At 58.4% G+C, this 56,683-nt stretch carries 56 protein-coding genes and 1 pseudogene (2 of these 57 only partly in view); 30 read left to right on the top strand and 27 right to left on the bottom strand.

The window, feature by feature from the left end; translation table 11 throughout:
- Positions 1-1,299: the 3' portion of a glutamate--tRNA ligase gene (locus KZ498_RS07095; RefSeq protein ID WP_312617981.1), read on the top strand. The gene continues 441 nt to the left of window position 1, outside the view; 1,299 of the gene's 1,740 nt are visible here — the last part of the coding sequence; the start codon falls outside the window, past its left edge; its stop codon occupies positions 1,297-1,299.
- Between the two features lie 47 nt (positions 1,300-1,346).
- Here KZ498_RS07095 and KZ498_RS24675 read toward each other — a convergent pair.
- Positions 1,347-1,466 (bottom strand): annotated as a pseudogene (locus tag KZ498_RS24675) (sensor histidine kinase); the annotation flags it as partial.
- Positions 1,467-1,596: 130 nt separating this feature from the next.
- Here KZ498_RS24675 and KZ498_RS07105 point away from each other — a divergent pair.
- From KZ498_RS07105 to KZ498_RS07135, 7 genes are all read left to right on the top strand, one after another.
- A complete protein-coding gene (locus KZ498_RS07105; RefSeq protein WP_312617983.1) occupies positions 1,597-2,562 on the top strand; it encodes an alpha/beta hydrolase in 966 nt (321 codons plus the stop codon).
- 49 nt (positions 2,563-2,611) lie between these two features.
- Entirely contained in the window at positions 2,612-2,941 is a 330-nt protein-coding gene (locus KZ498_RS07110) for a ferredoxin family protein (protein ID WP_004963273.1), read from the top strand.
- Positions 2,942-3,147: 206 nt separating this feature from the next.
- Positions 3,148-4,002 (top strand): electron transfer flavoprotein subunit beta/FixA family protein, encoded by an 855-nt coding sequence (locus tag KZ498_RS07115; protein ID WP_312617987.1) that lies wholly within the window; start codon positions 3,148-3,150, stop codon positions 4,000-4,002.
- 2 nt (positions 4,003-4,004) lie between these two features.
- Positions 4,005-5,669 carry an electron transfer flavoprotein subunit alpha/FixB family protein gene (locus KZ498_RS07120; protein ID WP_312617989.1) on the top strand — a complete coding sequence of 555 codons (1,665 nt, stop codon included), beginning with the start codon at positions 4,005-4,007 and terminating at the stop codon, positions 5,667-5,669.
- Positions 5,662-7,323, top strand: a complete 1,662-nt coding sequence (locus KZ498_RS07125; protein WP_312617990.1) for an FAD-dependent monooxygenase — start codon at positions 5,662-5,664, stop codon at positions 7,321-7,323. The genes KZ498_RS07120 and KZ498_RS07125 overlap by 8 nt, the downstream gene beginning before the upstream one ends.
- Positions 7,320-7,694, top strand: coding sequence for a hypothetical protein (locus tag KZ498_RS07130; protein ID WP_312617992.1), 375 nt, complete (start codon positions 7,320-7,322; stop codon positions 7,692-7,694). The genes KZ498_RS07125 and KZ498_RS07130 overlap by 4 nt, the downstream gene beginning before the upstream one ends.
- 68 nt (positions 7,695-7,762) lie before the next feature.
- A complete protein-coding gene (locus KZ498_RS07135) occupies positions 7,763-8,494 on the top strand; it encodes a GNAT family N-acetyltransferase (protein WP_312617994.1) in 732 nt (243 codons plus the stop codon).
- Here the strand turns inward: KZ498_RS07135 and KZ498_RS07140 are convergent.
- The 5 genes from KZ498_RS07140 to tmcA form a co-directional block, all read right to left on the bottom strand.
- Positions 8,491-9,465, bottom strand: coding sequence for an LLM class flavin-dependent oxidoreductase (locus KZ498_RS07140; RefSeq protein WP_312617995.1), 975 nt, complete (start codon positions 9,463-9,465; stop codon positions 8,491-8,493). The two genes, KZ498_RS07135 and KZ498_RS07140, sit on opposite strands and share 4 nt — an antisense overlap.
- A 71-nt stretch (positions 9,466-9,536) precedes the next feature.
- Positions 9,537-11,138 carry a long-chain-fatty-acid--CoA ligase gene (locus KZ498_RS07145; protein ID WP_312617997.1) on the bottom strand — a complete coding sequence of 534 codons (1,602 nt, stop codon included), beginning with the start codon at positions 11,136-11,138 and terminating at the stop codon, positions 9,537-9,539.
- Positions 11,139-11,260: 122 nt separating this feature from the next.
- Positions 11,261-11,425 (bottom strand): hypothetical protein, encoded by a 165-nt coding sequence (locus tag KZ498_RS07150; RefSeq protein ID WP_312617999.1) that lies wholly within the window; start codon positions 11,423-11,425, stop codon positions 11,261-11,263.
- On the bottom strand, positions 11,422-11,919 hold the full coding sequence (locus tag KZ498_RS07155; protein WP_312618000.1) for a DUF456 domain-containing protein: 498 nt from the start codon (positions 11,917-11,919) through the stop codon (positions 11,422-11,424). The genes KZ498_RS07150 and KZ498_RS07155 overlap by 4 nt, the downstream gene beginning before the upstream one ends.
- Positions 11,916-14,153: a tRNA(Met) cytidine acetyltransferase TmcA gene (tmcA, locus tag KZ498_RS07160; RefSeq protein WP_312618001.1), complete on the bottom strand. Its 2,238-nt coding sequence runs from the start codon at positions 14,151-14,153 to the stop codon at positions 11,916-11,918. Before tmcA ends, KZ498_RS07155 begins: the two co-directional genes overlap by 4 nt.
- 90 nt (positions 14,154-14,243) lie before the next feature.
- Here tmcA and KZ498_RS07165 point away from each other — a divergent pair, with 90 nt between their 5' ends.
- From KZ498_RS07165 to KZ498_RS07190, 6 genes are all read left to right on the top strand, one after another.
- Positions 14,244-15,266 (top strand): nitronate monooxygenase, encoded by a 1,023-nt coding sequence (locus KZ498_RS07165; RefSeq protein WP_312618003.1) that lies wholly within the window; start codon positions 14,244-14,246, stop codon positions 15,264-15,266.
- 213 nt (positions 15,267-15,479) lie between these two features.
- Positions 15,480-15,842 carry a 50S ribosomal protein L7Ae gene (gene rpl7ae, locus KZ498_RS07170; RefSeq protein WP_162411641.1) on the top strand — a complete coding sequence of 121 codons (363 nt, stop codon included), beginning with the start codon at positions 15,480-15,482 and terminating at the stop codon, positions 15,840-15,842.
- A gap of 11 nt (positions 15,843-15,853) precedes the next feature.
- Positions 15,854-16,081, top strand: a complete 228-nt coding sequence (locus KZ498_RS07175; protein WP_004516764.1) for a 30S ribosomal protein S28e — start codon at positions 15,854-15,856, stop codon at positions 16,079-16,081.
- A gap of 2 nt (positions 16,082-16,083) precedes the next feature.
- Positions 16,084-16,425 carry a 50S ribosomal protein L24e gene (locus tag KZ498_RS07180; RefSeq protein WP_312618004.1) on the top strand — a complete coding sequence of 114 codons (342 nt, stop codon included), beginning with the start codon at positions 16,084-16,086 and terminating at the stop codon, positions 16,423-16,425.
- Complete coding sequence (gene ndk, locus KZ498_RS07185; protein WP_312618005.1) at positions 16,425-16,889, top strand: nucleoside-diphosphate kinase; 465 nt, start codon at positions 16,425-16,427, stop codon at positions 16,887-16,889. The genes KZ498_RS07180 and ndk overlap by 1 nt, the downstream gene beginning before the upstream one ends.
- A gap of 64 nt (positions 16,890-16,953) precedes the next feature.
- On the top strand, positions 16,954-17,211 hold the full coding sequence (locus tag KZ498_RS07190; protein WP_312618006.1) for a glutaredoxin family protein: 258 nt from the start codon (positions 16,954-16,956) through the stop codon (positions 17,209-17,211).
- Positions 17,212-17,403: 192 nt separating this feature from the next.
- Here the strand turns inward: KZ498_RS07190 and msrB are convergent, their stop codons facing one another.
- From msrB to KZ498_RS07210, 4 genes are all read right to left on the bottom strand, one after another.
- Positions 17,404-17,808 (bottom strand): peptide-methionine (R)-S-oxide reductase MsrB, encoded by a 405-nt coding sequence (gene msrB / locus KZ498_RS07195; protein ID WP_312618007.1) that lies wholly within the window; start codon positions 17,806-17,808, stop codon positions 17,404-17,406.
- 131 nt (positions 17,809-17,939) lie between these two features.
- Entirely contained in the window at positions 17,940-19,622 is a 1,683-nt protein-coding gene (locus KZ498_RS07200; RefSeq protein WP_312618008.1) for a GMC family oxidoreductase, read from the bottom strand.
- Positions 19,619-20,212: a gluconate 2-dehydrogenase subunit 3 family protein gene (locus KZ498_RS07205; protein ID WP_312618009.1), complete on the bottom strand. Its 594-nt coding sequence runs from the start codon at positions 20,210-20,212 to the stop codon at positions 19,619-19,621. Before KZ498_RS07205 ends, KZ498_RS07200 begins: the two co-directional genes overlap by 4 nt.
- Entirely contained in the window at positions 20,205-21,023 is an 819-nt protein-coding gene (locus tag KZ498_RS07210; protein ID WP_312618010.1) for a hypothetical protein, read from the bottom strand. Before KZ498_RS07210 ends, KZ498_RS07205 begins: the two co-directional genes overlap by 8 nt.
- 410 nt (positions 21,024-21,433) lie before the next feature.
- Here KZ498_RS07210 and KZ498_RS07215 point away from each other — a divergent pair, with 410 nt between their 5' ends.
- Complete coding sequence (locus tag KZ498_RS07215) at positions 21,434-22,657, top strand: tyrosine-type recombinase/integrase (RefSeq protein WP_312618011.1); 1,224 nt, start codon at positions 21,434-21,436, stop codon at positions 22,655-22,657.
- A 1-nt stretch (position 22,658) separates the two neighbouring features.
- On the opposite strand, the gene KZ498_RS07220 is transcribed toward KZ498_RS07215, so the two are convergent.
- From KZ498_RS07220 to KZ498_RS07230, 3 genes are all read right to left on the bottom strand, one after another.
- On the bottom strand, positions 22,659-22,829 hold the full coding sequence (locus tag KZ498_RS07220; protein ID WP_312618012.1) for a hypothetical protein: 171 nt from the start codon (positions 22,827-22,829) through the stop codon (positions 22,659-22,661).
- Positions 22,826-22,981 (bottom strand): hypothetical protein, encoded by a 156-nt coding sequence (locus KZ498_RS07225; protein ID WP_312618013.1) that lies wholly within the window; start codon positions 22,979-22,981, stop codon positions 22,826-22,828. The genes KZ498_RS07220 and KZ498_RS07225 overlap by 4 nt, the downstream gene beginning before the upstream one ends.
- 193 nt (positions 22,982-23,174) lie before the next feature.
- Entirely contained in the window at positions 23,175-24,053 is an 879-nt protein-coding gene (locus KZ498_RS07230) for a hypothetical protein (RefSeq protein WP_312618014.1), read from the bottom strand.
- 3 nt (positions 24,054-24,056) lie between these two features.
- On the opposite strand from KZ498_RS07230, the gene KZ498_RS07235 reads away from it, so the two are divergent.
- The 3 genes from KZ498_RS07235 to KZ498_RS07245 all read left to right on the top strand — a co-directional run bounded on the left by KZ498_RS07235 (position 24,057) and on the right by KZ498_RS07245 (position 29,335).
- Entirely contained in the window at positions 24,057-26,963 is a 2,907-nt protein-coding gene (locus KZ498_RS07235) for a helicase-related protein (protein WP_312618015.1), read from the top strand.
- Positions 26,964-27,362: 399 nt separating this feature from the next.
- Positions 27,363-27,716, top strand: a complete 354-nt coding sequence (locus tag KZ498_RS07240; protein ID WP_312618016.1) for a 4a-hydroxytetrahydrobiopterin dehydratase — start codon at positions 27,363-27,365, stop codon at positions 27,714-27,716.
- 233 nt (positions 27,717-27,949) lie between these two features.
- Entirely contained in the window at positions 27,950-29,335 is a 1,386-nt protein-coding gene (locus KZ498_RS07245; RefSeq protein ID WP_312618017.1) for a hypothetical protein, read from the top strand.
- A gap of 324 nt (positions 29,336-29,659) precedes the next feature.
- Here the strand turns inward: KZ498_RS07245 and KZ498_RS07250 are convergent, their stop codons facing one another.
- Positions 29,660-29,977 carry a hypothetical protein gene (locus KZ498_RS07250; protein WP_312618018.1) on the bottom strand — a complete coding sequence of 106 codons (318 nt, stop codon included), beginning with the start codon at positions 29,975-29,977 and terminating at the stop codon, positions 29,660-29,662.
- 462 nt (positions 29,978-30,439) lie between these two features.
- Between KZ498_RS07250 and KZ498_RS07255 the strand changes: the two genes are divergently transcribed.
- The 4 genes from KZ498_RS07255 (at position 30,440) to KZ498_RS07265 (ending at position 33,236) form a co-directional block, all read left to right on the top strand.
- Positions 30,440-31,924 (top strand): hypothetical protein, encoded by a 1,485-nt coding sequence (locus tag KZ498_RS07255; RefSeq protein WP_312618019.1) that lies wholly within the window; start codon positions 30,440-30,442, stop codon positions 31,922-31,924.
- A 453-nt stretch (positions 31,925-32,377) separates the two neighbouring features.
- Positions 32,378-32,746 (top strand): hypothetical protein, encoded by a 369-nt coding sequence (locus tag KZ498_RS07260; protein WP_312618020.1) that lies wholly within the window; start codon positions 32,378-32,380, stop codon positions 32,744-32,746.
- 48 nt (positions 32,747-32,794) lie between these two features.
- The gene (locus tag KZ498_RS24680) at positions 32,795-33,115 is read left to right on the top strand and encodes a pentapeptide repeat-containing protein (protein ID WP_396276099.1); all 321 of its coding nucleotides are present in this window, start codon (positions 32,795-32,797) and stop codon (positions 33,113-33,115) included.
- Entirely contained in the window at positions 33,021-33,236 is a 216-nt protein-coding gene (locus tag KZ498_RS07265; protein ID WP_396276100.1) for a pentapeptide repeat-containing protein, read from the top strand. The genes KZ498_RS24680 and KZ498_RS07265 overlap by 95 nt, the downstream gene beginning before the upstream one ends.
- 44 nt (positions 33,237-33,280) lie before the next feature.
- Here the strand turns inward: KZ498_RS07265 and KZ498_RS07270 are convergent, their stop codons facing one another.
- The gene (locus KZ498_RS07270; protein ID WP_312618022.1) at positions 33,281-33,988 is read right to left on the bottom strand and encodes a hypothetical protein; all 708 of its coding nucleotides are present in this window, start codon (positions 33,986-33,988) and stop codon (positions 33,281-33,283) included.
- Between the two features lie 342 nt (positions 33,989-34,330).
- On the opposite strand from KZ498_RS07270, the gene KZ498_RS07275 reads away from it, so the two are divergent.
- On the top strand, positions 34,331-35,074 hold the full coding sequence (locus KZ498_RS07275; RefSeq protein ID WP_312618023.1) for a hypothetical protein: 744 nt from the start codon (positions 34,331-34,333) through the stop codon (positions 35,072-35,074).
- A gap of 238 nt (positions 35,075-35,312) precedes the next feature.
- On the opposite strand, the gene KZ498_RS07280 is transcribed toward KZ498_RS07275, so the two are convergent.
- The 6 genes from KZ498_RS07280 to KZ498_RS07300 all read right to left on the bottom strand — a co-directional run bounded on the left by KZ498_RS07280 (position 35,313) and on the right by KZ498_RS07300 (position 40,602).
- Entirely contained in the window at positions 35,313-35,639 is a 327-nt protein-coding gene (locus KZ498_RS07280; protein WP_312618024.1) for a hypothetical protein, read from the bottom strand.
- A 380-nt stretch (positions 35,640-36,019) separates the two neighbouring features.
- Positions 36,020-36,745 carry a uracil-DNA glycosylase family protein gene (locus tag KZ498_RS07285; RefSeq protein WP_312618025.1) on the bottom strand — a complete coding sequence of 242 codons (726 nt, stop codon included), beginning with the start codon at positions 36,743-36,745 and terminating at the stop codon, positions 36,020-36,022.
- A 550-nt stretch (positions 36,746-37,295) separates the two neighbouring features.
- Positions 37,296-37,457: an ion channel gene (locus tag KZ498_RS24685; protein WP_396276101.1), complete on the bottom strand. Its 162-nt coding sequence runs from the start codon at positions 37,455-37,457 to the stop codon at positions 37,296-37,298.
- A 263-nt stretch (positions 37,458-37,720) separates the two neighbouring features.
- On the bottom strand, positions 37,721-38,101 hold the full coding sequence (locus KZ498_RS07290; protein WP_312618026.1) for a hypothetical protein: 381 nt from the start codon (positions 38,099-38,101) through the stop codon (positions 37,721-37,723).
- Between the two features lie 572 nt (positions 38,102-38,673).
- Entirely contained in the window at positions 38,674-39,585 is a 912-nt protein-coding gene (locus tag KZ498_RS07295) for a hypothetical protein (RefSeq protein WP_312618027.1), read from the bottom strand.
- A gap of 207 nt (positions 39,586-39,792) precedes the next feature.
- The gene (locus KZ498_RS07300; RefSeq protein WP_312618028.1) at positions 39,793-40,602 is read right to left on the bottom strand and encodes an endonuclease/exonuclease/phosphatase family protein; all 810 of its coding nucleotides are present in this window, start codon (positions 40,600-40,602) and stop codon (positions 39,793-39,795) included.
- 179 nt (positions 40,603-40,781) lie between these two features.
- Here KZ498_RS07300 and KZ498_RS07305 point away from each other — a divergent pair, with 179 nt between their 5' ends.
- A complete protein-coding gene (locus KZ498_RS07305) occupies positions 40,782-41,567 on the top strand; it encodes a hypothetical protein (protein WP_312618029.1) in 786 nt (261 codons plus the stop codon).
- A 40-nt stretch (positions 41,568-41,607) separates the two neighbouring features.
- Here KZ498_RS07305 and KZ498_RS07310 read toward each other — a convergent pair whose 3' ends face one another.
- Positions 41,608-42,138 carry a hypothetical protein gene (locus tag KZ498_RS07310; protein ID WP_312618030.1) on the bottom strand — a complete coding sequence of 177 codons (531 nt, stop codon included), beginning with the start codon at positions 42,136-42,138 and terminating at the stop codon, positions 41,608-41,610.
- A gap of 676 nt (positions 42,139-42,814) precedes the next feature.
- Positions 42,815-45,271: a DUF262 domain-containing protein gene (locus tag KZ498_RS07315; protein ID WP_312618031.1), complete on the bottom strand. Its 2,457-nt coding sequence runs from the start codon at positions 45,269-45,271 to the stop codon at positions 42,815-42,817.
- A gap of 613 nt (positions 45,272-45,884) precedes the next feature.
- Between KZ498_RS07315 and KZ498_RS07320 the strand changes: the two genes are divergently transcribed.
- The 4 genes from KZ498_RS07320 to KZ498_RS07335 all read left to right on the top strand — a co-directional run bounded on the left by KZ498_RS07320 (position 45,885) and on the right by KZ498_RS07335 (position 51,046).
- Positions 45,885-47,021 (top strand): hypothetical protein, encoded by a 1,137-nt coding sequence (locus tag KZ498_RS07320; protein ID WP_312618032.1) that lies wholly within the window; start codon positions 45,885-45,887, stop codon positions 47,019-47,021.
- Between the two features lie 157 nt (positions 47,022-47,178).
- Entirely contained in the window at positions 47,179-47,652 is a 474-nt protein-coding gene (locus KZ498_RS07325; RefSeq protein WP_312618033.1) for a hypothetical protein, read from the top strand.
- Positions 47,653-47,804: 152 nt separating this feature from the next.
- Positions 47,805-49,754: an AAA family ATPase gene (locus KZ498_RS07330; protein WP_312618034.1), complete on the top strand. Its 1,950-nt coding sequence runs from the start codon at positions 47,805-47,807 to the stop codon at positions 49,752-49,754.
- Positions 49,751-51,046, top strand: coding sequence for a 5-methylcytosine restriction system specificity protein McrC (locus tag KZ498_RS07335; RefSeq protein WP_312618035.1), 1,296 nt, complete (start codon positions 49,751-49,753; stop codon positions 51,044-51,046). The genes KZ498_RS07330 and KZ498_RS07335 overlap by 4 nt, the downstream gene beginning before the upstream one ends.
- A 269-nt stretch (positions 51,047-51,315) precedes the next feature.
- On the opposite strand, the gene KZ498_RS07340 is transcribed toward KZ498_RS07335, so the two are convergent.
- On the bottom strand, positions 51,316-51,684 hold the full coding sequence (locus KZ498_RS07340; protein WP_312618036.1) for a nucleotide pyrophosphohydrolase: 369 nt from the start codon (positions 51,682-51,684) through the stop codon (positions 51,316-51,318).
- 197 nt (positions 51,685-51,881) lie between these two features.
- On the opposite strand from KZ498_RS07340, the gene KZ498_RS07345 reads away from it, so the two are divergent.
- Positions 51,882-52,049 (top strand): hypothetical protein, encoded by a 168-nt coding sequence (locus tag KZ498_RS07345; protein WP_312618037.1) that lies wholly within the window; start codon positions 51,882-51,884, stop codon positions 52,047-52,049.
- An 18-nt stretch (positions 52,050-52,067) separates the two neighbouring features.
- Here KZ498_RS07345 and KZ498_RS07350 read toward each other — a convergent pair whose 3' ends face one another.
- From KZ498_RS07350 to KZ498_RS07360, 3 genes are all read right to left on the bottom strand, one after another.
- Positions 52,068-53,072: a transcription initiation factor IIB family protein gene (locus KZ498_RS07350; RefSeq protein WP_312618038.1), complete on the bottom strand. Its 1,005-nt coding sequence runs from the start codon at positions 53,070-53,072 to the stop codon at positions 52,068-52,070.
- Positions 53,073-53,216: 144 nt separating this feature from the next.
- A complete protein-coding gene (locus tag KZ498_RS07355) occupies positions 53,217-53,753 on the bottom strand; it encodes a hypothetical protein (RefSeq protein WP_312618039.1) in 537 nt (178 codons plus the stop codon).
- Between the two features lie 62 nt (positions 53,754-53,815).
- Positions 53,816-54,175: a hypothetical protein gene (locus KZ498_RS07360; RefSeq protein WP_312618040.1), complete on the bottom strand. Its 360-nt coding sequence runs from the start codon at positions 54,173-54,175 to the stop codon at positions 53,816-53,818.
- A gap of 394 nt (positions 54,176-54,569) precedes the next feature.
- On the opposite strand from KZ498_RS07360, the gene KZ498_RS07365 reads away from it, so the two are divergent.
- Positions 54,570-56,683, top strand: partial view of an ATP-binding protein gene (locus KZ498_RS07365; protein WP_312618041.1) — the 5' portion only. Its footprint extends 268 nt past the window's final position; 2,114 of the gene's 2,382 nt are visible here — the first part of the coding sequence; it begins with the start codon at positions 54,570-54,572; the stop codon falls past the right edge of the window.

Raw genomic sequence — 56,683 nt, forward strand, 5'->3', positions numbered from 1 at the left:
GACACCGACCCCGAGACGAAGCGTCCCGACCTCGACGCCTACGACGCGATTCTGGACGCCATCGACTATCTCGGTTTCGAACCGGATGACGTCGTCACCGCAAGCGACCGGGTCGAGACGTACTACGAGTACGCCCGCGAACTCATCGACAAGGGCGGGGCCTACACCTGCTCGTGCCCGCAGGGAGAGTTCTCCGATCTAAAGAACAGCGGCGAGGCCTGTCCACACCGAGAGAAGGACGCCGAAACGACGCGCTCGGAGTTCGAGGCGATGGTCGACGGCGAGTACGACAGCGGCGAGATGGTGCTGCGGGTCCGGACCGACATCACCCACAAGAACCCCGCGCTCCGGGACTTCGTCGCGTTCCGGATGGTCGACACGCCCCACCCGCGTGAGGAGGCGGCGGAGTACCGCTGCTGGCCGATGCTGGACTTCCAGAGCGGGCTCGACGACCACCTGCTGGGCGTCACCCACATCATCCGCGGCATCGACCTGCAGGACTCCGCGAAGCGCCAGGGGTTCGTCTACGACTACTTCGACTGGGAGTACCCCGAGGTCATCCACTGGGGCCACGTCCAGGTCGACGCCTACGACGTGCCGCTGTCCACGTCGAGCATCGCCGAACTCATCGAAGAAGGGACGCTCGCGGGCTGGGACGACCCGCGAGCGCCGACCGTCGCCAGCCTCGAACGCCGGGGCATCCGCGGCGAGGCCGTCGTCGACGCGATGACCCAACTGGGCACCTCCACCTCCAACGTCGACCTCGCGATGTCCTCGATCTACTCGAACAACCGCGACCTCATCGACGACGAATCGGACCGGGCGTTCTTCGTCCGGGACAGCGACGACCACGGCGGACTCGTCGAGCGACACATCGTCGGCGGGCCGGACGCCGGCGAACCGCCGCTGCATCCGGACCACGAGGACCGCGGTCGCCGCGAGATTCCGGTGGCCAGCGGCGTGGTCGTGGAGGGTGACGACCTGCCGGGCCACGGCGAGCGGATCTGGCTCAAGGGATACGGCTGCGTGCGTCACACCCGCGACGCCTTCGAGTACACCGGCGACGACATCGACGCCGTCCGCGAGGAGGGCGTCGACGTGATTCACTGGGCGCCGGCCGATGGTCCGCGGCTCCGCCTGCGGACGATGGACGGGGACGTGGCAGGCCTCGCCGAGCCCGGACTGCTCGACTACGACGCCGACGACGTGGTTCAGTTCGAACGCATCGGGTTCGCCCGCCTCGACGAGGTGGCCGAGGACGCCGCCACGGAGTCCGTCGCGTACTTCGCACATCCCTGACCGCCGTCAGGACGGCTCCCCTGTCGATTCTCCGCTCAGGTTTCAGTTTCGCTGTCGGTAATCGTCCGCTCCCAGCCGTGGGCTTCGGCAATCGTCCAGACTATCGACAGGCCGGACCCGGTCTTTTCCTCGTCCGTACTGTAGCCGGATTCGAGGACGCCCTCGCGGGAGTCGACGCCGGCGGGGCCGAGGCCTCGCTGGGCGCTGGCAGTGTCGACACAGCATCCAGCCCCGACTCCGAGGGTGTCGAGAGCGAATAGCGCCGGGCTTAAGCCCGCGACGGCCCGACCGTCGTCCGTGACAGACCGCGCTCCCGAGTCGGTAACCGTCAAGCGCGATATCCCGTTTCACGAGGTCGACGGCGAGACGCTGACGCTCGACCTGTACGACGCAGCGGCGGTCAGCGGCCCGAAACCGGTGGCCGTGCTCGTCCGCGGCGGCGCGTTCACGGTCGGCGACAAGGGCGAGTTCGCCCGGCACGCGCTCGACCTTGCAGCGGACGGCTTCCTCGTCATCGAACCGCAGTACCGCCTCGCGCCGGAGTGGACGTTCCCGGCGGCGCTGGTGGACGTGAAGGCCGCTGTCGAGTGGGCCCGGACGGAGGGAGAGAGCTACGGGGCGGACACGACCCGCATCATCGGCGTTGGCCACTCGGCGGGCGCGAACCTCGTCCTCCTGGCCGCCCTGACGGCGGACGAGCCCGGGTTCGAACCGGAACTGTACCCCGGCGCGTCCTCGGCGCTGTCGGCCGCCGTCGGCTACGCGGGCGTCTACGACTTCCACGCGCTCGACACCGCCACCGACGTTCCGCCGGGCGAGGGCCACCGGGCGTACCTCGGCGGCGGGCCCGACGACGAGCCCGCGGCCTACGACCTCGCCTCGCCGGTCGCACAGGTGGGTATCGACGCGCCGCCGGCGCTGTTGCTCCACGGCACCGAGGACGACGTCGTGCCGCCAGCCCAGTCCGAACTGCTGGCCGACGCGCTCGGGCCGATGACCGACGTGGTCCAGGAGACGGTGCCGTCCGACCACGGCTTCCCGTTCCACGGGGCCCACTACGACGACGTGTACGAGCGGACCGTCGAGTTCCTCCGGCGAGTCGGCGTCGCCGGTCCGGACACCGCCGAGGCGACCGGTAACGGCGAGGACGCTGGGCTGCCCGGCGGCGACCTGTCGGGACCGACAGACCGTCTCGACGACTTCGGAGCGGCGGACCCTCGGAGCCCGAACGGACCGGATCACCGTGACGAACCGGGGTTCTGACGGGCAGGTCGAAAAGTTAAGTAGCTCGGATAAGTGAGATAAGATACCAATGGCCATAGACCCGGAGTTCGAGGAGAACCGCGACGTTGTCGAACAGCACGACGGGCACAACGTCTGGGGGCCGGTCGACGAGCCCGAGGAACTGGGCATCCACGGGACACACGTCGCCGTCGACTTCGACATCTGCATCGCCGACGGCGCGTGTCTGGAGGACTGCCCCGTCGACGTCTTCGAGTGGGTCGACACGCCGGACCACCCGGAGAGTGAAATCAAGGCCGACCCCGCCCACGAGGACCAGTGTATCGACTGCATGCTCTGTGTCGATGTCTGTCCGGTCGACGCCATCGACGTTGACCCGGGCCGTGCCGGTCGTATCTGAAGCTATCAGAACCTACTGTCTCCGCGGGTTCGAAGCCTTCTACGCCGAGAATACGAGCGGTCTGTAGCCGCCAGGCCGTGAACACACTGCGTGCTGTCAGGACGTTCCCATCCCTGGGACAGCGATGCCGACCTGTCACACAGAATTGTAAACATACATTTATAATAGATTCTTGTGTGAGATACACTCACGAGGGTCGTGATAGCATGAATACTGTCGTTATGACAAAAGGCGTTCCGGACTTCCGCGAGGGACAGGTATCGTTCGACGAGGAGGGCCATCTCGAACGGGGCAAGACACCGACGGTGATGAACCCCAACGACAAGCACGCGCTCCGCGCGGCGTTCCAGACGAAAGTCCGCAACGGCGGGCACGTGTCGCTGATGAGCATGGGACCGCCGGGGTACAAAGAGGTCCTGCAGGAGGGGATGCGGGACGTGTACGCGGACGACCTGTATCTCCTCTCCGACCGCGAGATGGGGGCCGCGGACACCTGGGCGACCGCGATGACTGTCGCCACCGGCCTGCAGAAACTCGAGGAGCAGCCCGACCTGGTGTTTGCGGGGTTCAAGACGGCCGACGGCGAGACCGGCCACACCGGTCCACAGACCTGCTGGTGTCTGGACTGGCCGATGATCACCCACGTCCTCTCGCTCGACATCGACGAGGACGCCGGCACCGTCCGGGCGAAGCGTCTGGTCGACGGTGACATCTCCGAGATCGAAACTGTCGAGGCGCCGATGCCGTGTTTCATCGTCGCGGACCCCGAGTTCGAACCGACCTACCGGAAGGCGAGCCACCGGCTGAAACACAAGGACCTCCGCGAGGCGACCCAGGAGCGGGCCGAGGAGTACGAGGAACTGCTGACGGTCTGGGACCACGAGGACCTCAACCTCGACCCGGACTACATCGGCCTCGACGGCTCGCCGACCATTGTCTCCGGTGTCGACCCGATTCCGAAGGCTCCCTCCGAGCGCGAGGCGACGGTCATCGAGGCCGACGGGAGCGAGACGCTGGAACCGGTACTGGACGAACTCACGCCGTATGCGGCGGGTGACTGATTATGCCTGAAATCGACCCCACAGAACACGAGATAGCCGAGTTAGGCCCGAAGATCAAAGACGTCGACGACGCGGACGAACTGCGGGCGATGCTGGAGCTGGAGGAAGACGGCGAGGACCGGGTCCCCGTCAAGACGCTCATCGAGGACCGCATCGAGAAAGTCGAGGACGAGGGCGACGGCGAGATGGACCCGGAAACCGTCGACCTCTCCGAACTCACCGTCGCTGACGTGGCGAACATGGTGCGAGAGGTCGACGACGCCGACGTGCTCCGGGACCTGCTCGAACGCGAGAAAGCGGGCGAGGACCGGAAGACAGCGAAGTCCCAGATAGAGAGCCGTATCGAGTCCGTCGAGGGGACCGAGCAAGCCGAGGGCGAGGAGGTAACGGAAGTCGAGTACGTCCCGCCGGAGGAGAAGTACCCCGAACTGGACCACCCGACCAACGACAAGCAGTGGGTCGAGGGAACTGTCGGGGCAGAGTACCGCGACATGTGGGTGTACTGCGAGACTCAGGCCGGCGAACTCGTCGACGTGTCGAAGGAGATGCTCGGGAAGGCCCGGGAGCTGATGGACGCGTACAACGAGGACTACAGCGCGGACGAGCGCGTCGTCGCCGTCCTCATCGGAGCGGATGCGAGCGACCACGTCGAGGACGTCATCGCCTACGGCGCGGACCTCGTCGTCTACCACGAGGACGACCGCCTGGACCGCTTCCGCCACCAGCCCTACACCGGAATCTTCTGTGACATGGCTCGCGCCGGCGGCGACCTCGCCGCCGAGGGCCGCGAGGACGTCGCCTGGAAGGACTACCACGAACCGCGCTACACAGTCTTCCCGGCGACGAACAACGGCCGGGACCTCTCTGCGCTCGTCCAGGGTGAACTCGACTCCGGGCTGGCCTCGGACTGTTCGGGGCTGTACATCGAGAACGCGATGATATCCAACCCCGCGAAAGTCGGTACCGCCGGCGACAAGAAGGAGTTCGAGCGCGTCCTCCATATGAAGCGCCCGGACTTCTCCGGGTTCGAGTACTCGACGATCCTCTGTATCGACAAGCCAAACCGGGACTTCCACCCGCAGGGGGCGTCCGTGATTCCGGGGAGCTTCGAGATGCCCGACCCCGACTACGAGCGCGACGGCGAGGTCGTCGACTACGAGATGGACCTCGACGAGGCGTGGTTCCAGGTCGACATCGAGGAGTACGACCGCCTCTCCGGCGGCGTCGACCTCACCGGCAACGACGTCATCGTCGCCGTCGGCCGCGGCATCGGCGACGACCCGACGCGGGGCATCGAGCAGGCGCTGGACCTCGTAGACGCCTTCGAGGACGCCGACCTGGGGCTTTCCCGCGGGGTCATCACCTCGTCGTACTCCTTCGACGGCCACGTCGAGCAGTACGTCACCGAGGAGCGCCAGATCGGCGAGTCCGGGCAGGAAGTCGAACCCGACGTGTACATCGCGGCGGGCATCTCCGGCGCGATCCAGCACAAGGTCGGCTGCGACGAGTCGGACACGATAATCGCCGTCAACACCGACCCGGACGCCGACATCCGCGACTTCTCGGACTACCTCATCGAGGGCGACCTGTTCGAGGTGCTGCCACAGCTGGCCGAGGCAGTCGAAGCCGGCGAACTGGGTGCGATGATGGAGGTCAGCGATGACTGACGCCTACGAGGAGTACGAGGCGGTCGTCGTCGGCTGTGGCCCGGGCGGGGCCGCCGCGGCGGCGACCCTCGCCCGGAACGGCGTCGAGACGCTCGTCCTCGAACGCGGCGTCGACGCCGGCTCGAAGAACGTTTCGGGCGGGCTCATCTACGCCGAGGAGTCGGCCCCCTACACTATCGACGGGCTGTTCCCGGACTTCCGGGAGGAGGCGACGGAGCGACCGGTGACGGAGAACGTCATCCACAACATCGCCGGCGACAAGGTGAAGTCCTTCGACATCGGCGACCTGCATCACCACGACACGGCGTGGGCCGACGCAGTGCTCCGCCGGAAGATGGACTCGTGGCTCGCCCAGCAGGTCCACGAGCGCACCCGGGAGACCGGCGGCGGCCTGCTGACCGAGGTCCACGTCACCGGTCTCCTCCGAGAACGGGGCGAAATCGTCGGCGTGACGACCGAGGAGCTGAATCCCATCAAGGCCGACATCGTCGTGGCGGCTGACGGCGTCAACTCCGAACTCGCCCGGGACGCCGGGCTGATGGACTGGGAAGAGCCCGAGGAGTGGTTCCAGGGCGTCAAGGCGGTCGTCGACATGGAGCCCGACCTCATCAACGACCGCTTCGACGTGGCCCCCGACGACGGCGCGGCCCACCTGTTCTCGGGCGACCTGTTCGACGGCGTCCGCGGCGGCGGCTTCCTCTACACCAACGAGTCTTCGCTGTCTATCGGCACCGTGTTCCACCTCGACTCCATCGCCGAGGAACGGGCCGAGCCCCACGAACTGCTCGACAGCCTGCTCACGCACCCGCTCATGGCCCAGTGGCTCGGCGACGAGTACGACGAGCGCGAGTACAGCGCGAAACTGGTCCCGGACTCGAAGAAGGCGGCCCACCCCTCGCCGCACAAGGACCGGCTGGTGCTGGTCGGCGACGCCGCCGGTCAGATGCAGGCCCAGGGCCCGATCATCAAGGGGATGAACCACGCCGTCACCGCCGGGGCGCTGGCCGCCGAGGCGTTCGCCGACGCGAGGGCGCGTGACGACCCGTCCGTGGCCGGCGAGCTGTACGAGAAGAAACTCCACGACGAGGGCGTGATGGACAAGCTCCGGCCGACGGGGTACAAGGTGTTCGGACGGCTCGGCGAACTCGGTCCCGTCGACGACCTCTCGAACGCTATCGCCGACTCCGCCGTCGGCCGCTTCGGGGTCCGCGCGGCGGGCGGACTGCTCGAACGGGCCTACAGCTCGCCGCGCATGGTGTCGATGATTCCCGACACCAAACTGCCCTACGTGACGCTGCCGACGGTCATCGCGGAGGAACTGGGAGAGCCCGTGACCGACGAGAACACCGTCTCGCCACCCGACCTGGACGACCGAATCGGCGACCTGACCTACGACGTGGGCGACCCCCACATCGAACTGGTCGACAAGTCCTTCGAGGCGTCCGGCACCGCCGTCACGGCCTGCCCGGTCAGCGCCGAGGACTTCGGCGGGGGCTGTTACCGCGACGAGATGGTCCAGACCAACGGGAGCCAGGAACACCTCGTGAGCCTCGACACCCAGCCCTGCGTCGAGTGTGGCACCTGTGCCATCGTCGCCGACACAGAGTGGGAACACCCCGCTGGCGGCAAGGGCGTCGAGTTCAAACAGGGGTGACCCGTTCGGTGACGGGCGGCCAGTACCACGACCGGGTTCGGGCGCTCGCTCGGCGCGCAGAGGCGGTCCGTGAGTCCCTGGACCCCGACCCGCCCGACGAGGAGCGGGCGATGGAACTCCTCCGGGAGGGGTTCGGTCCGACGGTGGCCCTGTACTGCGAGGCCCGTACCGGTGGGTCGTGGGTCCGCTTCTCCGAAGCGGAGTTCGAGCGACTGGAACGGACGATGAACGACTGGCTGGACTGCTACGCCGCCTGCTACGGCGTTGAGTTAGCCGGCACCTACAGCGTCAGAGCGGCCGCAGAGCTGCTCGTCGACACGCACAACGCCCGTGACGTGGCGGTGCTCCTGACCGGCGTTCCGGAGCAGTAGTTGCCGTTTACCGAGAAGTGCATGGTTTTTGATAAAAGACTAAGTACTGTCTCGTGATAGCGACTAGCATGGAGCTAACAGAGCCACTGCAGTTCGACCACGAGGACCGGCGGGATATCTACGAGTACGTTGAATCACACGGGTCCGTCGAGCCGAGAGCCGCCCGGACGTCGCTGCAGATGGACCCACGACCGTTCGGCCACCACGTCGCCCTGCTCAAACGCGACGGAGTACTGGAGGACGTTGACGGGGAACTCCGCGTTGCCTACAACGACACCGCCGAGGTAGAGTTCGAGGCCGACGACATCGAGTTCACCATCCGCCAGGCGCGACAGGAGGACCTGACAGGTCTCGTCGGGGCCATCCGGGCCGCCATCGGCGGCGGCGAGTACGTCAACGCGGAGACCGTGGCCGACGTCGTCGACTCCGAAGGTGTCCTGCTCCGGCACAACGAACTGGAGTCGCGCATCTTCTTCGTCGCCTGCATCGACGACGACGTGGTCGGCTGGGTCCACCTCAAACACCCCGAAGCCGCGAAGCTCAGCCACACGGCCGAGCTGACGCTGGGCGTCCTCGACCGGTATCGGGGCCACGGTATCGGGTCCCAGCTTCTCGCCCGGGGAACCGAGTGGGCGGCGTCGAACGGCTACGAGAAGCTGTACAACTCCGTCCCATCGACGAACGAAGACGCGATCCAGTTCCTCGAAGCACACGGCTGGGACACCGAAGCCGTCCGCGAAGACCACTACAAGTTCGGCGACGAGTACGCCGACGAGGTGATGATGGAGATCGACCTCTAACGCCGACCTAGCGCCCGAATCGTCTCCCGGGCCAGCTCCCCGTCGACCTGCTGTGGCACAGTCAACAGAAGCCGGTCGAGGACGTCCCTGTCCGCTATTGCGTCTCGCTTCTCCCGTGCCTGTTCCGGCGTCCCCGCGATTCCGAGGTCAGCCGTCATCTCGTCAGTGACGAGTTCCGTCGCCTCGCCGCGGTCACCCGCCTGCCAGGCGTCGGCGATGCGCTCCGCACGGTCCGGATACGCCTCAGCGACGGCCCGGCGGTATCCGTCGCCGCTGCCGACGTAGTAGGCAATGTGTTTCCGGAGTTCCTCGGTCGCCCGGTCGGCGTCCTCGTGGACCACTGCCGGAACGTACGGTGCGACGGTGATTTCGCCCGGGTCGCGGTCGGCATCGCGTGCGGTCTCGGCGATGTAGTCGAACGCCGACTCGAGTTCGGAGAACGGAACCATGTGGGGCAGCCAGCCGTCGGCGAGCCTGGCGACGACCCGCCTGTTCGCCGGCCCGAGCGCGGCGTGGTACACCGGTACGTCGCGGTCTAACGGCGGAACGCCGGTGACCGACACCACCTCGCCGTCGTAGGTCACCCGCTCGTCGCTCGTCATGAGCTGTTTGACGATGTCGATGGTCTCGTGGGCGCGACGGACCGGCCGCTCGAACTCCATGCTGTGCATGTTCTCGATTGACCGGGCTGTACTCGTTCCCAGTCCCAGCACCGCCCGACCGTCCGAGACTCTGTCGAGGGTCGTCGCTGTCATCGCCAGCACGGCCGGCGACCGCGAGAAGACGTTGAGTATCGCACTGCCGATTTCGATGTCGTCGGTCCGGGTCGCGATGTCCGTGAGTTCGACGACGGAGCTTGCACCCCACAGTTCGTTCAGCCAGACCGAGTCGTAGCCGCACTCCTCGGCCTCGACAGCGAGGTCGATTGTGCTGTGGTCCTCGACGCGTGGCACGACGACTCCCAGATGCATAGTCCGACCGACCGCCGGAACCATAATAAAGAACTGTGGTAATAGCTCGCTGATGTCTTGCCCGGGCGGACTCACTCTTGGCCGATCATCCGCTCTTGCTCCTGCCAGTACTCCTTGCGGAGTTCGTACTTCTGGATCTTCCCGGTCGCCGTCTCGGGGAGCGAGTCACGGAAGTCGACGCCAGTGGGGACCTTGTAGCTCGCGACGCGTTCTCTGAGGAAATCCAGAATCTCCCGTTCGGTCGCGTCGCTGTCGGCCGTCGGAACGACCAGTGCCATCGGCGTCTCGCCCCAATCCTCGCTCGGAACCGGGATGACCGCGGCCTTCAGGACATCGGGGTGGTCGTACAGTTCGTCTTCCAGTTCGATCGAGGAGATGTTCTCGCCCCCGGAGATGATGATGTCCTTCCGTCGGTCCATGATCTGTATCATCCCGTCCTCGTCCCACGTCGCGAGGTCGCCGGTGTGGAAATAGCCCTCGACGCGGTCGTTGAACGCCGCCGCGGTTATCTCGGGCTTGTTGAGATAGCGGTCCATCACCTGGTTGCCCTGCACCACGACCTCGCCGATGGTCGCCCCGTCGCGTGGCACGTCGTCGCCGTCCTCGTCGACGATTCTGATGTCGGTACACAGCGTCTCCGAACCCTGCTTGACCTTGATCTCCCGGCCCCGTTCGGCGATGCGCCGCGGGGAGTTGCTGGTCGTGATGATCGGGGCCGTCTCGGTCAGGCCGTAGATGTGGATGATGCGCCAGCCGAACTCGTCTTCGACGCGCTCGATGGTCGCCGTCGCCGGGGCGCTGCCGGCCGTCGAGATCCGCACGTCGCGGTCGCCCTGTGTCACCACGTCGCCGTCCGACGCCCGGTAGTGCTGGATGAGCTTGTTCAGCACCGTCGGCGCGCCACACATGAACGACACGTCGTATTCCCGGACTCTGCGGAAGGTGTCCGCGGCGTCGAAGGTCCGCTGGCAGACGTGGGTCCCGCCGGTCCCGGTGATGGCGTAGGTGTGGCCCCACCCGTTGCAGTGAAACATCGGGAGCGTCCAGAGGTACGTGTCGTCGTCGCGGATCTCCATGTGCTGATTGAGCACGAGCGCGTGCCAGCTCTCCGTCCGATGGGTCCTGACCACGCCTTTCGGGTCCCCCGTCGTTCCGGACGTGTAGTTGATGCTCGCGTCGTCGTCCTCGGCGATGTCCGGCCGGTCCGGTTCGGTCCTCGGCTGCCCGCCTAGGAGACCGCTGTAGTCCTCCCACTCCCCGTCGATGCGGTCGGGTTCGTAGCCGATGAACGCCTCCGTGGGGACGGCGTCACGTACCGGCTGGACCTTCTCGGCGAAGTCGTAGTCGGCGATCACCGTCGCCGCCTCGCAGTCGTTCAGGATGTACTCGATTTTCGGGGTGTTGAGCCGATAGTTCAGCGGGACGAACACCGCACCGAGCTTGTTGGTCGCGTACAGTGTCTCCATGAAGTAGTGTGTGTTCGGCGCGAGGACGGCCACGCGACTCCCCTTCGAGACCCCGCGGTCCGACAGCGCGTGTGCCAACTGATTGACCCGCTCGTTCACCTCGGCGTACGTGTACTCGGTGCCGTCGTGGGCAACGATACCGGTCACGTCGTCGTAGATGTCCGCTGCACGGTCGATGAAGTCGGTGGTGAGCATCTCACGTTTCATGATAACACGCCTCACTTTCCGTATTCAAATCCAATTATTATTATATTTTCTTCGCGAACGGGTCACACCTACTGGTCAGATTCCCTCGTGTGTATCACCCCGTCTATCGGTACAGATGCGGGCTATGGCCACTCGTCTTCGTGGCCGTCCATCGGCGCGGGGACGACGCCGTCTTTCTGGGCCCAGACGCGGGCGTGGTCCGGACAGACCTCGCGGTTCGCGTCCCAGGGGATGTGGAGTTCGACCGCGGCCTCGTTCTCGCAGCCGTCCTCGGCACACTGAGTCATAGGACCGCGACTGCGACCATGGTGACCAGTATCGATGCCGTCAGCAGGGCCTGGACGACGCCGGAGGCCAGCATCCCGACGGTCGTCACCAGCGCAGCTTTGGCGCTCCCGCGGGCGTCCCCCTGCCGGTAGAACTCGACGACGAACACCGTGCCGGCGACGCCCAGCAGGATGCCGAGCGGCCCGGTGACGAAAAAGAGGACGAGCGCCACGACGCCAGCCAGAACCGCTGTCCAGTTCGACGCCCCGCCGACGCGTGCGGCGACGGCCCCGCCCGCGATATCGACGGCCCACGTCAGCAGGCCGACCAGCGTCAACAGGGCCAGCAAGAGTGTGCCGGGGTCGGTCATCCCGCTGGCGACCCAGTAGAGGTAGACGCCAGCGAGCGAGACGAGCGCACCGGGGACCTGGGGCGTGAGGCTGCCGACGACGCCGCCGACCAGCAGAGCGAACGCGAGCACGAACAGCAGCGGTTCGAGGCCGAGCAGGCTCATAGGTGTCTGTCGAGTTCCTCCTGTACCCAAGGGTCGCCGTACAGACGCGTCAACCTTTCGACGACTCCGCCGAGCGTGCGCATACACTCCCGCTCGGAGACGAACTCCAGGTCATCGGTGACAGCCGACCAGGGACGGGCCTGCAGGACCTTTCGGACGAGGAGGCGTTCCTCCCGCGCCGAGAGCGCGGCCGGGTCGGTCGGGTCCGAGAGGTGTCGCCGGGCGAGTTCACGGAACGGCCGCGGGTTCGTGTCGAGAATCGACGCGCCGCCGGGGACGCCGGCAATCAGCCGCCACTCCCACTCCGAGAGGGTGAGCGACGGTTCGGTGTCGCTCGCGCGAAGCACTGCCCGAACCACGTCGGGCTCACAGTCGTCGAGCGGGTCCGACAGCACCGCGGCGATTCGGTCCTGGAACCACTCACCGTGCCGCGTCGCGAGCGCCGTCCCGTCGTCGGAACAGGGGTCTACCATTACGACGGAGTACTCGCCGCTGGTCGCGTTCCGCGAGGTGGCGAGATGGACGGTGGCGTAGCCGTTCCGCGCCCAGAAGCGGACGAGTTCCGGCGTCGCACCGTAGCCGACGCCCAGCCAGTCCACCCGCTCTGCGAACTCCGCTTCGACCTCCGAGAGGAGGTGCGAGCCGAGCCCGCGGGACCGGACCGCGGCGTGGGTCGCGATGCGGAGGACCCGCTGGCCGACCGGAATCCCGGCGGCTTCGTCCCGGAGCTGTGTGGACAACACGTCCGGAAGCATGTTGCCGCGGACCCGCCCGCCCTCGTACATCGCGGCTCGCGTGTCCGCCGGGAGGTCCCCCTCCCGCGCCAGCAGCGCGACCGCGACGACGTGGCCCTCGTGGGTCAGCGCCCGGACGGTGAGGTTCGGCGCGTCCAGCAGTCGGGCCAGGTCCGAGGGCTCCGTCCGGTAGTGTGCCAGCACGAGCAGACCGAACCCCTCCCGGAGCAGGTGCTCGTCAGCGAGCAGGTCCGCGGTCGAGAGCCGGCGGTACTCGACGGTCCCCGGCGTCGCATCCGCGATAAGCTGGTCGACCGGCGGGCGGGCGTCCAGCAACAGCGCCCTGAACGCCCACACCTCCACGGGGTCGCCGTCGCTGTACCGGATTGGCGTCGTCATCGACACGTCGGTGACGGAGTGGTCACTTTCCGCCAGCCGGTCCCGGAACCGCACGGAGAAGCCCCGGCCAGCCCCCTCGTAGCCGTGGACGGTCGTCGTGAAGGCGACCGCCGGGGCGTCGAGGAACTGTTCGAGTCGCCGGACCGGCAGGGCCGCGGCCTCGTCGACGATGACGACGTCGGGGTCGTCCGGAAGCAGTGCGGCCTCGGCCGGCGGCGCGTACCGCACACAGCCCGCCCCCGAAACGTCGAGTCGCTGGGGTTCCGACGTCCGGTCGCGCGCGAACTCGACGTCGAACAGCTCCAGCAGGTGTGCCGCCCGCGTGAACACCTCGCCGGCGCTCCGGTACTGTGGCGCGGTCACCAGCACGTCCCTTCCCTCAGCAGCGAGGTTTCCGGCGGCCAGTCCGGCGGCGCTGGATTTCCCCCGGCCCCGGTCGGCCTCGACCACGACCGCCCCGCCGCCGGTCCGCAGGGACTCGAACGCCTGGACCGCGTCCCGCTGGTCGTCGGTGAGACACTGGGCGTAGGTCTCGGGGCGGAACTGCGCGTCGGCTGGCGGTGTCGGGCTCGGAACCGGGCGGCTCGGTGGCGGGTCCGTCAGGCCGTCTTGCTCGACGGTGTCCGTGTCGGTGTCGACGATGGCGATGCCACGGTGGGCCCGGAGCGTCTCGACGAACCGTCGGCGGAAGTGGCCGGTCACGTCCGCCACCTCGAACGGCGGGACCGCAAGCGAGGCGTCGAACCCGTCGCGTACCTCCGGCCACGTCTCCAGCGGCGGCGCGAGGAGGACGTAGAGGCCGCCGCCGTCGACAGCACCGACGGTCCGCCCGACCGCGTCCGGTCGCAGTTCCTCGTGTGCATCGAGTACGACAGCCGTCCGGGTCCGGCCCAGCAGTTCCTCGGCGCGGGACTGCTCGTGGTGTTCACAGTCGAGGAACGCCTCCGGGCCGACGACGGTCGTCTCCCCGCCCGGTACGTCCGCCGCGTCGAGCGCTGCCCCCGCTCGCTCCCGCGTCCGGTCGGGGTCGCCCGCCAGAACGAGCAGTCGCCGCTCGTTCGCGCGGCGGGCCTCCGCTCGGAGCGACCGCGCGATGTCCATACCGGAGGTGGCAGACGCGCCAGTATGGGCCTGACGGTCCCGCCCACGGAGCCACCGGTGTTTTTCACGGGACCGGCCACAGGCACCACCATGGAACCCCTCCACACTGGACTCTGTGCCGAACTCGATGTCGACCATCCGGTGGTCCAGGCACCAGTCGGGAGCGTCTCGACGCCGGCCCTGGCCGCGGCAGTCGCAGACGCGGGCGGCCTCGGGATGCTGGCGATGTCGTGGCGCGAGGCCGACGCGATTCGCGAGGCGTACACCGCCGCCGCAGCCGCGACCGATGGCGTGGTCGGGGCCAACGTCGTCCTCGACGAGTCGACGGGCGTCCTGTCCCCCTCAGCGTGTCTCGATGCCTGTCTGGACGCCGGCGCCTCGGTGGTCTCGTTTTCCTTCGGTGACGCAGAGCCGTACATCGACCGGGTACACGCCGTCGGTGGGACGGTGCTGGTCACGGTCGGGAGCGCTGGCGAGGCCAGGGCCGCTGTTGCTGCGGGCGCTGACATCGTCGTCGCACAGGGCCGGGAAGCCGGCGGTCACGTCCAGAGCGACGTGACGACTTTGGCGTTGCTCCCGCGAGTGACCGACGCAGTCGAGGTGCCGGTCGTCGCAGCCGGGGGACTCGGTGACGGCCGCGGCCTCGCGGCGGCACTGACACTGGGCGCCGACGGCGGCTGGTTCGGCACCCGGTTCGTGGCGACCGAGGAATCGGGCGCACACGAGACATACCGGGAGCGCATCGTCGACGCACCCGAGACGGCGACGCGGCTCACCGACCTGTTCGACCGGGGCTGGCCGGACCAGCCACACCGAGTGCTGGAGACCGACGCGGTCAGTCGGACGGACGCGCCTGACCCCGCGGCCACGTCGACGGAGGGTGAACAGGGACGGACCCCCGAACGGATCGCTCGTACGGCCGACGGCGAGCCGGTGTATCGCCGTGCTGATACGCCACCGCTCGACGGCATGGACGGCGACCTGGCGGCGCTGCCCCACTACGCCGGCCAGAGCGTCGGCCTTGCACAGGACGTGGTGCCTGCCGGCGAGGTGGTCGACCGCCTCGTTGCGGAGGCACGGACGGCCCTTGCCGACGCGGTGCCCTCGGAGTAGGGAGACCACCCGACAGCGACTGTGTGCCGGCCTGGCACGCGATTTCGGCTTCGAAAGCGCTTTTAGGGCCGGTGGCACAGAATTGGGTACAGCCTGCGCCGAGTTGATGATGCTCCCAGCCTTTTCAGGATACACACCACCACGGTGTGACGGGCCCCGCGGCCCGGACACGGCGGGGGAGCCTGAGCTCGCGCGCAGGAGGTGAACATACAAATGCCAGTATACGTAGATTTCGACGTTCCCGCGGACCTCGAAGACGACGCCCTCGAGGCGCTCGAGGTCGCCCGGGACACAGGCTCGGTAAAGAAGGGTACAAACGAGACGACCAAGGCCATCGAGCGTGGCTCCGCGGAGCTCGTCTTCGTCGCCGAAGACGTCCAGCCCGAGGAGATCGTCATGCACATTCCGGAACTCGCCGACGAGAAGGGCGTCCCCTTCATCTTCGTCGAGCAGCAGGACGACCTCGGACACGCCGCCGGGCTCGAAGTCGGCTCGGCCGCCGCGGCCGTCACCGACGCCGGTGAGGCCGAGGCCGACGTCGAGGACATCGCCGACAAGGTCGAGGAGCTTCGGTGAGGTGACCTCGGATGAGCGCTGAGGAATCCGAAAGCAGCGGTTCCACGCCCGCCGAGGTTATCGAAGTCGTGGGCCGGACGGGGATGCACGGCGAGGCCATGCAGGTCAAGTGCCGCATCCGCGAAGGCGAGAACCAGGGGCGCATCATCACGCGCAACGTTCTCGGCCCGGTCCGCGAAGGTGACGTGCTCCAGCTCCGCGAGACGGCTCGCGAGGCCGACACCATCGGAGGGCAGTAACCATGCCCCGGACACGCGAATGTGACTACTGCGGCACGGACATCGAACCCGGCACGGGTACGATGTTCGTCCACAAGGACGGCGCGACGACGCACTTCTGTTCCTCGAAGTGCGAGAACAACGCCGACCTGGGCCGGGAGGCCCGCAACCTCGAATGGACCGACACCGCCCGCGGTGAGGCCGGTGCGGTCGAGGAAGAGCCGGAAGAAGCGGACGCGGAAGCAGTCGCCGACGAGGCCGACGCGGACGCCGAGGAAGCGGCTGCGGACGAAGCTGACGCCGACGAGGCTGACGCGGACGCTGAGGACGAGGCCGACGAGGAAGCCGAGGAGGCCGAGGCCTGATGTCCGAGACGGAGCGCACCTTCGTGATGGTCAAGCCAGACGGCGTCCAGCGCGGCCTCATCGGGGACATCGTCTCCCGCTTCGAGGACCGCGGTCTGAAGATGGTCGGCGGCAAGTTCATGCAGATCGACCAGCAGCTCGCCGAGGAGCACTACGGCGAGCACGAGGACAAGCCGTTCTTCGACGGGCTCGTCGACTTCATCACCTCCGGTCCCGTGTTCGCGATGGTCTGGGAAGGCCAGGACGCGACCCGGCAGGTCCGGAACATGATGGGCGAGACCGACCCGGCCGAGTCCGCCCCCGGAACCATCCGCGGCGACTACGGGCTCGACCTCGGTCGGAACGTCATCCACGGCTCCGACCACGAGGACGAGGGCGCAAACGAGCGCGAGATCGAGCTGTTCTTCGACGAGGACGAACTCGTCGACTGGGACCAGATCGACTCGCCCTGGCTGTACGAGTAACGCCAGCGGCGGTCGCGTTTTTTCGAACACAACCACCTTGAGGGCGGCGTCCGTACCGAACTGTATGAGCCTGACGCTCTACCAACTGGACGGCTGTCCGTACTGCGAGAAGGTCGCCGACCGACTGGACGAACTCGGAATCAACTACGATAGCGTCTGGGTCGAGGCGCTGCACTCGAAACGTGACGAAGTGAAGCGGGTTTCCGGCCAGCGTGGCGTCCCGGTCCTGGTCGATGCCGACCGCGGCGTCACGATGGCCGAGTCCGAGCGCATCCTCGAGTTCATCGAGACGACCTACGCCCCCGAGGCCCAGTCGGCGTAGCGGGCGGTCGCCCCGAGGTTCGACGATGCGAGCGAGAGCACACACCAGAGCCGGGAGTAACGGCACCGCTGGCGCGACCCGGCTCTCGACAACGCTTTCGAGACGACGGTTCGAGTGAACAGCCACACCCTGCAAAACTCGGTCGGACAGTGTCGCCCCACCGTCACGGCCGCCGAACCGACCCCGACGGTTCTACTGGGACTCGAAGTCCAGCGCCGCGCCGTTGATGCAGTAGCGCTTCCCGGTCGGTTCAGGCCCGTCGTCGAACACGTGGCCCAGGTGGCCGCCACACTCGGCACAGACGACTTCCGTTCGCTGCATCCCGTGGCTGTTGTCCGTCCGCGTCTCGACGTTGCCCTCCTGGTACACGTCCCAGAAGCTCGGCCAGCCGGTACCGGACTCGAACTTCTCTTCGCTGTCGAACAGTTCCGTCCCACAGCCAGCACAGGTGAACACGCCCTCGTCTTTCACGTCGATGAGGTCGCTGCTGAACCGCGGCTCCGTCCCGGACTCGCGGAGGATTCGGTACTCCTCGTCTGAGAGTATCTCGCGCCACTCTTCGTCGTTCTCGGGGAGTTCGCCCTCGGACTCACTCATGCACTACCGTACGCGCCCCAGCGGTAAAAACGTAGACCTACCCCGCGGCGCCAGCTACGCCCTGACTACCGAAATCACGGCCTGTGGCAGCCGTCTCTGACAGTGCCGCGGACCGTTCGTCGGTGTGGCAGTCACAGTTTCTCGTCGATGTGATCTGCCGTCTTCAGCGCGAGCGCAGCAATCGTGAGTGTCGGGTTGTTCGCCCCGGCAGTGGTGAATACGCTCGAGGACGCGATCCAGAGGTTCGCGAGGTCGTGTGTCCGGCACTCCTCGTTCACCACACTCTCAGCTGGATCGGTCCCCATCCGCGTCGTCCCCATGTGGTGTGTGCTCATACTTCTCTCACTTAGTGTCCTCACGCCGGTGATTTCCGCACCGAGCTCCGTCAGAATCGACTTCTGGACCGCCTCACAGTGCTCCATCGTCTCTCGTGCGTGGGCACCGTCAGAGAGATCGATCGAGGGCACCGGCCGGCCGTGGTTGTCTGTCTTCGACGTATCCAGCGTGACCCGGTTGTCGGATCGCGGCAGCATCTCGCCCGCACCACGTATCGAGAGGGGGTACGGCGGTCCCGCGGTCGTCGGAAGGTCGAGGTCATCACCCAGCTGCATCTCGTTGAGCGGGTCCGTCGCGAGTTCGGCCAGTGCATCTGGGGTCGGATTGTCGACGACATCGAGGAACCTCGATGGGGATGTCGGGGGAAGCCTGTACTGGGCACCGCCCGACGTTGACTTCGCGGTGTTGCTGAACGTGAGGTGGTAGCTCCCGGAGCCGGACTCCTCGTGGGCATAGAACTGGTCGCTCCGACTGGAGACCCACCCGATATTGCTCTGCCGTGTCGGCTCTTCGAGGGCCCCTCTCGTCGTGACGCTGGGGTGGTCCATGAGATACCGACCGACTGCGCCGCTGGAGTTGGCTAACCCGTCGGGATACACGTCCGAATCCGACAACAGCAACAATCGTGGCGTCTCGATTCCGCCACACGCGATGACGAAGTGGTCGGCTTCCTGTCGGTACTGACTCCCGTCGGGGGCCGCGTAGACGACTGATTCCACGTAGTCACCCGTCCGGTCGTGTTCCACGGAGAGTGCCTGCACCTGGTCGACGATCCGCGCACCCGCTGACTCGGCCTTCCGGACGTGGACTTCGGCGCTGTACTTCGCTCCCGACGGACAGGCGTTGCAAACGCCGTACCCGACACACTCGGACCGGTCGTCGTACGCTTCGGAGTTGATGGCCTTCGGCTGGGACGCCATCGTGATTCCGAGTTCCTCGCAGGCCTCGGCGAACAGCGAATCAGAGTAACTGGGCTCGAACGCTGTCTGTGGGTAGGGCTCTTTCCGCGGCGGGCCGTGGGGGTTGTCGTCGGCCCCTGAAACGCCCATCTCCCGCTCGGCACGCGCGTAGTACGGCCGGAGGTCGTCGTAGCTGATCGGCCAATCCCGTGCCACCCCGTACCGCGTGTTCATCTCGAAGTCCTCCTCGTGAAGCCGCGGTGTGTTTGCGTCCCAGTGCAAGGACGTGCCACCGACCGCCTTCACGCGCGTCTCGTTGAGTCGTGCGTCGATATCACCGGTCGACGTGTACGCATCCCGTTCGCCATCGCGCCAGAAGGAGCCCCGGTCGAAGTTCGGGCGCAGCCACATCTCCATGCGTCGGTGGTGGTCCTCGGGGGTCAGCCGTTCACCCGCTTCGAGCACCACGACGTCGTGACCACGCCGTGCCAGCGAGTAGGCAGTGATGGCTCCGGCCGGCCCGGCCCCGACGATACAGACGTCGGTCTCAGTCGGTGTGTGGTCGCTTGCGCCGGTCATCTTTCATCACCCGCCGGCCCTCGCTGGTACGCCTCTCGACCGCCGGGATGTCCGGGCGGATTGTCGACTCCGAGCAGTTCCCCACCTATCGGAGAGGTAAACAGTGCGTACAGCAGGTCGTTCACGACGTAAAACCGCACCTGTTCCGCAGTTGTCCCGTCGGCGGTGGGATGGACTGTCGTCACGCCCATCGACTGCAGTACCTGTCGCCGCCGGCCAGCGGAGAGTTCGGTGACCCTGCCACCGTACCGTGCTCTGGCGTGGTCGTCGACCGCTTCGATACCGGCGACGACCCCCTCGAAATGATCGGGTTTCGGCTCGACCCGCCCGAACACGCGGCTCTCGATGAACGAACGGTCTACGGAGACGGCCGACGGATACACCGCGCTGGCGATTGCTGTCAGCGCGTCGATATGATATTCAGATGCCGGGTGGGTGCTGGATTGCGTTGCTGAATCGCCAGACAAGGACCTGCCGGCGTCGGTCCCGTATCCGTAGCCCACTGCTGCGAGTGCCGTGCCGCCAAGCGCGGTGAGAAACTGGCGTCTGCTCGGAACTGTCTCGTCTGATTCGGACTGCTGTTCACTCATTGGAGGGCCCTCCAAAGATGATATCGACGCCGAGGTCGGCCCCTGAGAGCACCTGCTCGTGGTAGGCACACCATCCCAGTAGAGCGAGTAGTGCGACTGGTGCCGAGAGGACCACTGCCAGCTCACCGTAGTTGTACACACCGAGAAGGACGGTAGCTATCGGCGAGTCGCCACCGAGGAATCCGGTGAGGAACCCTCTGAATTCGTTCGCTGTCGGGTACAGCGTCAGGTCGTGGACGAAAACGTCGAGGACCGAGACGCCGAACAGCCACCCAGTGCCGATGACGAATACGCCGACAGTCGTCGCACGGGTCGGCCCCTCGGAGCGGTTTCGTCCGGGCGCTTCCGACTCGAACAGCGAACGGCCGCGAGTGTCAGTCCGGCCGATCAGTCCGAGACGCCTGGCGACCCCAACAGCGACCAGTCCGAACACACAGAGCCCCACGGCCGCGGCGATTCCCGGAAGGAATCCAGTAGCGGCCGTGTAGAAGCGTTGCGACCCCAGAACCATCGCCAGCCACGCCCCAAAGGCTGTTGCGTTGATTCCGCCGATTACAACTATTCCGGCACAGGCCGGAGCCACCCGATGTACCGATTTCAGCGCCTGGCCATCCGGCCCGTTAGAGCGTCCGCTACCGAGCCACACGACTGCCCAGCCAAAGACCAGTATCCAGGCCGCCGTGGCTACCGTCCAGTCCCCAAAGGCCCCATAGACAACGTCGTGGACGACGACCCCCGTGGCCCCAGCGAGCGGTGCCGCGGGGCCAATGAGAACGGCCGCAGCGACGAACGCGCCACCGACGTACGCCATCGAAGTAGCTGTCCGTGTTGCCACCTCGACTACGAGAAACGCTACGACAGCCGCTAGTGCCGTAGTAACTTGGTTACCTCTAACCACCTCTGTTTGATCGATTCTCCCCCACATACAAACTGAATAGCACAGTTACTGTATTGTTAATCACCATTTAATCCAAATATCATCCACGTTTTGGGCCTCTCTCTGAGCTGGGTCTGTGTCGTCTCCGGGAGCTGTGGGGAAAGTGTCTGGCGGGGCAGGGGCGGTGCAGATGCCACTCTGTGCTCGTGCCTACGCTTCGGGAACGACTCGAAAAACGGTGGCCTCGGTCGGGTGGTCTCGTCGTACGGTTCCGGACTGAAGCGCTGAAGCCAGGGGTGAGCTTTCAGCCAAACCCTTAACAGCCAAGGCTTAAATGTGAGACTATGCCGAATCCCCAGCGTGGTGTTGAAACTCTGCGGACCAAAGTTAAAGAGGGCGAGCGGGATATCGACCACGACCGGGACCGTGACATCCTGCTGGAGTTCAGCGACCAGTTGAAGCTTCTGCGGGAAACGTACGGCCACCATCGCCACCTCAAGCTTCTGCGTCACTGTGTCCGTATGGCCGAACTCGCGCCGGCGTCGCTGGCCGACAGTCTCGAGGACCGCGATGCGACCGAGGATATCGTCCGCTGGATCCACGATACGTACGACCTCGACGAAACGCCGGAGACGAACCAGAACTACCGGGTCGCACTCCGGGTCTTTGGTCGCCGCGTCACTGATGTCGCAGGCGATGACCCGCCGCCCGCCATCGCGTGGGTCAACTCCACGCTCCCGAACGACTACGACCCGTCGCCGGACCCTGGCGAGATGCTGCGGTGGGAGGACGATGTCGAGCCGATGCTCGACCAGTGTCGCAACAGTCGGGACGAAGCCGCAATCGCGCTCCAATTCGACGCTGGCCTGCGAGGTGGCGAGTTGTACGATCTCTGTGTCGACGACATCAACACCTCGGACTACGGCCTGACGGTCAGCGCCGACGGGAAGACGGGCCAACGAGCGGTCGACCTGATTCCGTCGACGCCACACATCAACCGCTGGCTCAGTGACCACCCTGGCGATGGTGACGACCCCCTGTGGTGCAAACTGTCCGACCCGGACCAACTCTCCTACCAGTCCTATCTGGACATGTTCAAACGACCCGCATCGCGGGCCGGCGTCGAGAAGGACGTCACGCCGACGGCGTTCCGGAAGTCGAATCTGGCCTGGCTCTGCCGCCAGGGCATGAACGCCCGGCATATCGAACGCCGCCAAGGCCGGGTGCATGGCTCCGACGCCGTCTCCAGATACGCCGCTATCTTCGACGACGATATCGGTGACGAGTACGCCCAACTCATGGGTCTGGAGGTCGTCGACGACAGTAGCGACGACGAGTTCGCGCCGGTCACCTGTCCGCGATGTGACCGTGAGACGCCCCAGCGCGAATCGCAGTGCATGTGGTGTGGCCAAGCACTCTCGCCAGAAGCAACCAAACGGTCGTCCCAGCAGGACACGGACCTGATGGAAGCGCTCGCCGACAACCCCGAAATGGCCGAGGAGTTCCTGGCCGTCAAAGACGCTCTCGAGGATAACCCGCTGGCCCGCCGTGTCCTCGGGTTCGACTGACTCACCCATCGGTCTCTCCTCCGTCGTAGGCTGCTAACCAGTCCAGTGCGTTCTGTGCCCGCTCGCCGAACCGTGTCTCTGTCTCAGCGATCGCTTCGAGTTCGGTCCGGCACTCGATAAGTGTCGTTGCGATACGTTCCTCGGGGTCAGGATACTCGGTCTGTTGGCTCACGTCTGGTCACCTCTGAAGAAACAATCGATGCACAGTGCGTCGATGGTGCCGCTGCCGGGACAGCCCTCGACCCCGTTCGGGCAGGTCGTGTCCTGGTCGCCGACGCCGGCATAGCTCCGGACACCGTGGGGTGTCGCGAACGGTTCAGCCATCGTCGACCACCGTCAGGGCAAGCGGGTGCAGCCGGCGACGCGGCCACAGGCGGCGGGCCGTCCAGGACTCGCCGTCGGTCTCGACATCACGCATCGGTATCCCCGTCCTGGTCCGTGTCGACGAGGTCACGACCACACTCTGTGCAGCGAAAGATTTCGTCACTGGTCGCGCCACAGGCCGGACAGCGAGCCGTCATTCCTCGCCCTCCACGGGGTCGATGCGCCACAACTGGCCGTCGCGAGCGATCTCGAACCCACTGAGGCCGCGGTCGAGCATGTCATCGGTGTCGTTGCCGGGCAGGTCACACTCGATGGCGATATCCTCGGTTTTGAAGAACCGATATTCGGGCGTGTGGGCTTCGAGCCACGACCGGATCCGCTCGCGGGGCTCGCCCTCGACGGTAGGCGCACTTTCGTGTTCGAGGACGGTCTCGTCGTCGGGCTCGGTGGTCCGAACCACGACCTCGCTGGGATGGCTCATGCGGTCGTGGTGGCCACGCACCCGATCCTGGCGGGCCCAGGGGCCCTTGCCGCAGTACCCACAGTAGTACTCGATGTCGTCTTTGGACTGGTGGGCCTGGGCGCCCGGCTCTTCGGTGCTGGCGGCGACCAGGTCGGACAGGTCGGCGATGGCGAGATCGCCGCTGCGTTCGAGTGCCAGGAACGTCGTCTCCTCGAGGGCGTCGATGTCGATACCCAGCCGGCGGACGGCCTTCTTGAGCTGGAGGTCGCCACCGGACTCGTCGGCAGCCCCACTGACGGCGTACGCATCGGGATCGGTGTCGTCGCTGGGTTCGAACCCGAGTCGGGTGTGCTCGTGGTCGACGAGGATGCGGAGATAGTCGGGGCGTTCGTCCCACAGCGTCCGGCAGGCTGCTGCGTTCAGGAAATCGATGATCGTTGCCAGGAGATTGGTAAACGGGTCCCCTCCGACTGGGCCGACCGCGCACTCTCGGAAATCACAACTGCCGGCTATCAGCCGAACCACAAGCACGGCGTCGACATAAACGTCACGCCGCTCGTCGACGCCGAGATTGTTCCGAAGACCGTCGACGATCAAGTCCTCTAACACAAAATGATTAACTTCGATCCCGGCGATACGGTCCTCCTCAATGGAAGCACTGCTGAGGTCATTAAGACCTACTCCGTCGGCGAGCTCGACTATCTCCGGGCGTACGTCGAGGATGCAGGCGTAAAGACCGTCTGTATCGATGACGTCGAGGTCGAACCCAAACGGGATCAGCTTGGTGAACTGCGCTCGGCGTCAGGCGAACAGCTACATCCCGACCACGAGTCGGTCTCGGCCGAGTGGTTCGACCTACGTTCGCAGGCTCTTCAGCTTCAGATCGCGCATGAGCAAGGACAGCTGCTGAGCATTTCGAATTCGCTGGTTCGCCTCGAACCGTATCAGCTCGGTGCAGTCAACTGGGTGATGCAGAAGCTGCGTCAACGTGCGCTCATCGCCGACGACGTCGGCCTAGGGAAGACCATCGAAGCAGGGCTCATCCTCAAAGAGCTCACCGCCCGAAATCGTGCCGACCGCGTCCTGTTCGTCGTCCCCGCCCATCTCCAGAAGAAGTGGATCCGTGACATGGACCGCTTCTTCGACATCGACCTCACGCCTGCCGACAGGCAGTGGGTTGATGGCGAGCGACGCCGGCTCGGTGAGGAGGCCAATATCTGGGACCAAGATCACCAGCAGATGGTCACCAGCCAGGCCTTCCTCCGGCAGGACGAGTTCCAGCCTGCCCTCGAGGAAGCGTTCTGGGACGTCGTGATAGTCGACGAGGCGCACAAGGCCGCCAAACGGGGCGAGTCCCCCAGTAAGACGTCGAAGATGGTCGAACGGGTCGCCGGCAACTCCGACTCCCTGCTGCTGCTCAGCGCGACCCCACACGACGGCAAAGGGGAGGCGTTCCGCTCGCTCGTCGAGTACATCGATCCCTTCCTCGTCGCCGAGGACCAAGACCTCTCGAAGGAGGCCGTCGACCGCGTGATGATTCGTCGCGGGAAGCAAACGCTGTACGACGATGACGGCGAACGCATTTTCCCCGACCGTGAGGTCAACACCGTTCCCGTGGAGATGACCCACGATGAACGGCAGTTCTATCGGGCCGTTACTGACTACGTCCAGAACGTCTACAACCGCTCCGAGAAACTGAATGAGCCAGCGGTCGGGTTCGCTATGGCACTGATGCAGAAACGCCTTGTCAGCAGCATCGGCGCCATCCAAGCGACGCTGAGTCGTCGCTTGGGCGACCTCGTCGATGAGCAGTCGACCTCCACCAGTCTCTCGGAAGAGGCCTCCGCGTATCTCGACGGCGAAGACCTCGACGAAGAGGACAAACAACGAGCCGAGGAGGAACTCTCCGCGCTGACCGTCACCGAGAGCGATGCGCAACTCGAAGAAGAGATCGAAACGCTCCGTGATCTCGTTTCGCTCGCCGAAGGCATCTCTGTCGACTCAAAAGCCCAGAAGGTCCGCCGCTACATCCAGCAGCTGCTAGAGGAGCAACCCGACGAGAAACTCCTGCTGTTCACCGAGTATCGGGACACGCTGGACTACCTCCTCGACCTCGTGAAAGACGAACCCTGGGCCGACGAGATCCTCGTCATCCACGGTGACGTCGACAAGGAGGAACGTGCCCGCATCGAGGAGGAGTTCAACCACGGCCAGTCCCGTCTGCTGTTTGCAACCGACGCAGCCAGCGAGGGCATCGACCTCCAACATAGCTGCCACATCATGGTGAACTACGAGCTGCCGTGGAACCCGAACCGCCTCGAGCAGCGCATCGGCCGCCTCCACCGCTACGGCCAGGACAAGGAAGTCAAGGTCTGGAACTTCACGTTCGAGGACACGCGCGAGGGCGAGATCTTCGAGATGCTCCAGAACAAGATCGAGAACATCCGCGGCAAACTCGGCAACACGGCTGACGTGCTGGGGATGCTCGACGACATCAACGTCGACTCGCTCATCATGGAATCTATCCAGAACGAGGAACCGGCGAGTGCGACCAAGGAAGAACTCGAGGAGCTCATCGACGAGCGCCAACGCACGCTCCAGGAGTGGTACGAACGCAGCCTCATCGATACGAGCACGTTCGACCAAGAGAGTCGAGAGAAGATTCAGGAGGTGATGGACGAGTCCGAGGACGTCTACGGGACGGAGGCCGACATCCACGAATTCGTAGAACGCGGCGTCGAAGCACTCGGTGGCGACGTCGAGAAGGCCGGGAGCACTCTCTACAGGGCCCAGCTGCCACGCTCCCTACGGCAAGGAACGGACGAGGAGTACGGCCCGTTCACGTTCAGCCGAGACTTCGCTATGGACCACGATGGTATCGACTACGTCTCACCCGATGATGACCTGGTCCAGCGGCTAATGCAGCAAATCCTGGATAGTGAGCACGGCGATGTTGGGCTAAAGCTCCTCCCGTTCGTCGACGAGCCGGGGATTGCATACAACTACCGTGTGATGTTTGAGGACGGGACGGGCGAGGTCATTCGGGAAGAGATGATACCCGTGTATGTCGATGCTCGCCATCAAGACCCCCGGCAGCGGATGGGTCAGCGTGTTGTTCAGGGAGATAGTATCCGAGGGTCACCCGACGCGGACCGTGTGCGATCGCTGATACAGAGTCAGGATCAGCTGCGAGAAGCCGCTGACCGGTACATCAGCCAGCAGGTCACTTCCTTAAGAGAGGAATTACATGAACGCCGCCGAGAGGAGACCCAGCAAGAACTGGATGACCTCGGAGAGTATGCGGAAGCTGAACGCCAGCGGATCGAGGAGTTCATCGAGAACTATGAGCGGAAAGCAGAGGCTGGATCGAATATGGACATCGCAATTCGGGGTCAACAGGAACGGCTCAACAAACTTGAGCAGCGTATCGAAGACCGGCGCCAAGAACTGCAGCGGAAGGCTCGGGTCATCTCACTTGCGCCCGAAGTGGAGAACCTTTGCTTTGCTCTCCCGGTCTAATCGATTCCCGGACGGGGGCGGGAACGCTTCCCTGTCGGCCTCAGACCGACTTTCGTGAAGGCTTCTCGTAAACGTCGACGGAGACCACACGCTCGGGTGGGTAGTACGAGATGGGTACATGGCCGCTGTCAAGTTCGCCGCCGTGCGACGGGCCAATGCATCTAATCCATCCCTCGTCACGGCATCGCCAACGGTCTAGAAACAATCCCGCCTCTTGACCTGTTCTCTGACACGCGATGTGCTGCGGTGACTCTCTACCCACTCGTCGATCACTCCCTATCGGAATGAATGGATATTTTGTCGCAATCGAATTTCTAATGACCCGAGAAAGATAGTACCAATAGACAGAGAGTAGTAACAGAAAAAATGCAAGTGTCAGCCTGTCATACGCTCACACGTATGTCATCAGAACTTGCAGATCAAGAATGTGAAGCATGCACGTCAGGGGACGAACCGCTTACGAGTGCAGAATATACTGAGTATTTCGACGAGATCGACGATGCGATCTGGGAAGTGGTTGACGACCACCACCTCAAGGGGACGTATCCGTTTGAGGACTTCCGTGATGCACTCGAATTCACGTACGAAGTCGGTGAACTCGCCGAGGAAGAGTGGCACCACCCAGATATTCAGTTAGAATGGGGCGAGGTACAAATCGAGATGTGGACTCACAAAATCGACGGCCTGCATAAAAGTGACTTCGTCATGGCTGCGCGCATGGACCGGATTCACGAAAAATACGCTCCGGAGTAACCCGCAAGCCGATTGAGCCTCGTCCTGACTTCTACTGCTACCCGGACTCAGGCCAGAATATACCAATAACTGCGATACTCACAATCTCCTACTCAGCGAGCCGCTTGCTCAGTCGGATGCAAGCATCACTTCGTGCCCAATTCGCAGATATGACCAACACACCCCTTAGATAGCGAGGCATTGGTTAGAAATTGCAGTGGGAGTTTTAACGTGGCAGTCTGCAATGAATCAGCATGGAGACAGAGTCGCTCGGGGCAGTCCGACAGGGATTACTCGAGGCATGGGCAGAAACGATCGCTGACAGTGACTCGGGAACTGGATTTGATTTCACGGACACCAACCGAACACGACAGTGTCAACAACGAGTTGACGAATTCATCGAGACGCCAACAGAGGAGACACTCCGTGCACTGTGGAACCAGAATCTCATTACGCACGCCTATCAGCCCACTATTGGAAGGCTCACGAGTGAGTGGGAGAATCAATACGACGAACTCGCCGCGGTTATTGAAGAGGTTAGAGACACGAACTCATTCGACCCGACGTGGACCGAGAAAGTAGGCGATAGGTCAATCCGGGAACTATACGGACGACTCCATCCGGAGGACACGCCGATCGTCGATAGTAACGCGATGTCCGCCCTCCCGACGTTCTCCCTGGAACGACGTGGGAACTACGAGAGGCAACAGCGTGAACTGGAGCAATTTAGAGAGCTCTACGAACAGTACGTGGGCCACGCAACGAACGGGACTGACCACGAACTACCACTGTGGGCTGAAATCGACGCATTCCTGCAATTTGTGGCAGCTAACTATGACCGGTCGACGCTTGAGGCTGAACTCAGGGGCGATGATGCAGCCCTATATCGACCGCTGCTGGCATTCCAATTCGGGAGTCCGGACACATCGCCGATCGAATTCGAGGATATCACAGCAATCGTTGACGGGCACTTCAACGCACGAAAGGATGATGCATACGATGGCGAAGACACAGAACACTGGGGCGGCAATCACGCCGAACAATGGAAGTGGGATTACCGGGACTACTTCCATGACGAGATTACGAGTAGATTCGAACTGACTGCCCTGACAGCAACCGATATCGACCCGTTCTTCGAAGCATTGTCCCACCCAGGCGGCATCGTTTCTGATGTCATCCGGAAAATCATGGGCCATCGCCAATCCGTGTTTGCGTATAACGATTTCGAGGACTTATGCCTCGCAAACCCAACAGAGGCAGCGAGGGTGCTCTCGATCCTCTTCGATGAGAACCGCCCCATCGAAACCCGACTGGCCGAGATACGGGCCTTCGTCTCGCCCCTTGTCGAACGGGACGAACACAGTCGGAGTGCAGGGTCGTTTCTGCGACTCGCGACGGGACTTCTGATGTTTGCCTATCCGGACCGTCACATTGCCTTCCAGTACCGGCGGTTCAACAAGTTCTTCAGCGAAAAGACACCGCTCGACAAACTTGAACAGGGGTACACACCCCAGCAGTATCACCAGATAGCCCGTGCCTGCCGCCGCCTTCTGGAAGATTTACGTGAGTACCACGATGATGCAGATATGCTCGATGTCCAGACAATTATTTGGGTTTGGAACGGCAAGTATGACGAGTGAGTCAGCTCTCGGCTTGGACACAGCAGACAGCCATACCAAATAGCCCCGTTTACACCGCCGAGTTTCAACAGGACTGTTACCACACTCCGAGCCAACTAGCAAGATAGCGGGGGTCAGTGAGTGGTTCCACACCTGGCTGTATTGTCGGGATGGGTCACTCAGATCATCTCACAATTGAGAGCGTTGAACATCAGTATGAAATACTCAGGTGAGAAGGGCATCAGTTGGAATGATTCATAGGCGTCCTGTATCTCGCAAACTGCGAATAGATGTGGCGAACTTCTGCCAGATACCGCGTGACCGATACAGAGGGTGTATTCTGTATTATAAATTAATAATGATATTACATGTTTTTTCCGCAAACTTCTCAGGATCTCCATTTACGAACGTCGAATATTCAATCTCCAGTTCGGGAAAATCGGCGTCGAGTTCTTTCACACACTTTTGAATCAATTCTCTGTTTTCTGACGTGTCCTCAAACGGTTGAAAAAGCAAAGCCTCCGCACGTATCTCATCATCGTGAACAGTAGGCTTGAAACCATTATCAATGAGGGTTTGCCAGATGTGATTTATATCGGATTCACGGTTTTCGTCTATAAGATCACGCAGAGATACGATTAAGTTGACAGCTGGTTCGGGCACTGGTTATAAATTCTATTCGTTAGGTAAAGAATCTTTGACTGTCTCATCCAAATATATCCGCATGATACCGTAGACAAACTGACGCTCGCCTACTTCTCGCTGGCACTTAGGTCAGGACTTCTAACCCTATCTCGGTACTCGGGCAAGTACGGCTAATCCTTCTCAGCGTCCCAACACTCGCAGAAGTAGTGCTGTATACGCGCCTTGTATCTTGCAGGCCTGGTCCAACATTCCCAGACGCTGTCAAAATCGTATTTCAATATATAGAACAATTACCTTGCACGACCGTTCTAACAGGATTATACCGCCCAATGGGAATCAAATAGAGGACTGAAGAACCGTCAGAGATACAAATGGAATTAAATCTGGACCAATTCGATGGGCCCGCACTCACCGGTCTCCGAAGTCTCTCATAGACAGTATAAACAGTTTTGCCGATGTCATAATACATGGGAATATCTAATGCCGACGCTCAACAGGCGGACAGACAGTTCGACGAAAATACACCCACGACAGACGGAGTTTTTCATCAAAGCAAAGCCCCCGGATGTTGGGTTCATTACGTATCAAGTCGATGCTAGAGCGGCCGAATTCCTCACCGAAGAGTTAGGGTACCGCGACAGAGACCAAGTTCCTTGGAGTATCGTCTCTCCGTTACGGCATATCTGTGATCTTTACACCCTCGACGAGGGAAAACCGCTGGATAGTGGTGAGGTGTCCGATGAGAGTCGGCCTATCCAATTAGCGTCGATTGAATCTACCGAGGCTGATGCTCTGGTGGAATACTTGGATGACCATCCAGACGTCGAGGGTGACTTGGGAAGTTTCAAGACCCATATCAAGCAACAAGATAGTGCCTACGTACACTCTCTGCAGCGCAAGGGGTACACACCAGTCGAAACCCCCGGATTCGACTCCACTGGTAATGACACACTTGACCGGATAGCTCAGGAGTACTTCGGAGACGATACTGGAGGGAACATCGTCTGGGAAGACGAGCGAATCTATGATTATATTGAGGTGGCAGACCGTAACGGAAACACCCACAAATTCCCGAAAATCGAATCAAGGCTGTCTGAAGGAGAATTCTTGCGGTTGAGTCGTGACATCTACCAGCGATGGGGGGCACAAATAGGCGAGTCTGAGGTTATCTCTCGCCGGTACGACCCAGATGATGACAATTTCCCGAACCAGTGGATCGGGCAACGGATTGACTCTCCGGAACCGAGTTTAAAACACGCGGAGTCGCCGCGGGCCTTCTTCTATCGAACGATTGCTGGCCGGAGTCATTATTCGCCAGGCACGAGGGCGGAAGACGAATTTGAGGCCGCCTGTGAGTATTCACTCGAAGTGTACAAAGCAAATTTTCCCGTTGCTGTCGATCCTGAAGATCTCCAGACGAAATACGTTACTGTCGAAGAAGGACCGAAACCCTGGAACGACTTCCAAGTCCCACCAAGGTGGCAAGAAAAGTTCGCTGATGATGGGGGGTTGCCGCCGCTAAAGCGTGATATGAACGACTTGCCAGAACCACAAAGAGTAACCGTTAGGCGTCACAGCCCAGGTGGCGATGACCCACAGTGGTTCTCGTCGGACGCTGCAGGACGCGAATTCATGCACGACCACCCAACATACGCCCGGATGCTCGCACGTGCCCACCAGTTAGAAGCCCCCGTGAACGGAGTCGATATAAACGGAATCGGGGAGCTTACATTTGAATTGAAATATGGTGACGTCGTCTCGACAGTTGAGATAGGGACGATAGCATGGATTGATATTGAATTAGCGGACGGTATCGAAATCGAAACAACCTATGATGGAGAGGACCTCTCTGGTCTAACGCTCAGTACCCTTTCACCTAATGAGGCTATCGACGTTTTTGAAACCCTCGAGACCATTCTTCCAGAAGTCGTAGACTTCGCCGATACGATGATGGAGTATGAGTAATTCAGACCCCAGCTCGCCAGCCACGCGACCCCATCCTCAATATGTGGCCCACCGGCGCACCACACCGCTCGCAGGCTTTGGTATTACCGTCCTAGTACCATGGCTCTCTCGAGTGGTGTCGACCGCGACAATCGCGCCCTTCTCGCTGGCTGGCGGACTGTCAAGCCCACCGCGTCTGCCTGCATACTCATAATAGCGGCTCTGTTGAAACCCTCAATCGGTGATACGTTTCAGTAGCCGTGCTGAATACAGAGCGCGTATCTTGCACCGAGACTTCTCGGAACATCAGCTGTTCGGATTGGTCAGTACAAAATAACAGAAGTTCATAAAGAGGGGGACATTCTGGTTGGACAGTACCTATGCTGCATTTTTATTTCTCCTTGAAAACAGGTATTTTAACCCCCTAAACCGGTATTGTTATTAGGAATACTCGACCAGTTCGAGGTCCGGATGATGAGCAAATCCACGTCTGGTCTCCGGTACGAATGGCGTATTACTGTTGAAATGGATGGTGAGGAACTTGAGTCTCTGTACACGGGCACTGAGAGTTCAACCACACTTGGAAATCTCTTCGCGATGTGGGTCCAGGACAGGGGCAATCTATCGGATTGGACTGATGCACGTCAGTTCGGAGAGGCTGTAGCGAAATACAGTGATCTCACAGCGCGTATTATTGCGGTGTGGCTTGGTCTCGATCCCGATACATTCTCCGAACCCCCGACTCCAGAACAGAGACATAGTCCAATTAAACGAACACTCTCTTGGCATTTCAATGATGCAGATGGACACCCGATGACGCTCGAACGGATCATCTCTGCTTAGAATTGCCAACGAGGGACAAAATACAGCCGGTAACAGTTCAGCTAACACATGAACATTCCAACTGACAACTTGACACCCGACGACATTCGTCCAGACGCTGATTTCACCGGAGTTTCGCTTGCCGAGGCTACACTCAGCCATGTGGATCTAAGCGGAGCATCCCTTGACAAAACGAATCTCCAGAATGCTGATCTCTCTGGTGCAGACCTTTCTAATGCCACACTCACCAGAGCTAACGTCACAAATGCCGATCTCAAGAATACTGAGCTCACTAATGCAAATTTGCAGCACGCAGATTTCAGTGAGGCAGGTTTGTCCTACGCAGATCTCAGGTGCGATTCTCTACGGTGCCGACCTCTTGGGCGATGATTTTCGTTTCGCTGTTTTAACTGGTGCTGATTTTCGCCAGACTGACAATTCATTTAATGAATTTAAAAAAGCAGGGGCAGCTGTCTGTGGAGAAGATATCCGCGTTGAAAGCCGAGAATAGTTGATTCAAGTTCTATATCAGATTAGAATTCTCCGCTTGGCTGTCTATATGTCCATAGCACCACGGATAAACTCTGCAATGAGTTCCTTCTCTTTCTCATTCTCAATCACGCGTGGGAGATTCTTCGGACTCGGGTGAGTGAAAACGAGCACCTGGCGGCCATCAAGCGTGACCTCAAGAAACAGCGTGCGATTGCCATCTCCCTGCAACCGGCTCTGCTCACGAATTATATTGTACTCATCATAACGGTCATCGTCTCTAAGCGATTTGTGCGTTCTCATGCCAAACGCAAGGATTGTATCAGGGTCAGCCCGTTCAATCAACTCGGCAGTCTTGTCTCGACAAAAGTCGATGTACTCGGGGGCTTCGTTTCTTAGAGTATCATGTTCCCCAATGCCAGATGTCCTGAGGTAATATCGATTCGTCTCGATACTCTCAGTAAGGATGTCGTGATTTTGGAAGATTGTCTCTCGAATAAACCTCGCCACAGGATAGTCTGCCCCGCCAGCAGCATAATCACGCTCCGAAGGTAAATCAAAGACTCCATTCTCAAACTGTTCCATCATTTCTGGCTTGTCGCGAGAACCACTGTACGCACCTGGATTGTAGCCCATTATCATCAAGGGCACATCTGGCTGGAGAGGGCTGGTAAAGGGCTGTACCCCATCACTTGATTCGCGTAGTTCCATGTTCGAGTCCCAAATATCGTATACCTGACGCTGAACATCTTGGCCCCAATCTTGAATTGACACATCACCGAGTGATATCCGCAATATATAACTATTGTGTTTCATATTTTATAAGATGGGCACGGTTGTGCAGGTAACATTTGTAATTGGACGACTCTATGTGCATCATCTCGACTGGGGAAAGTTACGATGGACAATTCGCACGTCTACTGAACAGGTACTTCGTTGAGTTCAGCCTGAAAGAAATGCGGCCCGCATACTGAATTCATCCTCTATATCTCGCATGCTCATTCTGACACCTTCTGGGAATGTTGAACCGAGTGTGCAAGATATAGGGCGCGCATCTTGCATAGAACTATGCGAATCTTCCAATGCATTAATCATCCAGCTAACGGAATATTGCCTATGGAGAAACCAACACGAGACTCCGATTCGGGAAACGAAAGACGGGAACTTGATGAAACACTCGGAGATCAGAGTCCCGAAGTAGAAATCACAATCACAGTTGACAATGATAGGTATAGTGGGACGTATACTCGAAGCGGAATGGCGTTATCTGTCCATAGTGGGGTAAGTGGCGACACAATTCAGTTGTGGTCTGATAACCCAAAAAACGAAGATGCGTCGTTCCAAGCATTCCGTGCTCAAGATGTTATAAACATTGAGTTGTGTGAACCAACGTCCAAACCCACTCTATTTGCTTCGTCAGCAGACCCGGCAGTCATCTTTGAAAAAGCACCTCAGAAAAATGGTGAAGTTTTCTGGATTTACGAGATTTCCAATCCTAACGAATTATTTTCGGACTGTAGGACTGAGGAAGATGTATTAGAGAGATTAATCGACTCTGAAAGGAGCCCTGATGAGATAGTCGAAACCTGTGGATATACACTTGTTTTAGATAGGCCTGAAGATCCTTCTGGCAATGCAGGGAATCCCCCTGAACACTCTATTGTAATTGAAGTAATACGAGATTCTGGACGAGAGCCAACGTATGAATTCTATGATATAGATAATCCTGTAGAGATTTTCGGTGACTCGTGGGGGGATACACCGGAAATGTTTGAGTCGATAGTTCAGCATGAGATTGACCCGCGACTATCGTACGAAACTGTCTCAATGAAATTTGAGCGTCCATACGGTGCTCTGTAATCAAGACTTTACGCATCGGATGAACTGATCCGATTTTAGATGGAGATATCACCAAGTCACAATTAACACATCGTTCACACGTGATGAATATAACCTCTGTATCGGTCAAGTTGCTTCTGGGAGGGACTGGTGAGGTTTCCACGACCGTGCCGCATACAGGGCGCACATTCATCATCGCAGGTGATGAAATCAAGGAGCATACAAATAAGAACGTAGCTGTCGGAGTTATATAGGAATATTAGCTACTGGTACGTTCTACAGTCATTTGATACGCCCCTTTGATCGGCTTGTCTTGAGTCGTCTGTCGACTTTCATCCAATCCGATAGACGTTCCTCCTGATACAGAGAACTCGCCTTTGAGTGCTGACTCCAATTCTTCGATTGCCTCTACATTTTCTTCTGTATCAGCGAAAGCAGCCGTCTGGTATTCCAATTCACTCTTCGCAGGTTCCCAGGTGGTTGATATCGAAAACCCGTATTCCCTCATCATGTCAGCTACTTTATTTTCACCATTTTCCGTCAGATTCGGCATGTAGACATTCAATTGGACGGCAGACTCGGGCATACCACCTCTACATTCCATTGTGTCAAAGAAGTTTCCCTGATGGATTCTTTTGACTTATTCGGTGCGGTCAGTCTTAAATGCTGAATACACGCTCTGGGCCTTGTTTAGACGCTCCACAAGTCGTCAGGTAGTGGCTATCTCGGTGAACACGACCAGTCTGTGAGGCCCTCTTCACCAAATCTCGTCGTCTAGAGAAAGTCCAGAGAAGACAATGCGCACCGCGTCTAAACAAAGCTCAACGCCCAGAGCATGTATTCAGTAAGGACTACGCCGTTCTGGACTATGAGTGATTTGATTAAGACTGGTCATCCGGAACCACCTTGGTGATAATCATAACCGACTTGCAATAAAAAGTAACCGCACACCCTTTGTAGACTATTTCATTCAGAACAGGCATGTCGCAATGCATGTTGAAGAATCTGTATATTACTGCTGAATTCTTGATTTGGTAAGTAATCTGCCTGCTCAACCCAACCGGCCCCCCATTCACGATGTGGGGGGTTAGTTAGATGTCCATGCGCCCAATGGACAGCAGATACGACCGTTGGTTCTTCTATGATAATACGGCCCACATCTTTCGTTACCTCGTTATGAACGTCGGAGAGAGCGTTTCCATGGCCTAATGTTTCGACGACACGTGCACGTGGAATCTCACCCAAGACGACGAAAGCATCTGGATTGTAGGATTTGACCTCGGAATTCAGGTAGTATTGGCAGTGACTGAACTCTACTGGTCGCTTCGTGTTCGATTTGCCTTCTGGAGGACACTTAATGGAGTCGGTGACGAATGTGTCCTTGATTCCGACACCGTTGACTAACTGAAGCGTCTTTGCGAGGATTCGTCCACCGTTATTTGGTTGTAGAAACTTCCCACCAGATTCCTGGGAATATATATCAAACGACTGGTAGTATCTCTGTGGTGCCTTATGACCTGGCTCAATTCCGACAAAAACGATTGTTGGATCATCAGCATTAAAATAACCAGGGTGTGGGTGGTCCGCTCGACGGTTCGTGCTGTCTTTATTTCCTGCTGCGGCAGGGCACTCCGAACACGGGCCCTTCCCTTCTTGTGCGTTATATACCACAGACATCGGGTCGTGATTCATGTGGTTACAATAACATTAGAAGTATGCTAAAGTATAGGCTGCGTATCCATTGTGAGTAATGCCGTACTTTGGACAATGTTACCCGTCGTGTTTCTGTCGATTATCGATTTTCGAACTGCAAAGTATGACTCTCGTCTGGACGAATAGATTAGCCTCATTTTGTCGTCCCTTCAATGACGCATACGCGCGTTGTATTTGCATACTACCACAAACACCACGGGCACCTGATCGAAGATCACCGGTCAATCCACATATATACTGAAGAGATGTATGTTAAACGGTCCAGAACCGACCCTGTGCACTGTTCTATGACATGCGCTGTACTGCAGAGACTCCATCACCCGCCAGCCGCCGAGCAATCCTCGTCACGGACCACCGACTGAGAGAACGTGTGGCCCAGCTCGCTGGCACGGTTTCGCACCTTTTCCAGATAAGGCGGGTAGCATACCCGTTGTTGCACTCTTAATCCGCCCAGTACAGGGGATGCAATTACCGGTCCACATACAGTAGTATTTGATGCTATAGAACCAGAATTCGAGAGACAGAGCCGCTATCCTGCAGTGCGCCGGCCAACCACGAAGATGAAGAGGGCGACCAACATGGCTCCGGCGAGTGATTCGAGTCCGACAGGAATTCGCCGACGCGACCCCGTCGGGTCAGGGTCCCCATAGCTGATTGTCGAGAAGGTGATGACGCTGAAACACAACCCCATGCGGGCGTTGGGATAGCCTCATTAGTCAGCAGGTCGCCACCCGTGAGTTGGAAGACAGCCCCAGAATCACCTGATTCGAAGCCGCCAAGGAAGGGCTACAACAGCGCCGAGAGCGTGAGGACGCCCGGAGAGAAAAAATTAAACGCCGCTGATTCTCACCGTGGCGAGTCGAGCCGCCCCAGTTCTATCGGATTGCGATATCGGACGAGTGTGGAGAGTCCGCGGAGGGAGTCGACAAACATCAGAGAAGTACAGCCGAGTTCTCATCGGAGGTCACGTAGTGCAAATGGAAACCGGTCGTTATGATTCATCTCGAACGCCACCTGCGCGATATCGATTTTGCTTGTGTCGGCTGGAACACCCCGCGAGACAGTCGAATCCACCCTCTGCTTCAGCCCATATTTCGGCACGATTTCTTCGACATGCTCTGTGAACTGGGTGTATGAATCTACATCTGGATTCCCTCCAGGGACAGCATAGCCCAAGTCTCGTAACCCCTCCCGTGACTTGGAATTGAGCGTAGCATACTGTGTTGAATCGATTACCTCCAGTACCTCGCTCAGTGTTGCAACCCCCATTCCAGGGATATCCTCCTCGATTGCTTCTGGGCCTTTTGCGGCAGACTGCTCGAGTAGATCTCGCATCTCGGTAGCCGAATAGCCCGCATCTAAGATTCGCTTTCGGACGAAATGAGCTGGATCGCCGAAATGGCGGTATGCCCACCACGTTTCCCCGAACTCGAGGAGTGACTGCGCAGTTGGGTTCGTACGGAAGGTTTCCCAATGGTTTCGCTTGTTCACGATACTGAATTGCTCACCACGTACTGGTTGATCCCAATACTCGCTCATTATCCCTCATTGACATTAGATACAATCGTATAAAAACGCAGCCATTACCTGCAGAGATAGAACGAACTGAAACATTACTATCAAAAATAGATGAATGGATTTCAACGAACCCAGCCACAAGTTCCCACGAGGGTAGCAACAGTTGCTACAATAGCGTTTACCTGAGTGCGATAGATGTACATTAGAGAGCGTCGAAAGCCGGAAAGAACAACTGCGAATCACGCAACCTGTGCCTTCGGGTTGCGCAGTTGGCGGATAAGATTGCGTCGGTGAATGTTTTGTTCACGCCTCTTGTCTACCGGCCGGCAGCCTGCTGGTAGTTCGTGCTACCAGGGTTACTTGCTGGCAAGACATAAGACAGATAGTGATTAGACGTCACCGTGGGCCATCGGGTTCCCCACTGGATACCCGGCGAACTGGTCCACATCGATCTGACCCGAGGGCCAGTCAGACTGCTTGCTGAGCTGTTGGTACTGTTCGGTGATCGCATCAATGACGTCGTCCATTTCGTCAAGATCAGGATTGTTATCGTAGCCGGGAAGCAGTCCATTGAAATTATCTCTCTCGATTGTGCGAAGGTTCGGATAAACGCCAACCCGGGACGCAAACCGTTTGACAGTCGTGGCACCGATACCGGAAATAGACCGAAGCGGACTTGTTGTATCTACGTCCCCGTCAAACAGGTCTGCCGGACAATCCTCGACTGCGGGAAGCGTTTCTCCGTAATCATCGCTGATGAGGACATCTGATCTACACGCTGCAAGAACCTCCAAGATATGGTTGAGATCTGCACCAGCCTTGAGACGCGAAAATTGGTTGAAGAGCGTCTGGGTTGCCGTTTCAACTTCTCCGGTGACCACAGGGTCACATAGTGGGCCACCAATCATGTATTTGTCAGCCACGCGTGAGGATTCAGCTAGGCCAGCTTCCGAACTCGGCATCACCGCATCGCCATCTTCGTCCTGATTGTACTCTGGATTCCAATCAGAGCCGAAGCGGATAGAAATATAGTTCATGTGGGAAATCCAGTCCGAACGCACCGTGGCGCCCGTTGGGGAGTAAAGGAGTCGCACGACTGTCGTAGGGGTATCCCTGCCGAAATTGTCGTGACCATCCAGAGGGTTCCAATATGGCGCCCGGGAGTACCGACTCATACCAGGTCCATACGCGATCTGCCAGTTCTCCACAGCTGGGAACTCTGTTGGGGAAAGCGCCTGACAGAGGATTTCGAGGGCATCGTGTAGATGGTCGGCGGGAGCGTTCGGATTGGCTGGCGACATTCGTAGCATAGACGATGTTACACATAATTGATTCTTTTCATGGCCTCAGTGTTCGATATGCACCCCATATCTTGCACGCCCGATTCAACGGCTCCAGAATTCCGGGCAGAACCAGTGTGAGAACTATGGTGAATAGAGAATAAAATTAGCAGTTTCATTTTGGCCAATGAACGACAGCACTCAAGAATACATACTGAAGAAACAGCGCTATACATCGAACTCGGCGACAATCGGCGCGTGATCGCTGTACTCGTACCCGTCGGGAAGGTAGCAGCACTCGGTGTGTGTTAATTCCTGGGAGGCGATTATGTGGTCGAAGCGCTTCTGGCGGTCCCAACTCTTGTCCAATACGTCAAGATCGCCATACCCGTGCTGTGCCCGGAAGACATCGACCATGCCGAGATGCCCGAGCCCTTTCAGGAGGTTCAACTCTGCATTCACCCAGCGCTCGCGGATTGATTTGTCTCGATTATACCCGAACGGAACAGCCTGCCCATCAGCGAGTTCACGGTCGGGGGAATTGAAATCCCCTGCTAGGATTCGTGGTCGTGTTTGTCCCTCTGTGATGCCGTGGTACGCGAGTTCGTGAATCTTGATTTTTTCCTCGCCGTAATCGTTCCCAGGCACTGCTCTGATGTTCCACACTTCGATCGTCGTTTCTGGACGTGCGACCTCCGTTACGAGGATTTTCTCGGGGAAGTCAGTTGGACGAAATCCTGAATCCTCGGGGTCGTATATGTTCACCGAGAGCGTTCCTCGGCCACGGAGGGCCGTGATGTGACCGTTGCTGTGTTCGAGCTCGGCTGCCAAATCCAAGGTACCCCTGATGGTATGATAGCCGAGCTGGTCGCAAAGTAGGTCATACCAGTGGTCGGACCGGTTGTGATTGACTTCTTGGAGAAGCAAGACTTGGGGAAGGGTATCGAACGTCGAGAACCACTCGATCTGTTCCTCGATACTATCGGGCGAACCGGCCGGTGGGAACGTTCCGTCGACGTTCCATGACATGACTTTCATCAGAGTTTGACCACCGTACCACTCAACTACTGACCGAGGCTACAAAACCCTCAGGTCAACAAGTTTCGATACAAATAGCGTGCTGAACACAGAGAGCGTCTCCAGCACGTTTCAGATGCAGATATATATTATATATTACAATTCCAAGGTTATTTTGCACGATATTGACTTCGTACAATATGAGCACACTTCAAGACGAAATCCTCACTACCCTATTCAAAAACGGGCGTGACGGAACCTCGATGGTACCAGCGTCAACCATCATTTCGAGTTGTGAGTCTGCTGGATATGAGGAGTCTGAGGTTAAGCAACAGGCAGAGGCACTCGTTGAATCCGACTATCTCTCTGAGGCCGATAATCACTACACGCTCGCAGGAGCAAGCAGTCTATCCCTGACTACTCACCGCGGAAATGAATCCACCCCGTGGCAGTTCTCACTAGTTCGGACAGCCGATGAGATCCTAATCTCGCAGGCAAAGGCAGGCCCAGAGAAGTTCGATCCGGTTCTTAAGCGATTCGACATTGAGGAAAGCCCCGTCTCTGAAGAGCCAGTTGAGTTTCATCATGCCGTCAGCCGTCGGGTCTGGCAAGAGGATCCAGACCAGCCACTTGTCAAATCACAGCGCAGTGAAGGGCGAATTTTCGAGTTGCTATACCGTGACTTGGATGGCTGGCATCTCGCTCGTGCTAACCCAGATGATGAACCGAGCGATTCTGAGAACAAGTCTGAATACGATTCAACCGAGCATCCGGGTGTGACCGTTTCTTCCACCTATATTCGAGCAGAGGATGGTGACGAAATCAAATACACCGAGGATCGAGACTACCGGATTACAGCGGATATTCTCGACAAGTATGCGGAGGTATACATTCTCTCATATTATGAATTGAACGAGGAATCACACGAGAGGGCGGTCTGGAAAGTTGATGACGCCGTTGCCTATCGGCTTGTCTCGGGAGATTGAATATATCTTGGAGCGCACTGAGGATTTGGACACGGCGAGATCACTCGGCCAAACCGTTCACATCTTCAAGAACACGCCGCAACGTCGGGTGATGGCTGGTGTCGATATGTCCAGTCTGATAGCGAACCACCTCTTGGAACTTGTCAACGTCTTCGTCAGGAACGTCAGAGTCAGCTTTGGCCGCGTAGTACAGTGCGACGAGGGCGTGGTGCACCTGCTCGGGTCTGCCAGCCTCGATGAGCGCCAGCGCCTCCGCTACCGAGACATCCGACTCGTCCTGAATCGCGGCCTGCTTGAGCGTGATCGCTTCGAGTTCAGCGTCCGATACTCGTTCGTCGGGCTGAAGACTGTATCCGTATTCCTCCAAGTCGGCTCCCCACACCCACGCTTGATGACTGCCATCCGTGAGAAGTACCCATCGTTTGGGAGCATTTTCTTCGCTGGAGATCGAATGCACAAGGTCGACAGTCTTCAGATTCACCCACTTGTGCATACCACAGGGGTGCGTCCGACCGTCTCCATCTACTTCGACCCAATAGGCCTCGTCGGGAATGTCCGTTTCCGAAGTCACATATAATGACTCGTTCGCATAATATTCAATCTTTTATTACTGTCGACGATTTCGAGCGTAGCATCGACAAGTGCACCGGTGGCGGAAGTAACAGTTTCTGAATACACATCCTGGCCTCAGCAACTCTCCACGATCCTATCAGAGAGAGACGCAATCCGGAGAATCGGCTGGGTCTGGTGATTTGCGGCGGGCTAGCGTCTACTAATGGGTTCTGGATGTGGAACACGGTAGGTCTAAAAATTCTTTGTAACGGATGGACAGCATCAAGCATTGACTGCGTCGGTTCATCGGCCCTATTACTTTACGTCGAGCAACCGAAGTCAGGCCCGTGGGAACGCCATGATGCACTGTGAGTGTGGATGGGCATGGGAGTGGGATGATGACCCGACTCCGTATTGTCCCTTCTGTGGTAAGGTCGGTGGGACAGGCCCGGGAACCCCTCAGGAAGCGAAGGACGCCGTCACAGAAGCACGGGAGTGAACGGGACGGCTGATCAAAAGCGACTCTCAAAGGAACAGCAGATATATTGACCGCTTGTTTTGGCTGTATTCAGGAACTTGATGGCTCCTCAAGGAACGGCTCGTAATCGACATTTCCGATAACATCAAATTGATCATCGTCCTCAGATCTTGACTGAAATCTGCTTCCTCGGGGCCTTTCGAACTTGACTGCCGCGTTACAGTGATCGCATCGACAACCGCTTTTCGAACTCACGGTCAGTTTGTTCGCGAATCTCTGCCCGCACAGACGTTCGGTCAGACTCTAGACCGAATTCGTCGTCAATCTCCTCAAATGAAAGAACATCTAAGAGGTCCTCAAGTATGTCCACTCGCCTCTCTTTCATGTTTTCGTAGTTCCAGAAGCCATTGAAGTAAGTAGTGAGTTCTTCGTCAATCTCGTCGAGAGTCCTCTGTTGAACCTCCGCTGCCTGGGCCAGAAGTTGTTGTAACTTGTCGTCGTCAAACCCATCGTTAGCGGATGTAAAATACCGGTTCACGTGGATATCCCTGAAATCATCAGGGTTAGAATAATATTCAACGAGTTTCTCCGCTAATGGCCGATCACTGGCACTGATATTGTTCCGGTCCCGAAGTAAGAGGAAGTTCCCAACATCCTCAACGAATCGTTGTGTCACGAACGTTTCAATCTCTTCTTTTCGCTGTTTCTTCTCCTCATCCAGTTGGTTACTATCCTGCTGTGCCAACTTGATGTATTCCTCCACCTCTTTGGCGATCTCTGTTTCCTCCGTGGCAGTTTTGAAAAACTCAAGCGGCCATATTGGATCGTCAATATCGTGGATGAAATTCTGTGGTAAAATGTGCTCAAGGTGAATCTGGCTCATATCCAACTCACGATTGACACCACCAACCTGCTCACGGAACTTTTGATTTGATGCCTTCCCGAACAGCAGTTTAGCATACGTCGAGTTCCATGAATGGGCCTGAGTCATAACGTCAATAAACCCATCAGAAAACATCTGCGAGGCGTTCGTTTGCACGCGGTTGACCATGAATTCACGAGTTTTCCGATACGGATCGACTCCATCCGTATCCACACTTTCGTAGAATCTATGAGCTCCCTCAACGAAGATATTTTCAAAAACGTTCGGGTTCGCATCGAGAATGAGCCTTCGGAAATTCAATTTTTCTGTCGTTTCAAGAAGCTGATAGAATTTTTCTTCATCTCCTGCGGGTTCTGTCACAGAGTAATGGTAAGCTGCCAGAATGAGCGGATACCACTGCGATGTCCCCAGATCATCTAACCGAACAAGTACCTCCTGACAACGTTCACGATACTCTTGGGAGATATCTAGTTCGTTGCTATCCAATTTCGGGTTCGTAATGTCTTGATAGTACGAGATGAGTTCTTTTGCTTTATCAAGGAAGGTACGCGCTTTGGAGAGATTCTTGAATCGTGGATTGACGTCGGATTCGAGATTCCGTGTGGAAAACGCATTGATCAATTCAGATCCGGCCTCTCCCGTCGAAGTGACTTCTTCTTCGATGATGCTGAGATACACTGCAAGATAATCTTCGATCTTACTGCTGTCAGTCCCGAAGGCGACGACAATATCCTCCCACTTCCCGATGTAAACATCTCTGTCGTCCTCATCGAAAAATGCATTAACTACGTTCGCTCGAATACGATCAATCTTCGTGAGCTCGAGACCTCTATCGTTCAAAATCTCGAAAATACGCATTCTGAAGTCGGGTTCTGCTTCCCGGATTTCAAACCGGCCAATATAATATGACCGTTGGATATAGTTGTTTAAATTGATGAGTGCGATGGCCTGATTATCAGCAGGCGTTGACTCGGAACTTAGTTGTTGAACCTTCCGTTTATAGAATGTATATGCCTCAATTAGATTTTCGTTTGAGTCATAGATGGGAATGTATTGGTCCAAGCGATTATCATCTATATCAAATTGCTCTACCAGTTTTTGATCAATATCTAGGGTGTTGATTAGCGACGAAATTTGCGTCGCTTCACCACGGCGTCCATCTATATACTCGCGATCATCGGAGGTGAGATACATGAGCCGTGCTTTGTCTCCAATGATCAGCGCGTCGAAGAATTCGTTATCATGCTTGTTTAATTGTAACGTGGCTTTTTGTCCCTGAAGTGCATCCCATCGATAGAGTATTTCTTCTATCTGAGATTTACTGTTATGACAGAGGGTTTCAACCTGATTCGCTTCGATGTTCCCAGAGTCAATCAGATCCTCTAGCTTTTCCAAAATAACTCGCAAGAGGATGTAGACCGATGTGAGCCGTTGCTGCCCATCAATCACCTCCAACGTAGACCCTTCATCTGTCACCGCAAAATACATCGACCCAAAGAACACATCAGAAACGTTGTCCTGCCCGGTCACAAGGTCCGAATCGATAAATTCCTGCAGTTCAGACCAAATTTGGCGATGCTGTTTTTTTTGCCATGAAAAGAGTCGTTGGTATTCGGGTACGTTGAATTTCCAACTTGTCAGAAGATCTCCAATCGGTTTCTTATCGATGTCGAAATTAAGTTCAGTGATCTGGTTCATCACCTGATGATCACCGACTGCCTGAATTCCCAAATCTTCAGAGTGTTCGTAATCGATTAGCGTATCGAACGGTGTGGGTTGATCTCCAGACATGGCTTGTGGGCCGCACTACAGATATTTGAATGTTTAGTAAATTGTCGGCTCGTATCAAGGTTCTGGGGATATGAGACCCCGGTTGTATCGTCAATCAGGTGACTGGTCCATGTGATATAGTTTGACTTCTCGCCAGAACCTGCCTGACAGTTGTGGCCCAAGTGAGATTCGCAGTGACTGAGACCCCCACTGTGCCAGCTTTGACAACCGTTTCCGAGTTGAACTAGATTGGTTGTCGTCTGGTAAGCGTGAACGGATACGCAGGCCCGCTGTCAGCGTCCCGAAGCGTCATCCCAACCTCCATCAGCGTTCAGCGAGAATTGACGGTTGCGTCGGTCAATAGACTTGCCTTAGACCTGTCATCGTCAGTCGTCTCGAAAACATCCGCCACGTTCTAGCGCTTCTTGTATGAGTTGGCGTTCCGCTCAGCGTAACTCCCTGAACAACTTGATGTACTCGTTGATATAGGTCCAGTCCTTGTTCGTCCGCGTGAACCCATCATTGATCCAAATGATCGGTTCTCGACACGCTATACCCCCGGGAAAATTCGAGGTGATCAACGCTCACGAGAAGTGGTTATTTGTATCTCTCCCGTGTCCTGTTGAGGTATTCAATGCCCGACAGTCGCTCAGCAAGCGAGAAAGCTATTGAAGACGTTTTCGCAAAGCATCCAGACATCACCGAGGAGACATTGAATTACCCAGATAATTCGCTCACGTTACTCGCCCGTCAGCAGACTGTCGATATTGGACGGACGGATCTGCTGTTTCTGGCAGGTGAAGAATTACTCCTGATCGAACTGAAAGCAGAGAGAGCAACAGAAGATAACGTTGTCCAGCTCGAGGAATACCGTGATTATTACCAGCACTCCGTCCTCGGTGACCGGTATCCTTCTGCGACACACCTGAAACCGATTCTCCTCGCTCCAGAAATTCCACCACCGATCAAGCAACAATGCCGTCAAACTGGCCTCAAACCGGTGGAGTTCGACGTGGGAACTGTGTTAGAGAAATTTGAAGATAGACTCTTCACCAGCCATTCGATGTTTGAAAAGCAACCAGTGAGTACCGGCGTAGCGTCTTTATATCTTATCAACGGTTTGATTCGGTACCTAGCAGCGACTTCAGAACCGAAGACAAAGAACGACTGTATTGATGATTTAGAGAAGATTGCTGTAAAACCGGACTGGAACAAGCCGAGTGCACGGATGGGTCAGTTCATACGCCTTGGTATTCGCCTCAATCTCATACAGCGGGTGAATAAACCACCACTTCAACAGGTGGATCAACTCCGTGTGTCTCAATCAGACAAATTACTCTTGACCGAACGAGGCCATACCTATGCTGGGGCCATGAGCGCGGGGCCAGAGCGGGTACCACCCCTCAGCGTTGACCAGGCTGCAGTGCTCACAGAATTGCTGTACGATCGGCCGTTTTATTCAGACGTGACTGTAGGGATGGTTCTGTTTCTCGACTCCGTGTATGATCTGTCTCGGTCGTCTGATCGTGTATCGGGTGATGCACTGGAGGAATGGTTTCCAAAAAAGGCTGGGCGAGATTGGCGCGGAAGATCACCGGGATCACTGGTCAATTGGTACGGGAACTACTTGGACGAGATTGGCCTGGTGAGCAAGATTAGTGCCACCGATGGCAATGAAGAATTTCATTACCTTACCCCTGAAGGGGCACAACTGCTCTCGTATCTTCAGGTCGATATCGGAAAGGAAATGATCCGAGCTCAGTCTCGGTAACAAGGTGTGCAATTCAAATTTGCATCTAATTGATGCCTTGGGCAACTTACTTGCCTTATTTCACCGAGAGTGTCACGACGGCCTCCATCTTTTTTCATTGAAATGTGACTAGAATTATGATAACACACATATTCCTTCACATGAATCTCCTACTGCAATGGGTGGACCCACCGAATTATACGACGCGTTGATTAGGTTCGATGACCTTGCTGATGCGAGTCCGGACGGTCGAATTAAACTCGATGATGTGAGACCAATTCTTGATGCTGTGGAGCTCAGAGTGAAATCGAACTCTAACTCGTTTGGGGGCGAGTATATTCTCAGTGGAACCAACACAGGAGCTGACGCACTATTATTAACGGGTATGATACAAGAAGAGGAGAGAGTATCACCACCGGTTCGTCCAGGGCGTTCTGAACTTGTTTATTTTAGCGACAAGTTAGATGAAAGCGGATGCACCGCTGTGCTCGGCATATCTGGAAATTCGCTCGGATTTGTTTCCGATAACGCAAGAATATTGATATATGTGGGTGAGCGAGAGGGAGACTGGTCACGAGCACCTGACCAATTCCCGCTCACGTTGGAGGCGTGTGAAACATTCCACGATTCTGTTTCCACGGTACTCAACTGAAAATAGGTTAGTAATTGAATCCCAAAGGCACGGGATCAACAGCGAAACCTCGTAAGCGCACCGTATAAACATAACCTATCCTACATGAGCGCTCATCCGGATTTAGTCCTGAGGCTGTACATTCATAAGCGTTCCACTCAACCTCATAATCAATGCCAGATTATCATCTCCTCAATACCAATAAGGGGCATATTCAGGGCGACGGCGACGGCACCGAGATATACGATCTTGGAGTGGCTGCTACGTTTGGAACTGAAGAGTACGGTAAGAAACTCAAACCAATCTCGGAAGGAGACATCATACTGAGCTATGTTAACGGCATCGGGTATCGAGCAGTCGGTCGTGTGTCCAAAGAGTGGTCCGGTGAGCACGTCCCGGAAGGGGAGCCCCAAGTGGGTCCCGAGCAATCCAAAGAATATCATATCGACGTTGACTGGGAACGAATTCTCCCAGAATCCGAGGCTATTGAACTTGGACAGGCGAACAAGCATCTTGCCTACAGCGAGGATACACCGGCAAACTTCACTCGCAAAACGGTCAAGAACCCAGAGGCGGGCAAGCGTCTAGCCGATGCCATCAGAGGGCGGAGAGGCGATGAACCAAATCTATTCTTAGTACCGGCCGGCAGGACCAGTGACAATCTCAACCGGACGGTGACAAACCCCGTCCCGAAAGCGACAGTTCGCAAGCATGACACTGCGGTTGACCTGGATCGATTCCAGGGCGATTCAGTTCCGGTCTGGGGCCATCAAGAAGAGAAACCAATTGAGGAGGGTGACATTCTCTTGCTCTATAAGGGTGGAACGTATCCTTACGCGGCGGAAGTGGCGACGACAGAATACAACCCGAGTCTTGGCCAGGAGATATGGGTGGCAGATGACGATGAGAGCTTTGAATATATTTTTTATCTGATAAATATTCAGGAACTGGATCTAGACCGACGGCCACTCAATGCCGTCCTCGATTATGACCTCAGCTTCTACCCCACTGGCTTCATGAACCCGACAGAGTCGAAATTGAACAGGCTTCGACGAAAGTTCGGCGGTGTACACGACTTCGTTGACCGTGCGGCCATCACAGAAGTTCCTGATACCTATCGCCGTATTGCGGACCAACTCGAGGAAACCAATCAGGTAGTGTTCCATGGTCCACCAGGAACAGGGAAGACCCATCACGCTCAGGAGTTCGCAGAGTGGTGGTTGCACGAAAATCTCGAGACGGTTCAAGAGAACCGTCAGAGCCGGTTCATCACATTCCACCCGTCTTTCTCATACGAGGACTTCGTCGAGGGCCTGACCACGAAGAGTCAGAACGGGCAGGTTACCTACGAGATGGATAGAGGTGTCCTCCGTGAGTTCGTAGAGGAGATGTCTGCCTGGCCGAATCAGGAAAACGCTGGCCCCGAAGATTTCGACGAGAGCCCCCGCTACGTTCTCATCATCGATGAAATCAACCGCGGGAACATCGCCAATATTCTTGGTGAATTGGTAACTCTCTTGGAATCCGACAAACGGGAAGGAGAGGATAATGAGACGACGGTCAACCTCGCTCATTCGAACGAGGAGTTTAGCCTTCCATCGAATCTCTACATCATCGGGACGATGAACACGGCCGATCGCTCAATCACACTCGTCGATGCGGCTATCCGCAGGCGGTTCGGTTTCATATCCTTCCCCCCTGACTACGAATTTCTTGCTGATCGGTTCCAGTTAGCAGAGACGGATCTTGAGGACGCTGCTGGGAAGAACAACTTGGATGGGTTGCGAGCTGCTTCGATACTCGCGTTAAAAGCCATCAACGAAGTGATTCGTGACCGAGGCGATCTCGGGAAAGGCAAGCAGTTGGGTCACTCCTACCTGCTGGGTTCGGAATCGGAGGCTGACGTAGTCAGGGCTTGGAAGTATCAACTGCTGCCACTGCTGGAGGAGTACTTTTTCGAATCATTCGATGATATCAGAGATGTACTTGACGCGGAACACGCTCACTACGTGCTTGATTTGGATCACGAGCAAATCCGACACGTGTTCGGCCAAGGTCAGGATATCGAAGAAGCGGAAGCTCTCAGGACTGTACTCAGGGAGGTGGCTGAGGTCGAATCGTGAGTGTTTACGACCCACTCCCATCGGTTGCAGTGTCCGAGAATCGGATCTTGAAAGCCGGCGTTCAGGATAGTATCACAATTTCAGTTTCGGCCAGGGATGCCGAGTATCTACGGTCGCTCGCGGACGACAACAAATTAGCGGTCAATATCGTGGATTCTCCGGGGGCCCAGGGAGACCGCATGGCAGTTATCAAATCAACCGACTTCGCCGGAGTGGTCGGGCTCCCTGACTCTGACAGCATCTATATCCAGCCAAAGATTCCACAGACTGCCCTTCTTCGTCTCCTCCAACTTGATGAAACGGAGGGCCAGGTTGACACTCTTGAGCAGTCCGCAGAAATCGAAGCTGGGACCGAGTTCGTTGACTTGCTAGCGGAACTGTATAGCGACGAGTTAGCGTCGGTAATGCGGCAAGGCGTCGCTCGTTCGTATGAACGGGTTGACCGTCAAGAAGAGTATGTTCGCGGTCGACTCGATGTGCAGCGCCAACTGCAGCGATCAGGCCCAGCGGCCACTGAGTTCCATTGTAGTCACGATGAACTGACCAGGGATACGCTCCTCAATCGAACTGTTCTCCATGCTGCCCGCGTTCTGGTTCGCGTGGTTGAGGATGTACAGATACAGCGACGCCTGCGTAGGCAGGTCCAGCAACTCCGTCGTGACATCACACTCGAACCAATCGAGTACAGGCAGGCTCGTAATGTCGAACTCACCCGTCTAACCAATCATTATGAGGACCTGCTCCGCCTGGCTGAACTCGTCATCAAGAACACCCTTATAGAAGACCTGAACAGAGGGGAAGCGGTTTCGTATACATTTTTGTTGGACATGCCTGATCGGTACCAGGCAGCACTTATTGCGCCGCTTCGTGACGCACGTGAAGACTTTTCGCTGAGTACAGAGCCGTCATTAGAGGAGTTCTTGGCTGGAGACTTCACTTTGAAACCAGCACCTGATTATGTTCTTTATCAGGACAATGAACCAGTGTTAGTGCTAGATGCTAAGTGGAAAGACTTCTCGCGAAAGCCAGACGCAGAAGACCTCTACCAACTCATCGCTTACCAACAGTATCTGGATGTTCCTGGTGTGTTGTTGTATCCTGATACTGGATCTGAAAGTCATCTCGACTCACTGATGCAGGTGACTATCAAGAACGGGCATCGGTTGGTAATTGGCCGGTTACCCGTGACTGAATCGATGGAGACAGTCACCGAATATCGCTCGGAGATCATTGGATCACTCGATACCCTCATCGAAACCGCTCTCGACGGAAACTCGGCGAGTACGGGATAAAAACGGATGCTCTCAGCGGGTTTCGGTAGCGTCTCGAACAGCAATCATCGCGTGGCTGAACACCTAGATGCTACTGGTTAGGTCGTCTTCCACGGCCCTATCGGACTGGGAAGACACACCATGCAAAGCGGTTCGCCAAATGGTGGGTATATCAGAATCCAAGCCAAATAATTAGATTCGAAAGTTGACAGAGCCACCTATGCCTCCGAAATAGGGGGACCGATAGACGATATTATCAGTGAACTGCTGGAATAGTTCGAGGGGTTTCCTCACTCAGTGCGCTGCCATCTTTCAAGATTAGCAGTAATCTCCGCCGCAGTTTCTTCATCAAACCGTCTCTCGTTCTCCTCCAGTTTTCTTTCAATAACCTCCTCAAGATTTGTATCAAGCTGATCGGCCATACTGAGACAGTAAATCAAAATATCAGCCAGTTCGTCTTCCGCCGCAGCGACCAACTTTTCGTCTTCTGATACACGTTCCGCAGAAATGTTATCATGCCACTGGAACAACTCCATCAACTCTGCGGCCTCAACTGATAATGCCATTGAGGTACTCTTCGGCGTGTGGAACTGTTGCCAGTCCCGGTCATGGACAAATTGGTGGTATCGATCCCGAAGGTTGGATAGATCGTCTGCCATTGCTTACAAAGCAATAACCGCCGCCGGCCAAAACAGTTCATGCAGTGGCACGCGGTCACTTCAGAAACTAAAGCAACTTGGGGGCTGCTTCCTACTGTATTCCCAAAGGGATCGCAGCTCAATTTAAACGAATACAGAAAACCTTCCCCCGGCCACCCCCTGCTAATCGCTCCCAAGCGGGGGCGCTGACACTTTAGATGGGCCAACTCCAAGAGATCGGCATCGTCATTGAAGACGGCGAGGTGGGTGACGACCAGTACATGAAGGTCGTCAACGAAGTGGACGAAAACAAACTCGACCCCGGGGAGGTTCGCGTCGAACTACTCTGGATCGAAGGGGAACTGTGTCGGCGATGCGAGCGATGACGCTATTGATGTTAGCGCCTACGACGCTTCGCGCGTTCCACTGTCGTCGGCGGCGACAGCCTCCGTGATGATCGCCGTTGGCGCTTTGCCGACGATCTCGCCTACGCGGGCCCGAGTGACTCGGATCGTCACCGTGGAGACTCCAGCCTCGTCGGCGATCTCCGTTTGGGTGATCTGTTCAGCTGTGACGCAGGAGGCCACGTAGATCGCCATCGCGGCAACCCCGACCGGGTTTCGCCCCGTCAGCTCCGGGACTCCATCGATAGCCTCCAGCAGCGCCCGCGCGTGCCGCCGCGTCTCGTGGGTCAGGCCGAGATCGGACGCTAAAGCGGGGAGGTACAGAAGCGGGCGTGGCGGCGGCACCTTGAGGTCGCACGCCCGTACCATGGATAGATAGGTCCCTCGGAGTTCCGCCTCATCGGTACGTGCGACGACCACGACGGCGGCAAACCGGCGGGGGACCTCGAAGATCCGCGCGGTTGCGTACACGACTGCGGCAGCGACGCCTTCGACGGTCCGCCCGAGGAAGAAGCCCTCGTCGTACACACGCGACAGGAGCGTCGTCGCAGCTTCGCGCACGTCGCCGCGCAGTCCGAGCGAGGTTGCGATGCGCCGGACCTCGGCGAGCGCATCCCGCTGGGCTGCGGGCTCCGCAGAGCCTCGACACCACTGCTGGCGGCGGCGGAGTCGATGTAGTTGCCGGCGACGGCGTTCCGACGTCGCCTCGGTGGCTGCTTCGAAGTCCCCGTGGCCCATCCGCGTCGACAGTCCCTTGTCGACGAACCGCGAGGTGATAGGAGCGCCGCTCCGGCGGCCTCCGTCCCCCTCACTGGTGTACCAGTCGGGCCCGCGATCGAGTTGATCGGTCGTGACGACCAACCCACAGTCGCTACAGCTCTGTTCACCGTGCTGTTCATCGGTGACGAGGTGGCCCCCACACTCTGGGCACTGGTTGTGCGCTACATCTGGGGCCGTCTCGTCTGTCGTGTCGGAGGATTCTGTCAGGGTAGTGGTGTGTTGCATCAGGGTATCAGACACTACGGAGCAGCCAGGCCCCGGGATCGGATCGTCCCGGAGCTACCGGCTACCGCAGTGAGCTGCGGTCATAAGGCCGATTAAGCGCTGTCTTGGGTGTCTCCCCGTCGCATGACGGGAGTCAGGTCGCAGTCAGCGGGTCGTCGGTACCGGCGTGACCGGGACCTTCGCCGTCTGCAACCGCTCCGCAGCGCGTTCGAACGCAGTCGCTGCTCGTCTGGGCAGCGTCTGTTGGAGAACCGCGATGACCATCGCCGCAGCGGGCAGGTCGATGCCGCCGGGCCCCAGTGCGAGTGTCAGACAGGCAGCGCCCGCTTGCTCACGCACGAACTCGTGGTCGTCGGTACCGACCCGCTGGACCGTCGCCGCAAACAGCGACTTGCACTGACGGATGTGTGACTGACCGAGTGCCGCCGCCAGTTCCCCGGCTGTCTCGCAGGCTTTCTCGCGGACGTCCATCGCGTCGTCCAACACCAGGTCCGCGAGGACCTGCGCTGGGTAGCGCGCGCCTTCGGACGGTAGCGCCACGATGAGGTCCGCGACCGCGTCCACGAACTTTGTGCGCGCCGCGCGAGAAGACTCTACGGTCTCTGCGACGCTGTCGAGACGGGCGCTTGCCGCCTCAGGTTCTACTTCGATGAGCTTGCGGAACCCCTCAACGACGTCCATTGCGGACATTGTGGGGTCCCTGTTACTGCGACCGTCGCTGGAAGGCGAGCGACCCGCCATCGTCACTCGAACCCCCGCAGGTCGGACTCTTCGGTGCTGTCGTCCGCCTCACCGAACATCCCGCCGAGGCCGCCGTCGGTCTCAGCCTCGTCAGTCCCGTCAGGAGAGGCTGCCGCCTCGGCCGCCCCCTGTTCCTCAGCGAGGTCGCCAAGGACGCCACCGAGTTGGCCGATGAGTCGGCGGGCCTCCCGCTTAGGTTCGGTCACCGTCATGGACGGGTCGGCCTCCGCCTCCCCGACGACGTCGATGACCTGACAGCCCTTCGTCCGCATCTCGTGGACGAGAGCCGCTATCTGTTTGATGCGCTGTTCGTCTGCTGTCGTATCCGTAGCCTTTTTATTGCAGGGTTTCGTATCTTTCATTGCATTTAGGTAACTGCTGTTCGCTTTCGGAAAGCGTCCAAGCGCTTTCCTCAATCCCCGCACGTCGCGGGGACATCGATCCGTGACCGACCGGTCCGCTTCTGACGACCATGCCTCCATTTGCAATGATGCACTACAGATATTTAAACCTTTCGGTCAACATTGTCTGTACTGACTATCAACGTAGACAAGAACACATCCTTGGTAACGACAGATGAAACTATATCTCTTCGCTTGTCGACGTGAACAACGATTCGATGGCCGATTGCAAGTGGACATCGCCCAGCGTTGACAAAGACTTCTTGTGGGATGCTTGTCTACGTTGATAGAAGGCAACGTCCGCAAACGAAATAACTACCCCCGGAATCCGGGAGCTGGCGAACCTTTACCCCCCATGTCAAACAATCCCCCAGACGCCGACCCCGATCGCGACGATCCAGAGTACGGCGATGTCGAATACACTCCCACACCCGACATCTTCGATACGATGACCGCCGATGCTGCCGCGATTGCGGCAGTACAAGAGGCGGTCGACAACGCTGCTGACGCAGCGTACGAGTACGCCAGCGAAGGCTTCGATCTCCCGGATCCCATACAGGTGGAGATCACGTACGTCGCCAGCGATGGCGATGACGACGAAGCAATTATTATCGAGGATAATTCCGGCGGACTCCCGCCAGGCCAACTCCACGTCCTTGCTCAACTCGGGGCGTCATACAGCGTCGAGGACTCGATCGGTCGTTTCGGCGTGGGGGCGAGTCGACTCGCCGCGCTTGGGGCCGAAATCACGTATGCTAGCCACCGACAGGGGCACGAAGGGCAGCAGTTCACCGTTGACGTCGAGCGGATGAAGGAGCAGGAAGGCGCAGATGCTTTCAAGTCACCGCGTGAGCACGCACCAGACCTTCCAGAGGGCCACACGCGTGTGACCGTCAAGCGACTCCGCGACGGGTTTCGTCCGGTCGTCGAAAGTGCCCGTCGCGCCATCGACGCACGGAATGACGACAAGTCGGAGGAGGCGGAGATCACCGAGGCCGATATCGAAGCTGTAGCGGACGCGCTGGGACGGACGTATCAGCGATTGCTCCGTGACGGCGTGAAGATCGGCGAGTCGACCCGGCAACCGTTCGAAATCACGCTGGAGTACGACGCAGACAACCACTACGAGTTTGAGGTCGAACCGCCGGAGGAGGTCGAGTTCAGTTACCTCCCGTTCGACGGGTTAGCGCCGCGCGAATACACGGAAATCGCCTTCGACAAAGGGGGGGATACCGTATCTCCTGACAGCGCCGGCGTACGCGCGGACATCAAAGTCGGGCTGTTGACGCATGCCAACGACCAGATAGCGGGACTGAGCGTCGCGGTCAATGACCGGATGATAGTGGCCCACGACACCGAAAATGACCTCTTCAGCTCGGGGTACTTGGGTGCGTACCGTCCTGCACAGGGTCACTCCCGACTGTACATCGAGGTGAACCTCCGCGGCGACTCTGAGCATATGCCGTTCAACTCGACGAAGACCGGCCTCAACCCGAACCACGAGGTCTTTGATCCCTTGCTGAACCGCGTTGCCTCCGTAGCGGCTCCGTACAAGCGGCAATCGTATACGGCCCTCCCGGACTGGATGCTGGAAGTATATGGCTTAGAGGACTCCCGATCGGACGGCCAGCGCGAATCGCTCATCCGGATCCCAAAACGAGACTCGAAGACGAACTCTGCGCGGTTCAATGAGAAACCTGGACAGTCGGTTCGAGGCCGGCGGACCCGTGACTACCCCGAGCGTGATCGACTCAAGGGCATCGTCAAGACCCACCGTGCGTTACGCATCCGCGACGAGACGCTCCTCCGAGAGTACGAGGGTCCCGCCTATCGGAACTTCTTCGATAATCACTACTTCACGAGTAGTGCTGGGGACTACCTGCGGAGGCAATCGGAATATGCGCCCCGAACTCTCGAAGAGCTCTCCGGCCCGTTGCTCGACGACTGGGTGGAGTTCGCCTCTGTCAACGATGACGAGCACCCGCTGGTGGTGGATATCAAGATCGTCGCGAAGTTCGGGCTCGAGCATATCGACGGCCGACTGGACAAATCAGGCCTGCTCGAGGAGTGGGCGGTCCCACGATATCGTGAAGAGGTGCGAATACTTACCTCCGGGTCGCTTGAGGGCGTCGCCGTGTGGGACGACCCCACGAAAATCCCGATGGAGGAGTTCACTGGCGTGACAGTGACCTTCCGGGAGAACGAAATACCGTTCCCAGACCGGAGCCCAATCTTCGACCGCGAGGCGATGCAGACCGCATTAGAGAGTCGCGATCTTCTCCCCGAAGCGACCGATTCGGAGACTGAGACGTCATCTGAGACCACGTCCGAGGCGGAGTCGACCGAGACAACCACGGCGGAGGCAACAGATGAGGCCAGTGCAGATGGCCATACTGACGACGGCGCAGTCGAACAGCAGACGCTCACGTCGCAGGACTCGCCGGACGATCACAGCGGGGTGTTCAAATC

The sequence above is a fragment of the Haloarcula sp. 1CSR25-25 genome, from assembly GCF_032027985.1.
In the GTDB taxonomy this organism is placed as follows: domain Archaea; phylum Halobacteriota; class Halobacteria; order Halobacteriales; family Haloarculaceae; genus Haloarcula.

What these genes read in the sequence shown, in the direction of transcription:
- KZ498_RS07110 (WP_004963273.1), top strand. Translation starts at nt 2,612, where the DNA reads ATGGCCATAGACCCGGAGTTCGAGGAGAACCGCGACGTTGTCGAACAG.
- KZ498_RS07115 (WP_312617987.1), top strand. Translation starts at nt 3,148, where the DNA reads ATGAATACTGTCGTTATGACAAAAGGCGTTCCGGACTTCCGCGAGGGA.
- KZ498_RS07120 (WP_312617989.1), top strand. Translation starts at nt 4,005, where the DNA reads ATGCCTGAAATCGACCCCACAGAACACGAGATAGCCGAGTTAGGCCCG.
- KZ498_RS07125 (WP_312617990.1), top strand. Translation starts at nt 5,662, where the DNA reads ATGACTGACGCCTACGAGGAGTACGAGGCGGTCGTCGTCGGCTGTGGC.
- KZ498_RS07135 (WP_312617994.1), top strand. Translation starts at nt 7,763, where the DNA reads ATGGAGCTAACAGAGCCACTGCAGTTCGACCACGAGGACCGGCGGGAT.
- KZ498_RS07140 (WP_312617995.1), bottom strand. Translation starts at nt 9,465, where the DNA reads ATGCATCTGGGAGTCGTCGTGCCACGCGTCGAGGACCACAGCACAATC.
- KZ498_RS07145 (WP_312617997.1), bottom strand. Translation starts at nt 11,138, where the DNA reads ATGAAACGTGAGATGCTCACCACCGACTTCATCGACCGTGCAGCGGAC.
- KZ498_RS07150 (WP_312617999.1), bottom strand. Translation starts at nt 11,425, where the DNA reads ATGACTCAGTGTGCCGAGGACGGCTGCGAGAACGAGGCCGCGGTCGAA.
- KZ498_RS07155 (WP_312618000.1), bottom strand. Translation starts at nt 11,919, where the DNA reads ATGAGCCTGCTCGGCCTCGAACCGCTGCTGTTCGTGCTCGCGTTCGCT.
- tmcA (WP_312618001.1), bottom strand. Translation starts at nt 14,153, where the DNA reads ATGGACATCGCGCGGTCGCTCCGAGCGGAGGCCCGCCGCGCGAACGAG.
- KZ498_RS07165 (WP_312618003.1), top strand. Translation starts at nt 14,244, where the DNA reads ATGGAACCCCTCCACACTGGACTCTGTGCCGAACTCGATGTCGACCAT.
- rpl7ae (WP_162411641.1), top strand. Translation starts at nt 15,480, where the DNA reads ATGCCAGTATACGTAGATTTCGACGTTCCCGCGGACCTCGAAGACGAC.
- KZ498_RS07175 (WP_004516764.1), top strand. Translation starts at nt 15,854, where the DNA reads ATGAGCGCTGAGGAATCCGAAAGCAGCGGTTCCACGCCCGCCGAGGTT.
- KZ498_RS07180 (WP_312618004.1), top strand. Translation starts at nt 16,084, where the DNA reads ATGCCCCGGACACGCGAATGTGACTACTGCGGCACGGACATCGAACCC.
- ndk (WP_312618005.1), top strand. Translation starts at nt 16,425, where the DNA reads ATGTCCGAGACGGAGCGCACCTTCGTGATGGTCAAGCCAGACGGCGTC.
- KZ498_RS07190 (WP_312618006.1), top strand. Translation starts at nt 16,954, where the DNA reads ATGAGCCTGACGCTCTACCAACTGGACGGCTGTCCGTACTGCGAGAAG.
- msrB (WP_312618007.1), bottom strand. Translation starts at nt 17,808, where the DNA reads ATGAGTGAGTCCGAGGGCGAACTCCCCGAGAACGACGAAGAGTGGCGC.
- KZ498_RS07200 (WP_312618008.1), bottom strand. Translation starts at nt 19,622, where the DNA reads ATGACCGGCGCAAGCGACCACACACCGACTGAGACCGACGTCTGTATC.
- KZ498_RS07205 (WP_312618009.1), bottom strand. Translation starts at nt 20,212, where the DNA reads ATGAGTGAACAGCAGTCCGAATCAGACGAGACAGTTCCGAGCAGACGC.
- KZ498_RS07210 (WP_312618010.1), bottom strand. Translation starts at nt 21,023, where the DNA reads ATGGCGTACGTCGGTGGCGCGTTCGTCGCTGCGGCCGTTCTCATTGGC.
- KZ498_RS07215 (WP_312618011.1), top strand. Translation starts at nt 21,434, where the DNA reads ATGCCGAATCCCCAGCGTGGTGTTGAAACTCTGCGGACCAAAGTTAAA.
- KZ498_RS07225 (WP_312618013.1), bottom strand. Translation starts at nt 22,981, where the DNA reads ATGGCTGAACCGTTCGCGACACCCCACGGTGTCCGGAGCTATGCCGGC.
- KZ498_RS07235 (WP_312618015.1), top strand. Translation starts at nt 24,057, where the DNA reads ATGATTAACTTCGATCCCGGCGATACGGTCCTCCTCAATGGAAGCACT.
- KZ498_RS07240 (WP_312618016.1), top strand. Translation starts at nt 27,363, where the DNA reads ATGTCATCAGAACTTGCAGATCAAGAATGTGAAGCATGCACGTCAGGG.
- KZ498_RS07245 (WP_312618017.1), top strand. Translation starts at nt 27,950, where the DNA reads ATGGAGACAGAGTCGCTCGGGGCAGTCCGACAGGGATTACTCGAGGCA.
- KZ498_RS07255 (WP_312618019.1), top strand. Translation starts at nt 30,440, where the DNA reads ATGCCGACGCTCAACAGGCGGACAGACAGTTCGACGAAAATACACCCA.
- KZ498_RS07260 (WP_312618020.1), top strand. Translation starts at nt 32,378, where the DNA reads ATGAGCAAATCCACGTCTGGTCTCCGGTACGAATGGCGTATTACTGTT.
- KZ498_RS24680 (WP_396276099.1), top strand. Translation starts at nt 32,795, where the DNA reads ATGAACATTCCAACTGACAACTTGACACCCGACGACATTCGTCCAGAC.
- KZ498_RS07265 (WP_396276100.1), top strand. Translation starts at nt 33,021, where the DNA reads ATGCAAATTTGCAGCACGCAGATTTCAGTGAGGCAGGTTTGTCCTACG.
- KZ498_RS07275 (WP_312618023.1), top strand. Translation starts at nt 34,331, where the DNA reads ATGGAGAAACCAACACGAGACTCCGATTCGGGAAACGAAAGACGGGAA.
- KZ498_RS07280 (WP_312618024.1), bottom strand. Translation starts at nt 35,639, where the DNA reads ATGCCCGAGTCTGCCGTCCAATTGAATGTCTACATGCCGAATCTGACG.
- KZ498_RS07285 (WP_312618025.1), bottom strand. Translation starts at nt 36,745, where the DNA reads ATGAATCACGACCCGATGTCTGTGGTATATAACGCACAAGAAGGGAAG.
- KZ498_RS24685 (WP_396276101.1), bottom strand. Translation starts at nt 37,457, where the DNA reads ATGGGGTTGTGTTTCAGCGTCATCACCTTCTCGACAATCAGCTATGGG.
- KZ498_RS07290 (WP_312618026.1), bottom strand. Translation starts at nt 38,101, where the DNA reads ATGCGAGATCTACTCGAGCAGTCTGCCGCAAAAGGCCCAGAAGCAATC.
- KZ498_RS07295 (WP_312618027.1), bottom strand. Translation starts at nt 39,585, where the DNA reads ATGTCGCCAGCCAATCCGAACGCTCCCGCCGACCATCTACACGATGCC.
- KZ498_RS07300 (WP_312618028.1), bottom strand. Translation starts at nt 40,602, where the DNA reads ATGAAAGTCATGTCATGGAACGTCGACGGAACGTTCCCACCGGCCGGT.
- KZ498_RS07305 (WP_312618029.1), top strand. Translation starts at nt 40,782, where the DNA reads ATGAGCACACTTCAAGACGAAATCCTCACTACCCTATTCAAAAACGGG.
- KZ498_RS07315 (WP_312618031.1), bottom strand. Translation starts at nt 45,271, where the DNA reads ATGTCTGGAGATCAACCCACACCGTTCGATACGCTAATCGATTACGAA.
- KZ498_RS07320 (WP_312618032.1), top strand. Translation starts at nt 45,885, where the DNA reads ATGCCCGACAGTCGCTCAGCAAGCGAGAAAGCTATTGAAGACGTTTTC.
- KZ498_RS07325 (WP_312618033.1), top strand. Translation starts at nt 47,179, where the DNA reads ATGGGTGGACCCACCGAATTATACGACGCGTTGATTAGGTTCGATGAC.
- KZ498_RS07330 (WP_312618034.1), top strand. Translation starts at nt 47,805, where the DNA reads ATGCCAGATTATCATCTCCTCAATACCAATAAGGGGCATATTCAGGGC.
- KZ498_RS07340 (WP_312618036.1), bottom strand. Translation starts at nt 51,684, where the DNA reads ATGGCAGACGATCTATCCAACCTTCGGGATCGATACCACCAATTTGTC.
- KZ498_RS07345 (WP_312618037.1), top strand. Translation starts at nt 51,882, where the DNA reads ATGGGCCAACTCCAAGAGATCGGCATCGTCATTGAAGACGGCGAGGTG.
- KZ498_RS07350 (WP_312618038.1), bottom strand. Translation starts at nt 53,072, where the DNA reads ATGCAACACACCACTACCCTGACAGAATCCTCCGACACGACAGACGAG.
- KZ498_RS07355 (WP_312618039.1), bottom strand. Translation starts at nt 53,753, where the DNA reads ATGGACGTCGTTGAGGGGTTCCGCAAGCTCATCGAAGTAGAACCTGAG.
- KZ498_RS07360 (WP_312618040.1), bottom strand. Translation starts at nt 54,175, where the DNA reads ATGAAAGATACGAAACCCTGCAATAAAAAGGCTACGGATACGACAGCA.